The organism is Bacillus sp. PAMC28571 (genome assembly GCF_014250435.1).
GTDB classification, from domain to species: Bacteria; Bacillota; Bacilli; order Bacillales; family Bacillaceae; genus Bacillus; species Bacillus safensis.
Window position 1 is genome coordinate 2,931,118 of record NZ_CP060191.1, and the last position, 57,671, is coordinate 2,988,788.

Annotated in this window: 57 protein-coding genes and 1 other annotated feature (2 of these 58 only partly in view); of the genes, 7 read left to right on the forward strand and 50 right to left on the reverse strand. The window is 40.6% G+C overall.

What is annotated here, in order from left to right; translation table 11 throughout:
• A protein-coding gene (locus tag H7F25_RS14900) for an amino acid permease (protein WP_024423593.1) crosses the window boundary here: on the reverse strand, positions 1-867 show its 5' portion. It extends 483 nt beyond the left edge of the window; 867 of the gene's 1,350 nt are visible here — the first part of the coding sequence; it begins with the start codon at positions 865-867; its stop codon lies beyond the left edge, outside the window.
• A 75-nt stretch (positions 868-942) separates the two neighbouring features.
• Positions 943-1,167, reverse strand: a binding site (T-box leader).
• Between the two features lie 89 nt (positions 1,168-1,256).
• Complete coding sequence (locus H7F25_RS14905; RefSeq protein ID WP_024423594.1) at positions 1,257-1,931, reverse strand: NAD(P)H-dependent oxidoreductase; 675 nt, start codon at positions 1,929-1,931, stop codon at positions 1,257-1,259.
• 227 nt (positions 1,932-2,158) lie between these two features.
• On the opposite strand from H7F25_RS14905, the gene H7F25_RS14910 reads away from it, so the two are divergent.
• Complete coding sequence (locus tag H7F25_RS14910) at positions 2,159-2,524, forward strand: winged helix-turn-helix transcriptional regulator (protein ID WP_024423595.1); 366 nt, start codon at positions 2,159-2,161, stop codon at positions 2,522-2,524.
• Positions 2,525-2,534: 10 nt separating this feature from the next.
• Here the strand turns inward: H7F25_RS14910 and H7F25_RS14915 are convergent, their stop codons facing one another.
• The 3 genes from H7F25_RS14915 to H7F25_RS14925 all read right to left on the reverse strand — a co-directional run bounded on the left by H7F25_RS14915 (position 2,535) and on the right by H7F25_RS14925 (position 5,937).
• Entirely contained in the window at positions 2,535-3,722 is a 1,188-nt protein-coding gene (locus tag H7F25_RS14915) for a PDZ domain-containing protein (RefSeq protein ID WP_024423596.1), read from the reverse strand.
• Between the two features lie 68 nt (positions 3,723-3,790).
• The gene (locus H7F25_RS14920) at positions 3,791-4,144 is read right to left on the reverse strand and encodes a swarming motility protein SwrAA (RefSeq protein ID WP_007500014.1); all 354 of its coding nucleotides are present in this window, start codon (positions 4,142-4,144) and stop codon (positions 3,791-3,793) included.
• A gap of 344 nt (positions 4,145-4,488) precedes the next feature.
• Entirely contained in the window at positions 4,489-5,937 is a 1,449-nt protein-coding gene (locus H7F25_RS14925; protein ID WP_044335916.1) for a carboxy-terminal processing protease CtpB, read from the reverse strand.
• Positions 5,938-6,090: 153 nt separating this feature from the next.
• Here H7F25_RS14925 and H7F25_RS14930 point away from each other — a divergent pair, with 153 nt between their 5' ends.
• The gene (locus tag H7F25_RS14930; RefSeq protein WP_024423598.1) at positions 6,091-6,831 is read left to right on the forward strand and encodes a sulfite exporter TauE/SafE family protein; all 741 of its coding nucleotides are present in this window, start codon (positions 6,091-6,093) and stop codon (positions 6,829-6,831) included.
• 49 nt (positions 6,832-6,880) lie between these two features.
• On the opposite strand, the gene H7F25_RS14935 is transcribed toward H7F25_RS14930, so the two are convergent.
• From H7F25_RS14935 to H7F25_RS14955, 5 genes are all read right to left on the reverse strand, one after another.
• Positions 6,881-8,143, reverse strand: a complete 1,263-nt coding sequence (locus H7F25_RS14935; protein WP_034623763.1) for a murein hydrolase activator EnvC family protein — start codon at positions 8,141-8,143, stop codon at positions 6,881-6,883.
• A 110-nt stretch (positions 8,144-8,253) separates the two neighbouring features.
• Entirely contained in the window at positions 8,254-9,144 is an 891-nt protein-coding gene (gene ftsX / locus H7F25_RS14940; RefSeq protein WP_024423600.1) for a permease-like cell division protein FtsX, read from the reverse strand.
• Complete coding sequence (gene ftsE / locus H7F25_RS14945; RefSeq protein ID WP_024423601.1) at positions 9,137-9,823, reverse strand: cell division ATP-binding protein FtsE; 687 nt, start codon at positions 9,821-9,823, stop codon at positions 9,137-9,139. Before ftsE ends, ftsX begins: the two co-directional genes overlap by 8 nt.
• Positions 9,824-10,206: 383 nt before the next feature.
• The gene (gene cccB, locus H7F25_RS14950) at positions 10,207-10,536 is read right to left on the reverse strand and encodes a cytochrome c551 (protein WP_024423602.1); all 330 of its coding nucleotides are present in this window, start codon (positions 10,534-10,536) and stop codon (positions 10,207-10,209) included.
• A 48-nt stretch (positions 10,537-10,584) separates the two neighbouring features.
• Entirely contained in the window at positions 10,585-11,433 is an 849-nt protein-coding gene (locus H7F25_RS14955) for a YitT family protein (protein WP_185853880.1), read from the reverse strand.
• A 189-nt stretch (positions 11,434-11,622) separates the two neighbouring features.
• Here H7F25_RS14955 and H7F25_RS14960 point away from each other — a divergent pair, with 189 nt between their 5' ends.
• Positions 11,623-12,357: an alpha/beta family hydrolase gene (locus H7F25_RS14960; protein ID WP_185853881.1), complete on the forward strand. Its 735-nt coding sequence runs from the start codon at positions 11,623-11,625 to the stop codon at positions 12,355-12,357.
• Between the two features lie 213 nt (positions 12,358-12,570).
• Here H7F25_RS14960 and H7F25_RS14965 read toward each other — a convergent pair whose 3' ends face one another.
• From H7F25_RS14965 to H7F25_RS15080, 24 genes are all read right to left on the reverse strand, one after another.
• Positions 12,571-14,364, reverse strand: a complete 1,794-nt coding sequence (locus H7F25_RS14965; protein ID WP_185853882.1) for a M3 family oligoendopeptidase — start codon at positions 14,362-14,364, stop codon at positions 12,571-12,573.
• 124 nt (positions 14,365-14,488) lie between these two features.
• Positions 14,489-15,590, reverse strand: a protein-coding gene (prfB, locus tag H7F25_RS14970) for a peptide chain release factor 2 (protein ID WP_098677688.1) whose coding sequence is annotated in 2 segments (ribosomal slippage) — positions 14,489-15,517 and positions 15,519-15,590 — 1,101 coding nt in all. Because the reading frame shifts where the segments join, the coding sequence is not laid out codon by codon here.
• Between the two features lie 67 nt (positions 15,591-15,657).
• Positions 15,658-18,183, reverse strand: a complete 2,526-nt coding sequence (gene secA / locus H7F25_RS14975; protein ID WP_024423607.1) for a preprotein translocase subunit SecA — start codon at positions 18,181-18,183, stop codon at positions 15,658-15,660.
• Between the two features lie 198 nt (positions 18,184-18,381).
• Positions 18,382-18,945 (reverse strand): ribosome hibernation-promoting factor, HPF/YfiA family, encoded by a 564-nt coding sequence (hpf, locus tag H7F25_RS14980; RefSeq protein ID WP_024423608.1) that lies wholly within the window; start codon positions 18,943-18,945, stop codon positions 18,382-18,384.
• A 188-nt stretch (positions 18,946-19,133) separates the two neighbouring features.
• On the reverse strand, positions 19,134-20,819 hold the full coding sequence (locus H7F25_RS14985; RefSeq protein ID WP_185853883.1) for a methyl-accepting chemotaxis protein: 1,686 nt from the start codon (positions 20,817-20,819) through the stop codon (positions 19,134-19,136).
• Positions 20,820-20,852: 33 nt separating this feature from the next.
• Positions 20,853-21,233: a DUF8042 domain-containing protein gene (locus H7F25_RS14990; protein ID WP_185853884.1), complete on the reverse strand. Its 381-nt coding sequence runs from the start codon at positions 21,231-21,233 to the stop codon at positions 20,853-20,855.
• Positions 21,234-21,246: 13 nt separating this feature from the next.
• Positions 21,247-21,588: a flagellar protein FliT gene (locus H7F25_RS14995; RefSeq protein WP_185853885.1), complete on the reverse strand. Its 342-nt coding sequence runs from the start codon at positions 21,586-21,588 to the stop codon at positions 21,247-21,249.
• Positions 21,585-21,989 carry a flagellar export chaperone FliS gene (gene fliS / locus H7F25_RS15000; RefSeq protein ID WP_024423612.1) on the reverse strand — a complete coding sequence of 135 codons (405 nt, stop codon included), beginning with the start codon at positions 21,987-21,989 and terminating at the stop codon, positions 21,585-21,587. The genes H7F25_RS14995 and fliS overlap by 4 nt, the downstream gene beginning before the upstream one ends.
• 17 nt (positions 21,990-22,006) lie before the next feature.
• A complete protein-coding gene (locus H7F25_RS15005; protein ID WP_185853886.1) occupies positions 22,007-23,521 on the reverse strand; it encodes a flagellar hook-associated protein 2 in 1,515 nt (504 codons plus the stop codon).
• A gap of 20 nt (positions 23,522-23,541) precedes the next feature.
• The gene (gene flaG, locus H7F25_RS15010; RefSeq protein ID WP_024426252.1) at positions 23,542-23,883 is read right to left on the reverse strand and encodes a flagellar protein FlaG; all 342 of its coding nucleotides are present in this window, start codon (positions 23,881-23,883) and stop codon (positions 23,542-23,544) included.
• Between the two features lie 161 nt (positions 23,884-24,044).
• Positions 24,045-24,269: a carbon storage regulator CsrA gene (gene csrA / locus H7F25_RS15015; RefSeq protein ID WP_008360181.1), complete on the reverse strand. Its 225-nt coding sequence runs from the start codon at positions 24,267-24,269 to the stop codon at positions 24,045-24,047.
• Positions 24,263-24,697 carry a flagellar assembly protein FliW gene (gene fliW / locus H7F25_RS15020; protein ID WP_024423615.1) on the reverse strand — a complete coding sequence of 145 codons (435 nt, stop codon included), beginning with the start codon at positions 24,695-24,697 and terminating at the stop codon, positions 24,263-24,265. The genes csrA and fliW overlap by 7 nt, the downstream gene beginning before the upstream one ends.
• A 28-nt stretch (positions 24,698-24,725) precedes the next feature.
• Entirely contained in the window at positions 24,726-25,304 is a 579-nt protein-coding gene (locus H7F25_RS15025) for a DUF6470 family protein (protein WP_024426253.1), read from the reverse strand.
• 46 nt (positions 25,305-25,350) lie between these two features.
• A complete protein-coding gene (gene flgL, locus H7F25_RS15030; protein ID WP_024423617.1) occupies positions 25,351-26,259 on the reverse strand; it encodes a flagellar hook-associated protein FlgL in 909 nt (302 codons plus the stop codon).
• 9 nt (positions 26,260-26,268) lie between these two features.
• A complete protein-coding gene (gene flgK, locus H7F25_RS15035) occupies positions 26,269-27,789 on the reverse strand; it encodes a flagellar hook-associated protein FlgK (protein ID WP_024423618.1) in 1,521 nt (506 codons plus the stop codon).
• A 15-nt stretch (positions 27,790-27,804) separates the two neighbouring features.
• The gene (locus tag H7F25_RS15040; RefSeq protein ID WP_034623751.1) at positions 27,805-28,287 is read right to left on the reverse strand and encodes a flagellar protein FlgN; all 483 of its coding nucleotides are present in this window, start codon (positions 28,285-28,287) and stop codon (positions 27,805-27,807) included.
• Positions 28,288-28,305: 18 nt separating this feature from the next.
• Positions 28,306-28,569 (reverse strand): flagellar biosynthesis anti-sigma factor FlgM, encoded by a 264-nt coding sequence (gene flgM / locus H7F25_RS15045; protein WP_024423620.1) that lies wholly within the window; start codon positions 28,567-28,569, stop codon positions 28,306-28,308.
• A gap of 79 nt (positions 28,570-28,648) precedes the next feature.
• Complete coding sequence (locus H7F25_RS15050) at positions 28,649-29,068, reverse strand: TIGR03826 family flagellar region protein (protein ID WP_024423621.1); 420 nt, start codon at positions 29,066-29,068, stop codon at positions 28,649-28,651.
• Positions 29,069-29,125: 57 nt separating this feature from the next.
• Positions 29,126-29,782, reverse strand: coding sequence for a ComF family protein (locus H7F25_RS15055; protein WP_253207496.1), 657 nt, complete (start codon positions 29,780-29,782; stop codon positions 29,126-29,128).
• 26 nt (positions 29,783-29,808) lie between these two features.
• Positions 29,809-30,102: a late competence protein ComFB gene (locus H7F25_RS15060; RefSeq protein WP_024423623.1), complete on the reverse strand. Its 294-nt coding sequence runs from the start codon at positions 30,100-30,102 to the stop codon at positions 29,809-29,811.
• Between the two features lie 48 nt (positions 30,103-30,150).
• Positions 30,151-31,548, reverse strand: a complete 1,398-nt coding sequence (locus tag H7F25_RS15065) for an ATP-dependent helicase ComFA (protein ID WP_142927723.1) — start codon at positions 31,546-31,548, stop codon at positions 30,151-30,153.
• A 120-nt stretch (positions 31,549-31,668) separates the two neighbouring features.
• On the reverse strand, positions 31,669-32,511 hold the full coding sequence (locus H7F25_RS15070; RefSeq protein WP_024423625.1) for a DegV family protein: 843 nt from the start codon (positions 32,509-32,511) through the stop codon (positions 31,669-31,671).
• Positions 32,512-32,726: 215 nt separating this feature from the next.
• Positions 32,727-33,416, reverse strand: coding sequence for a two-component system response regulator DegU (gene degU, locus H7F25_RS15075; RefSeq protein ID WP_008348273.1), 690 nt, complete (start codon positions 33,414-33,416; stop codon positions 32,727-32,729).
• A 64-nt stretch (positions 33,417-33,480) separates the two neighbouring features.
• Positions 33,481-34,656, reverse strand: a complete 1,176-nt coding sequence (locus H7F25_RS15080; RefSeq protein WP_003213166.1) for a two-component sensor histidine kinase DegS — start codon at positions 34,654-34,656, stop codon at positions 33,481-33,483.
• Positions 34,657-34,876: 220 nt separating this feature from the next.
• On the opposite strand from H7F25_RS15080, the gene H7F25_RS15085 reads away from it, so the two are divergent.
• Both H7F25_RS15085 and H7F25_RS15090 read left to right on the forward strand, forming a co-directional pair.
• The gene (locus H7F25_RS15085; RefSeq protein ID WP_012011434.1) at positions 34,877-35,545 is read left to right on the forward strand and encodes a YigZ family protein; all 669 of its coding nucleotides are present in this window, start codon (positions 34,877-34,879) and stop codon (positions 35,543-35,545) included.
• On the forward strand, positions 35,530-36,621 hold the full coding sequence (locus tag H7F25_RS15090) for an LCP family protein (RefSeq protein WP_024423626.1): 1,092 nt from the start codon (positions 35,530-35,532) through the stop codon (positions 36,619-36,621). Before H7F25_RS15085 ends, H7F25_RS15090 begins: the two co-directional genes overlap by 16 nt.
• 35 nt (positions 36,622-36,656) lie before the next feature.
• On the opposite strand, the gene H7F25_RS15095 is transcribed toward H7F25_RS15090, so the two are convergent.
• The 15 genes from H7F25_RS15095 to H7F25_RS15165 form a co-directional block, all read right to left on the reverse strand.
• A complete protein-coding gene (locus H7F25_RS15095) occupies positions 36,657-37,724 on the reverse strand; it encodes a glycosyltransferase family 4 protein (protein WP_024423627.1) in 1,068 nt (355 codons plus the stop codon).
• 134 nt (positions 37,725-37,858) lie between these two features.
• Complete coding sequence (tuaH, locus tag H7F25_RS15100) at positions 37,859-39,055, reverse strand: teichuronic acid biosynthesis protein TuaH (protein WP_041108506.1); 1,197 nt, start codon at positions 39,053-39,055, stop codon at positions 37,859-37,861.
• Between the two features lie 19 nt (positions 39,056-39,074).
• Positions 39,075-39,830, reverse strand: a complete 756-nt coding sequence (tuaG, locus tag H7F25_RS15105; RefSeq protein ID WP_185853888.1) for a teichuronic acid biosynthesis protein TuaG — start codon at positions 39,828-39,830, stop codon at positions 39,075-39,077.
• A gap of 24 nt (positions 39,831-39,854) precedes the next feature.
• Positions 39,855-40,532: a teichuronic acid biosynthesis protein TuaF gene (tuaF, locus tag H7F25_RS15110; RefSeq protein WP_185853889.1), complete on the reverse strand. Its 678-nt coding sequence runs from the start codon at positions 40,530-40,532 to the stop codon at positions 39,855-39,857.
• Between the two features lie 72 nt (positions 40,533-40,604).
• Positions 40,605-42,062, reverse strand: a complete 1,458-nt coding sequence (gene tuaE, locus H7F25_RS15115; RefSeq protein ID WP_185853890.1) for a teichuronic acid biosynthesis protein TuaE — start codon at positions 42,060-42,062, stop codon at positions 40,605-40,607.
• 39 nt (positions 42,063-42,101) lie between these two features.
• Positions 42,102-43,031 (reverse strand): NAD-dependent epimerase/dehydratase family protein, encoded by a 930-nt coding sequence (locus H7F25_RS15120; protein ID WP_185853891.1) that lies wholly within the window; start codon positions 43,029-43,031, stop codon positions 42,102-42,104.
• 14 nt (positions 43,032-43,045) lie between these two features.
• Entirely contained in the window at positions 43,046-44,383 is a 1,338-nt protein-coding gene (gene tuaD / locus H7F25_RS15125; RefSeq protein ID WP_058837530.1) for a UDP-glucose 6-dehydrogenase TuaD, read from the reverse strand.
• A gap of 79 nt (positions 44,384-44,462) precedes the next feature.
• Positions 44,463-45,647: a teichuronic acid biosynthesis protein TuaC gene (gene tuaC, locus H7F25_RS15130; RefSeq protein ID WP_185853892.1), complete on the reverse strand. Its 1,185-nt coding sequence runs from the start codon at positions 45,645-45,647 to the stop codon at positions 44,463-44,465.
• On the reverse strand, positions 45,644-47,095 hold the full coding sequence (gene tuaB / locus H7F25_RS15135) for a teichuronic acid biosynthesis protein TuaB (RefSeq protein WP_185853893.1): 1,452 nt from the start codon (positions 47,093-47,095) through the stop codon (positions 45,644-45,646). Before tuaB ends, tuaC begins: the two co-directional genes overlap by 4 nt.
• Positions 47,096-47,113: 18 nt before the next feature.
• Entirely contained in the window at positions 47,114-47,773 is a 660-nt protein-coding gene (locus tag H7F25_RS15140) for a sugar transferase (RefSeq protein ID WP_024423636.1), read from the reverse strand.
• A 199-nt stretch (positions 47,774-47,972) separates the two neighbouring features.
• Positions 47,973-48,560, reverse strand: a complete 588-nt coding sequence (locus H7F25_RS15145) for a prolipoprotein diacylglyceryl transferase (RefSeq protein ID WP_034623729.1) — start codon at positions 48,558-48,560, stop codon at positions 47,973-47,975.
• A gap of 138 nt (positions 48,561-48,698) precedes the next feature.
• Positions 48,699-50,195, reverse strand: coding sequence for an N-acetylmuramoyl-L-alanine amidase (locus tag H7F25_RS15150; protein ID WP_103131684.1), 1,497 nt, complete (start codon positions 50,193-50,195; stop codon positions 48,699-48,701).
• Positions 50,196-50,321: 126 nt separating this feature from the next.
• Positions 50,322-51,812 carry an N-acetylmuramoyl-L-alanine amidase gene (locus H7F25_RS15155; protein WP_103131685.1) on the reverse strand — a complete coding sequence of 497 codons (1,491 nt, stop codon included), beginning with the start codon at positions 51,810-51,812 and terminating at the stop codon, positions 50,322-50,324.
• A 23-nt stretch (positions 51,813-51,835) separates the two neighbouring features.
• Complete coding sequence (locus H7F25_RS15160) at positions 51,836-53,944, reverse strand: SpoIID/LytB domain-containing protein (RefSeq protein ID WP_103131686.1); 2,109 nt, start codon at positions 53,942-53,944, stop codon at positions 51,836-51,838.
• Positions 53,945-53,968: 24 nt separating this feature from the next.
• Positions 53,969-54,292: a hypothetical protein gene (locus H7F25_RS15165; protein ID WP_024423640.1), complete on the reverse strand. Its 324-nt coding sequence runs from the start codon at positions 54,290-54,292 to the stop codon at positions 53,969-53,971.
• Positions 54,293-54,474: 182 nt separating this feature from the next.
• On the opposite strand from H7F25_RS15165, the gene H7F25_RS15170 reads away from it, so the two are divergent.
• Positions 54,475-55,395, forward strand: a complete 921-nt coding sequence (locus tag H7F25_RS15170; protein ID WP_103131687.1) for a polyisoprenyl-teichoic acid--peptidoglycan teichoic acid transferase TagU — start codon at positions 54,475-54,477, stop codon at positions 55,393-55,395.
• A 32-nt stretch (positions 55,396-55,427) separates the two neighbouring features.
• On the opposite strand, the gene wecB is transcribed toward H7F25_RS15170, so the two are convergent.
• A complete protein-coding gene (gene wecB / locus H7F25_RS15175) occupies positions 55,428-56,567 on the reverse strand; it encodes a non-hydrolyzing UDP-N-acetylglucosamine 2-epimerase (protein ID WP_039181859.1) in 1,140 nt (379 codons plus the stop codon).
• A 269-nt stretch (positions 56,568-56,836) separates the two neighbouring features.
• Between wecB and galU the strand changes: the two genes are divergently transcribed.
• A protein-coding gene (gene galU / locus H7F25_RS15180; RefSeq protein ID WP_008343198.1) for a UTP--glucose-1-phosphate uridylyltransferase GalU crosses the window boundary here: on the forward strand, positions 56,837-57,671 show its 5' portion. Its footprint extends 47 nt past the window's final position; 835 of the gene's 882 nt are visible here — the first part of the coding sequence; the start codon lies at positions 56,837-56,839; the stop codon falls past the right edge of the window.

Sequence of the window (57,671 nt, forward strand, 5' to 3'; positions counted from 1 at the left end):
ACCGTTCATTATGTCACTTGCATATGGCACGCCAATCGTTGCAAACACGGTGACGAATGGACTCACTTGCTCATTGTTTACTTGATTCCAAGGAATCAAGCTGACGATGATGAAGAACGGCAGTACATAGAAGCCGATGATTCGTACAAATGTACTTTGGATGGCCTTTGGGATGACTTTTTCAGGGTTTTTTGTTTCTGCTAATGTGACCCCGATCATTTCAGTCCCGCCATATGAATACACCACAACAAGCATGGCCGCAATTAAGCCGCCTGTTCCATTCGGGAAAAATCCTCCGTGGTCGGTTAAGTTGGATAATCCCGGTGCTGCATGCTGACCAAATGAGACAAACAACATGGTTAACCCAATGATAATAAATAAAAGAATGACAGCAATTTTAATAGAAGCTAACCAGTACTCCGTCTCAGCAAACATTTTAACAGAACAAACATTGATCAATGTCACAACAAGTGAAATGATTAACACAAGTATCCAAATCGGCACTTGTGGGAACCAGTACTGAATAAAGATTGCAGATACGATTGCTTCTGCTGCAATGTTCAGCACCCACATTTTCCAGTATATCCAGTCTAAGAAATAAGCCGGATATTTGCCTAACACCGGTTCAATTAAATCACGGAATGTTCTTGCGCCAGGTCGTGCAACCGTCATTTCGGCAAGTCCTTGCATAATAAATAATAAAATAAGACCACCAATCATATATGCCAAAATGACAGCAGGACCTGCGATATCAATAGCAGAGCTGCTTCCTTTAAACAGACCAGCACCAATTGCTCCGCCAAGTGCGAGCATCATAATATGCCTTGACGTCATTGTTCGTTTTAACTGCACATGTTCCTTTTCCATTTTCTATAGCTCCTTTAAATTTGAATCTTCAGACAAATATAGGATAAAAGCATATAAAAAGGCCAGTCATCTCCTTGAAGAGACGACTGACCTTGCAACCGCGTTACCACTCTAATTGATTCAGCCATAGCTAAATCCAACTTAAAACCCGTTAACGGAGGTCACACGTAAAGACTTACTATTCATTCAGTCTTACCGCTCTTTGAGCGAGTTCAATGATTCGTTTTACTGCGTTGCACCACCCCGCAGCTCTCTAAAAAAACGGATGTTCATCTACTATTCTCAAGTCAAAGCGTTTATAGTCAATTTGTATATTCATCAAAGATTTTATTTTTTAAATATACTGACTAACCACGCAATTGTCAACATCCTTTTTCAGACATTCTCTTTTAACGAATCCAAACAGCGACTTCATCCATCGGACGGCGCGTTTTGCCGCGCTTCGGCTCAGTCACACGATAACCAAAGGCTGCCATGACAGAAATATCATACTGACCATCCTCAAGCAGCCCTTCTTCATCTAGAATGCGATGAATCTCATCGTAGCTGAATCCCTCGACCGGGCATGAATCAATGCCAATTTGTGCAGCGGCTGTCATCATGTTTCCAAGAGCAATATACGTTTGTTTTGAAGCCCAATCAAAGAGCGTGCGTTCATTTTCTAACAAATGAAGATCATTCTCTTGGAATTCTTGGTAGCGTCCCTTCACCATCTCGAACGTTTCGTCTGACATTCCTTTGATTTGCTTGTTGATATATTCTGCATATGCTGAATCATAACGGGCGTCTGTTCTTGCCAAGATGATCACAAAATGGCTGGCAGTAGGAAGCTGCTTTTGCGCTCCCCATGTATACTCTTTTAATTTTTCTCTAAATGCTTCATTTTGAACAACGAGGAACTTCCAAGGCTCAAACCCTACAGAGCTTGGGGAAAGTCTTCCTGTTTCTAAAATAAATGCAAAATCATCCTCTGGTATTTTTTTCGTTGGATCAAACTCTTTTGTCGCATGGCGGAACTCATACGCCTCAATGATTTCTTTTTTTAATTGCTCTTTGTCTCGCATTGTATTCATCCTTTCTATTAACCAATTAGGGCGTTAGTTTCATCAATCCAATTTCTTTCCATTCCCATATAGAAATTGTTATGATAAAAAAACAACAGCCCGAATGTGTGATGTGATATCTCTATGGTATAAGAAAAGCTTCGAGTGATTCAAGTACGCACATTTTTGTTCGTTAGTTACCATCTTGTTCGTATATCACCAAATTTGTCTAAGAAAGGCGTGTTAAGATGAGTGCACCATCCAACCCAGTCAGTATTGTCAATCATGGCTGTCCCGTTTCAGTGACGACAAGTGTCATAGGAGGGAAATGGAAAGGAGTGATCCTTTATCATTTGACTTGCGGACCAAAACGCTACAATGAATTGCGCCGGCTGCTGCCAAGAATTTCTCAGCGTGTCCTCACACTGCAATTGCGTGAGCTTGAACAAGACGGCGTTGTCCATAGAGAAGTCTATGAGGAGGTCCCCCCTCGTGTCGAATATTCCCTCACTTCTCTCGGAAATACATTAAAGCCTATCATCTTCGCCATGCGTGAATGGGGCGAATCCTACGGGAAAGAAGCGCGCCCAAAAGAAAAAAGCTGCCATCTCTAGCAGCTTTTTTTTAAGATGAAATTGCCGTTGGTTTTTGCTGTGGATCATCCTTCACAAACAGGATGCCAAGCTGATGATGCTCCCCTTCGTAAGAAGCACGTTTCTCAAATCTTGTCTGACCATTTAAGCCAATGATCTCGAGCTTTGTTAGAGCACGATTGGTTTGAAGGGCTTCATAAAATTCCGAAACGGTTTTGACTTCAATTCCATTCACTTTTGTGATGACTTCTCCGATCTCAAGCTTTAAATCAGCCGCTGGTGTATTTGGAATAATCCCCAGCACCATCAGCCCTTGATTACGCTTAGAGAAGTAGAACGGGGCAGCATTGTCATTGACCCTCTGCTTCCATGAGAGAAAGGCTCTTCCTATCACCGCAATCAATACAGCTCCCCAAGCAATCGGTTCAAACCAAATACTTGCAGCACCTAATAAGGCGACAGCGAGTCCGAGCATGAGAATACGCCGCGCTGTAATTTGAATACTAACAATTGGCAGTGAGCCTTGAATTCTCTGACCGAATCCGATGATATATGGAATCAAAATAAATGAAAAGCTTTGATCATGCACTTGAAGCACCGGCCACCATGGCAGAGAAGAAGTGAATTCACCTGCCGGCATTAGCAAAACAAGCGGTAAAAGCCACAGACGGTTTGCCCGCTGCTGACCAATTAAAAGTCCTCTCGCACTCATCACCATAGCAGGCGATGTACGTAAATGCGCCGTTCGATAGGCTAGAATTCCCTCGGTCATTAATAGAAGTCCTAGCAGAATGACAACGGCTGATGCATTCATCATTGAGAGCTGCGGCAGCCAAGAATGACTCACTTGGAAATGCATCAGTCCAAGTGCCGCAATAAAACTGAAACCGAGTGTGTATGCAGACGAAAGCGCACTCGCCTTAAAGAATAAAGAGAAAACGATGGTCATCGCTGCAATCAGCACGATGAATCCAGGGGGGAGGGCAATCCCTAAGCCTACTGAAATAACGGATAGGCAAATCCCTAGAATCCATCCCTTTGAATATGTAAATTTAAGTTCATCGTATACATCTTCTATTCTTGTTTGAAACGCTTTTCTCTCCCGCTTTACGCGGATGTAGCCATGCAATAGGCTGATTAATATCATGAAATAAAAAAGAGGATGGATTAAAAACAGACCGACCGCTTTTAATCCGGCTCCCATCCACTCCGAGCTCATTATCGTTCACCGCCCAAGTCAAGCATTTTCTCTTATTCTATCAAATAAATCGATGCTTGACATCAGGTTTATTTCTCCTGATTCATCCAAAGTGTGACATTCGACAGTGAAAAATCTTTTAAGTAGTGATTGACATCTACATCTAGTATGCCGCCGAGCAGCTGCATCGACCTCTTGATGTCGGTTAAGTTTATACCAAGTCTCTTATGATTATCCATTAAATAATTGAAGTATATCTCAGCACAGTCTTCATCGATTTCGTCGACTGATTCTACCGTTGTGTAATTGACCAAGTACCTGCTTAACAGCATGAGCAGACTTAATGCCTTTGTAGCGGAAAACGTCACATCTTTCGTACGACTCTTAAGTTCCTCTACCAACTCGTAATATTTTTTCTCTCTCACAATACTTGCCCTTTTCAATTGTGTACCCCCATTTACTAGTTCTTTTAAGAAAAGCGCAAACCTCGGTACAGCTTAATGCTCAAGCTGAATATCCGCAAAAAATAAAATATTTAAAATGAGTGCTACTTTTTATTGTAAGAATTATTTATGTAACATACAACTTTCAAAAGTTTCATTTTCATGACATGTTTAAATCAACAGAAAGTCTCTTATATACATATGTTATCGGGTAAAATTGAAGGAATGTTATGTTTTTTGTAAAATAAATGAATATATTTCTCGATATAATTTATTTTTAATCATAAATTATTACATGTTCATGACACTTATGAACCAAAAAAAAGAGGCTTTTATTCGCCTCTTTATTTTTTAAGATATAGTGCTTTTAGTGCAGTCTGTAATTGAAGGTCATTTTTTTCGTAAGATTTCACTTCATCCACCATTTTGTTCATCATTTCTGCTGTTTTTAAATCAATGACACCTGATTTATCGAGATTGTATGTGCTTTGGAAGGCAAGTACGGCCTTTTTCGTTTCTTCATCAAAGTATCCATCTACTCTGCCAGGGTCAAATGACAATCCCTTTAACAGCGTCTGCGCTTGTCTCACTTCTTCATTGTTCATATCAAGCTGAAGGGGTTCTTTCAGCTGAAGCGGACCTGCGGTAAAGTAATCCGGCTGATGAATCGCAATTGTCGGTACGACGCCTTTTTTGTGAATCCAATTGCCTTTTGGCGTGAGCCATTTATACAGCGTTAATTTAATATTACTTCCATCTCCCATCGGAACCGCCTGCTGCACAGTTCCTTTTCCAAAGGAGACATCACCGACAACTTCATACTTTCCAGCTTCTTTCATGGCTCCAGCAAGTATTTCCGAAGCGGAAGCACTGCCTTTATCAATTAAGACGTTGACTGGGTAAGGCTTTTGTTCTTTCAGTTTTGAAAAATATCGTTTCCGGTCGCCATTCCGTTCTGCGATTTGAATATAGGGCTGATCCTTCGTAATAAAATGTTTCAAAATATCTTCCACACTTTGCAGATAGCCGCCAGGGTTTCCTCTCACATCCAGTACAAGACCTTCTATGCCCTTTTTCTCGAGCTGTTTCAGGCTTGACGTGAAATCCTTCGCCGTATCTTCAGAGAAGCTGGAGATCGCAATATAGCCTGTTTTATGACCATTGACCTCTTTTACAGAAGAAGTCACTGTTTCAAGCGGGATTTCTTCTCGTTTGATATGGAACGTCAGCTCTTTTTCAATCCCGTTTCGTTTGATTGTTAAGGCGACAGACGTACCTTTTTTTCCTCTTATTTTCAGTACAGCATCGTTTAAGCTTTTTTCTTTCATCGGCTCACCGTCAATGCTGATGACCTCATCTTTTGGCTTTAGACCTGCTTTTGCCGCAGGGGATTTTTTAAAGGCGGAGACGATAATGATCTTTCCTTCATCCATCCCCACTTCTGCCCCAATTCCCTCAAAGGAAGAATCAAGCGAATCAGAAAATTGCTTTGCGGTCTGCTTGTCCATGTATACTGAATACGGATCGTTTAACGTCGAAAGCATTCCTTGGATCGCGCCTTCAAGCAGCTTTTGCCGATCCACTTCCTCTACATATTCATTTAAAATAAGGTCATAGGCTTTCTCGATCTTTTCCATCCCATTCTCTTTCGCCTTATCACTTGATTGAGCTTGTCCAGCCATTGCAGCGGCTGCTTGCGGTGACTCCGCATGAGTTCCCTCTTTATGCGTCATCACACCTGCACTTATTAAGAGAACGACACTTGCCATAATAGATGCGATTTGTTTTTTCATATTTGGCCTCCTTCTTCAACTCTTCCTGATGACCTGAGTTATTATATGCCAGAAGAAGGGATTTCATGTAAAGACATTCTCCCGTGAAGGCTTGACGAATCATTTTATTAGGTGTAATTTTTATTTTGTTATGATTGAGAAGGAGTCTTCGCTATGTATATTATCTTGACGATGCTTTTATTAGGAATTTTATTAGGTTTTGTAGGAGCAGGCGGGGCGGGATTTGTCATCGCATTGCTTACATTAATTTTTGATATCCCTATCCATACCGCACTTGGGACGTCATTAGCCGCTATGGCATTTACGACACTATCAGGTGCATACAGCCACTACCGAGAAGGGAACATTCAGCTGAAATCTGGTTTGATTGTCGGGGCTCTTGCTTGTATCGCTTCTTTTGCTGGGGCTAAGGTTGCTCCTTTTATTCCAGAAGAAAGTCTGCACTATTTAACAGCAGGAATGCTTTTTTTATCCGCTGTTTTTATGATGATCAAACTATTTGTTCTTAATGAAGAGGCTGAACAGCAGCCGCTTTCTTCACGTCAGCTGATGACAAGAGGCATTATTTTAGGCCTTGTATCTGGGATGCTGTCAGGCATGTTTGGTATCGGGTCTGCACCATTCATTCAAGTAGGGCTTTTGATTTTACTTAAGCTGTCGATTAGGCAAGCCGTTGGCACGACCATGCTTGTCATTATTCCGATTTCCATCGGCGGTGGAATTGGATATATTTCAGAGGGTTATGTTGATTTTATCTTGCTGATTCAAATATTAATTGGAACCGTATTAGGCGCATTTATCGGCGCGAAATTTACACGCCTTGCACCGAAGCTCTTATTGAAATCAGCTGTTCTGTTAACACCTATTATTGCCGGATTACTGCTGCTGTTTTAATTCTATCTAGACCAAAAAAGCCGATAACATCATGTTATCGGCTTTTTGATTAGCGGATATATTGCGCTGGATTGACTGCATTTGATTTTGCGCCATTCCATAATCCTTTATGAATTTCAAAATGAAGATGCTGACCATGCGATTGGCCGGTATTTCCCATATAGCCAAGGAATTGTCCTTGTTCGACTCTCTGTCCTGTTGACACACTTCTTGTAGACAGATGGGCATATACAGTTTGATACGTCTGTCCATTGATATTGTGCGTAATGAACACAACATTTCCATAGCTCGATGAGTAGCTTGAGTTTGTGACGGTTCCAGATGCTGCTGCATAGACAGGAACTGTGCCCTTTGCTGCAATATCTAATCCGAAGTGGTTTCCGCCAGAACGTCCGCCAAAACCAGATGAGAAACGCCCTGCAGCTGGTTTAATAAAGCCTGAGCTGCTTGCTGGTGTATCAGATACTTGATCTGAGCCGCCGCTGTGAGGTGCAGGTGCATTTTTTTCAGCTGCTTGTTTTGCTTTCTCCGCTTCTTCCTTTTGTCGGTGTGCTTCCTCAGATTTCACTGCCGCTTTTTGATTCGCAAGGATTTCTTGTTCATTCTCAAGCTTGCCTAGTTCATCATGTGCATGATTTTTTTTATCTGTCACATCACCTAAAATGTGTTCTTTTTCTTTGTGCTTCTTAGATAAATCTTTTTTCAGTGCTTCTAGCTCTTTCAGAGATGTTTCAAGTCCGCTTAGCTGATTATTTAGCTCTGCTTCTTTTTGCTCCACCAGCTTTAAATCATTTTCATGTTCTGTAATCATGTCTTTGTCTGCTTCGACAATCGTTGTGACAGCCCCAACACGACCGACAAAATCACTAAAGCTGCGAGCACCTAGCAGCACATCTAAATAGTTGATCGTACCGCCGCTTTTTTGCATGGAACGAATTCGGTCTTTGAAAATGGCTTTTCTTTTTTCAATTCGCTCATTGATGACTTGAATGTCTTTTTTTAGCTTCTTGATCTCTTGCTTCGTTTTTTTAACTTCTTTCTCTTTTTCAGCGACTTTTTCAGTTGCAGTACTTACCTTTTGGTCAATTTGTTCAATTTCTTTCTTGAGCTTTGATTCTTTCTTTTCAAGCTTTGCCAGCTCTGACTTCTTCTTCTTCAAGCTTGATTCAGTCTTCGATGTTTTCTCTTCGATTTGTTGACGTTTTTGATCTAGGTCTTCGTATGCGAATGCACGATTCTCGTTCCCTGGAATGTATAGCCACGTTGTTCCAATAAACGCTGCCATTCCAGCCATCATCAGCTTTCTTTTCAAAACGATATTCCCCTCCCATGACAACTGTCGACATGAAGAGCCGACCGGATGAATCGGATCAACCGGTCACATCTTCTATAGAAATCTCGAATGCTGCCATCAAAATATATTTATACTTTTAAGAATTTACGGATAGACGTTAAGCTTCCCCATACCCCAATGATTGCACCGATCACTAGCAGGATCAGTGATACTTGATAGACAAACGGGTTGTATGGAAGCATTGAAATAAATGAGCCTTGTACTCTCGGTGCGACCCAGCCCACTGCATATTGATACGTGCCAAGCAATAGAGCAATAGGTATAATGGAGCCAAATACACCAAGTAATAGTCCTTCAATGAAGAATGGCCAGCGGATAAACCAGTTCGTTGCACCTACCAGCTTCATAATCTCAATTTCTTTACGTCTAGCAAAAATCGTAATTTTGATCGTATTGGAGATTAAGAACATAGCTGTAAATAACAGCCCAATAATGAGCACAATACCGACATTACGCGCTACTCCGACTACATTAAAGAGTCGGCTGACCTCTTCTTTTCCATAGGTTACTTTATATGTACCCTTTAGTTTTTCTAATTTCTTCGCTACTTTTGGTGTATCGTGAGGATCTGTTGTTTTCACAATAAACGCATCGTTTAATGGATTTTCTTGATCAACAAGTCCCATGGATTGTCCATTTTCTCCAAAGCTTTTAATCAGTGCTTTCAGTTCGTCATCCTTAGATGAGTACTTCACATCACTGATTTCAGGAATCTTTTCAATTTCTGCTTTTAATTCATCCTGCTGCTTTTGATTCGCCGTTAATTCGATTAATACTTTTACTTCTACTTCTTTTTCAGCGTTCGATGCCATGTTATTCAAGTTGAGCATAATCACAAGGAAAACCCCAACTAAAATCAATGTGACAGTAACCGCACTAATTGATGCAAATGTCATCCACGTGTTTCTTCCAAGTGAACGGAAGCTCTCACGTAAATGCCGCGAGAGAGTTTTAATCATAAATTCCGTACTCCCCTCTTGCTTCGTCACGCACAATCATTCCATCTTCGATTGCAATGACGCGTTTCTTCATGGTGTTTACAATTTCTTTGTTGTGTGTCGCCATAACCACTGTTGTCCCGCGGTTATTAATCTCTTCGAGCGTCTTCATGATTTCCCAAGAAGTGTCTGGATCAAGGTTTCCTGTCGGCTCATCTGCAATGACGACCTCAGGGCTATTGACAATCGAGCGGGCAATAGACACACGCTGCTGTTCACCGCCGGACAGCTGGTCAGGAAATTGACGCGCTCTGTGTTTTAGCTGAACCAGATCGAGAACATCAAGCACTTTTTTCTTTATGATATGAGGCTGTTCACCAATCACTTCAAGAGCAAATGCTACGTTCTCAAACACAGTAAGAGTTGGAAGCAGCTTGAAATCTTGGAATACTACGCCAATTTCTCTTCTTACATAAGGAATTTCTTTTTCCTTCATTGATCCTAAATCTTTGTTATTAATTAAGATTTGCCCTTTGGTTGGCTTCTCTTCACGATACATCATTTTGATGAAAGTGGATTTACCAGCACCACTGGGACCAACAACATACACAAACTCTCCTGGATGGATAGAGACATTGATTCCATTGATCGCCTTTACGCCATTAGGATAGATCTTGTAGACTTCCTTCATTTGAATCATGTAATCACCTAATCTTTTCTTATTCGCTGACTAACAGCTTATCATGATGTTTTGACACTTCTCGTCAAAAAACGTTATGTATGGTCACGCACATACCCTTCGATACTTACTAACAATTTATGTCCTTTTCATCCAAAAAGATGAAAAAATTGAATCGTCTCATTTTCAACAACTCCAATTATACGTCATGAATCGACGCAATGGTATTACATTTATATTTCAAAACTTATAAATAAAAGGTAAATAGAATAATCAAAACCGAAAAACGTGCCTTTATACCCTTATTTTTTAAATAAAATTTAATATAATGCGTTTTCATACTATCTAAAAGTCTTTTTCTACATATAAAAAAACAAAAAAACCTTGTCGATTAGACAAAGGTTTTATTTTTTCTCTGCAAGCCATTTTGCTACTTCTTTTGCTTGCTTTTCATCTACCATTCCGCTTGGCATAGAGCCTTTACCGTTTTGCGCAATATCTGCGATTTGGCTTTCATTATATTTCTTCCCTACTTCTTTCAGGCTTGGTCCGCCTCCGCCAGATAGGTCTTTCCCATGACAGCCAATACAGTTTTGCTGATAGATCTCCTCACCACTGCTCACAGATGAAGCACTTTTGCTGCCTTCTTTGTCACTGCTGCTTGAATTTCCTCCACAAGCCGCGAGAACAAGAAGCATCGCTGCAAACAGCATCGTTAATCCGCTTTTTTTCATCTATTTCCCTCCCTTACAATCATTTGGTCAACGCTATTATATCCTTGTTTATGCCCTTTTAAAACCCTCACCAAGCACCTCTTTTGCATCCATCACGATGACAAATGCTGATGCATCGATTGCTTTCACCACTTGTTTCAACTTTGTGAATTGTGACTGCCCAACGACACACATCAAAATCGGGCGGTCATGATCGGTATATCCTCCAACTGCTGAGATCTTCGTCACACCACGGTCAATTTGATCAAAAACCGCCTGTCTGACCTCATCTTCATGCCCTGTAATGATCATTGCCATTTTTGAATGACTGAAGCCAGCCTGTACCACATCAATCGTTTTACTAGAAATAAACACACCAATGACCGCGTACAGCCCCTCTTCAATTCCAAAGACCGTCATCGCAGCCAGAACAATCAAGCCATCCATCATCGCTAAACAGGTGCCCAGCGTGAGTCCTGTGTACTTATTGATGATTTTGGCAGCGAGTGCCGTTCCACCCGTTGATCCATTCCCAAGGAACACGAGCCCTATTCCGATCCCAATGACCACACCGCCAAAAATAGCCGCCAGCAGTGCTTCGTGTGTGACAGGTGCAATATGTCTTGTGACAAACACCATGAAAGGTAAAAAAATCGAGCCAACGAGTGTTTTCACTCCAAATGTACCGCCTAATAAATAAAAGCCAGCGATAAACAATGGAATATTGAGCCCCCATTGTACATACGCCGCTTCAAAGCCGAATGACTGCATAATGGTACTAATGCCGCTCACACCGCCTGCTGCAATCTGATTCGGCAATAATAACGTATTAAATCCAATCGCCACGATGGCTGATCCGATTAAAATGAACAAATAATTTTTCACTTCGATCCAAAATTTTGAATGTCCCTGCTTCATGTCTTTCTTCCTCCGTTACTTCTGAATGCACACCTATTTTAAGCCCTCTTAAAACGATTGTAAATAACAGCCAAATGCAGTGCTAATGGATTAATACTTTATCACACAGACGGATCAGCGCACTTGCCGGTTGGCATAGGAGTAAATGATGGTATATTTAATATGTACATGAGAAAGAAGGGGCATGCGATGAAGAAAATACTGAAGATAACAGGTATAACATTACTTGCACTGATCATCTTAGCTTTTGGTGCTTTCTATACATGGAGCCGCTTTACATATGGACCATCAGACGCATTAAAAAAACAGGTGAACATTGAGCAAGTGGAACATAAAAACAATGTTTATACATTTAAAGCATCAAAAAGTGATACTGGCATCATTCTCTATCCTGGGGCAAAGGTGGAACCACTTGCGTATGCCTATATCGGGGATACGCTGATGAAAAAAGGCTACTCTGTCTTTATCCCTGACATGCCATTTTCCTTTGCGATTTTCAATCCAAACAAAGCGCAGGACATCATCAAAGATCACCAAACGATCAAACACTGGTATATTGGCGGACATTCACTTGGCGGGGCAGCTGCCGCTATGTTTGCAGAAAAAAATCAGAGCAAGCTCGATGGACTCTTTTTCCTAGCATCTTATCCAGCATCAGATGATCTGAAACAATCTTCATTGAAAATCCTTTCTATTTCAGGTGAAAAGGATGGGCTGGCAACACAAGAGAAAATCAAGAAATCGAAAACAAATCTGCCGTCTCAAACTGTTTATCATGAAATAAAAGGCGGGAATCATGCGCAGTTTGGCATGTACGGCAAACAAAAAGGTGATCAGCCAGCGGACATTCCAGCCCTGTCGCAGCAAAATGATCTCATTCAGACAATGCTTGACTGGTTGAAGCCAGCAAAAAAGCTCCCATAACGGGAGCTTCAGCGTGTAGACAAACCCTCGCATTCTTTGTCAGTCCTGCGCGTTGGTGCTCACGAATGTTCAATTCGCTCCGCGCCAATGCTCGTCCTTCCTAGACTTCAAAGGTTTTCTATCACGCTGAAAAGAAGACAAAGAGCTAAAATAAAGATCATTTTAGCCCTTTGTCAACAGTCTGAAAGCTCCCGTAATGGGAGCTTTTCATTATTATTTTTTTGTCACTTCTAAAAATTCTTCAGCATCTGCTACAGCCAAACGAATGGCTTCTTCCCAAAATGCTTTTCGAGTAAGATCAACACCTAGATGCTTTTTGGCTAAATCTTCTACTGTCATTGAAGCAGTATCTTTTAATAATGCAATGTATTTCTCTTCAAAAGATGTACCAGCCTGCAATGCTTTTGCGTAAATTCCTAACGAGAACATGTATCCAAAGGTGTATGGGAAATTATAAAATGGAACATTCGTGATATGGAAATGCAGCTTAGACGCCCAGAAATGCGGATGGTATTCATCTAATGAGTCACCGAACGCTTCCTTCTGCGCTTCGACCATCAATTCATTCAACCGATCAGCCGGCACTTCTCCTTTTTTACGCTCTTCATAAAAGCGCTGTTCAAATAAGAAACGAGATTGAATGTTCATGAAGAATGCTACACTGCGCTGCAGCTTATCCTCTAACAGGCTGAGACGCTCCTCTTCATTTGCCGCTTCTTTTAATGAAGCATCAGCTACAATCATTTCTGCGAAGGTCGACGCTGTTTCAGCTACATTCATTGCGTATTTGCGATTCAGAATGCGAACATCCTGCATCACTTCCTGATGGAACGAATGACCAAGTTCATGCGCTAGTGTCGCCACATTGGATGGACTTCCTGAGAAAGTCATAAAAATACGTGATTCTCCGCTGTCAGGGAAATTTGTACAAAAGCCGCCTACCCGTTTGTTTGGACGGTCCTCAGCTTCTACCCAGCGTTCATTAAAGGCTTTTTCTGTAAAAACAGCGAGCTCTTCTCCAAATCCAGCGAAATGTTTCACAATAAAAGCAGCTGCTTCTTGATAAGGATAGATTTTGGTCTCACTGCCGATAGGAGCCCCAACATCGAACCAGCTCAGCTTATCCACTCCAAGCATGTCAGCTTTTCGGTGTAAATAATCAATGAATGGCTGCTTATGTTCATCAATCACAGCCCACATTGTATCAAGGGTTTCTTGTTTCATACGGCAAATTTCTAGCGGCTCTTTTAAAATGTGATCCCAGCCTCTTGCTTCATACACTTGCAAACGAAAACCAGCAAGGTGATTAAGCGTACTAGCAAATAAATGTTCATCCTGCGTCCATGCATGCTCTAGGTTGTGGTAAACAGCCTTTCTGACTTCACGATCTGAATCATCCATCGCATTTTCTGCTTGGCCTACAGAGATCATCTGTGTTTCTCCATGCTGTTCAAACGGAATGGTAATTTTATTCACTAAGCTGGAATAAAGCTCATCCCACGCATGGTACCCATCTACAGCCAGCTTTTGAATCAGCGTTTCTTGTTCAACAGGTAATTGATCCTTCACACGGTCTCTCCGCTCATTTAATATGTAGCGGACATCTGAAAAGGCGGTTGAATTCATCAGTTCTTCCCACTTGTTTGCTGGGATAGCAGCAAGCGCTTGATCAAACAGTGCAAGGATGGTTCCTAAATCAGCTTCCAGCTTGGCAATCGTACCTCGAAGGCTGCCTGCTTTCATATCCTTCGTATTTTGAGCTTGGAGGCAGGTTACAAATGAACCTGCTTGAGATAATTTTTTATATGTAGTTTCATACGTGTCAAGGACAGACGTTAATTTGCTTTCAACGTGTGTATCTTCTTTTGAAAAGGCATTCACCTTTTGTCGTAATTCATCTAATAGCTGCTGAATATTTTGCAGGTATGTCTTAAATTCTGGTGAAGAACTGCCTCCTTTAAAAAAGGCATCTAAATCCCACGTTTCTTGCAATGGTGTTAATCCCAAAATATTTCCCCCTTTATTTGCTAATTTCATCATACAAAGGATATAGAATCAGTATGTCGTATGTATTCCTTTATATTCATTATATTTTCTCACAATTAAAAAAACCCGGCAAGAAGCCGAGTTTTTATGATAATTTCGAACGCAGGTACGCATCGATAAATGAATCTAAATCTCCATCCATCACCGCTTGAACATTTCCCATCTCCGTATTGGTTCGATGGTCTTTCACAAGAGAATAAGGGTGGAATACATAAGAGCGGATTTGGCTTCCCCAGCCAATTTCTTTCTGCTCTCCTCTGATTTCATCCAATTCTGCCTGCTGTTCTTCGATCCGTTTTTGATAAAGTTTCGATTTCAGCATTTTCATCGCACGTTCTCTGTTTTTAATTTGTGATCTTTCTGTTTGGCATGTCACGACGACATTCGTTGGAATATGTGTGATACGAACGGCAGAGTCCGTCGTATTCACGTGCTGCCCGCCTGCTCCGCTTGCACGATACGTATCTACCTTGATATCCTCTGTCCGAATATCAATATCAATTTCTTCATTGAATTCCGGCATGACATCACAGGAAACGAAGGATGTATGTCTGCGGCCAGAAGAATCAAAAGGAGAAATACGAACCAAACGATGGACACCTTTTTCAGCTTTTAAGTAACCGTACGCGTTATGCCCTTTGATGAGCAAAGTCACAGACTTAATTCCTGCCTCATCACCTGGAAGGTAATCAAGCGTTTCGACCTTAAAGCCTCTGCGCTCTGCCCAGCGAGTGTACATTCGCAGAAGCATAGAACCCCAGTCCTGTGATTCAGTACCGCCTGCACCTGGGTGAAGCTCCAGAATGGCATTGTTTTTATCATAAGGTTCGCTTAAAAGAAGCTGCAGCTCAAATTCGTTAAACTGCTTCGTTAAGTTCTTCAGCTCTTTTTCAAGCTCTGCATGAAGCTCCTCGTCATAATCTTCCTTTAATAAGTCATGCGTCATTTGCAGCTCTTCATGCGATTCACTGAGCTCATGATAGGAATTCACAGAATCCTTCAGTGCATTGGCTTCATTGATAACGCCTTGAGCTTTTTGCTGATCATTCCAAAAATCAGCCTCTGACATCGTCGCTTCAAGCTCTGCGATTTTGGCCTCTTTTGTTTCTAAGTCAAAGAGACCCCCTAAAATCAGCTAGCCTGCTAGCCATATTTTCAAGCTCTTGTCTAATTTCTACTAATTCCATATCCTTCACCTCATAGATGTATGGGGGCTGACATGAATAGAAAGAGGTTTTCACCTCTTTCCATTACTTATTCTGTCTTCCCATGACAATTTTTATATTTCTTGCCGCTTCCGCAGTGACATGGGGAGTTTCGTCCAATGTCTACGACTTTACGTACCGGCTTCTTCTTCACTGTCTTCTCCTCATCGCCCTCTTGCGGCTGATGAGCCGTTGTTTGACCTTGAACCACTTCTTCACGTTCTAGGTTGTTTTGGATTTCTGATTTCAAGACATACTTGGCCACATCATCTTCAATTGAAGCAACCATATGCTCAAACATCGCAAATCCTTCCATTTGGTATTCACGAAGCGGATTCGTTTGTGCGTACGCACGTAAATGAATACCTTGGCGCAGCTGATCCATTGCATCGATATGGTCCATCCACTTCGAATCCACCGCACGAAGAACGATGACTTTTTCAAATTCACGCATTTGTTCTTCGCCAAATGTTTCTTCTTTTGCATCGTATTTTTCTTTAATACGATCCATGATGAAGCTTGTGATTTCATCTGCTTCTTTACCGAAGATATCTTTGACCGTAATGGCACCTTCGTCTAAATAGTTCGTGTTGATTAATTCAACAAGACCATCTAGTTTCCATTCTTCAGGCAGCTCTTCTTTTGGCGTATAAGATCCCACAGCACGCTCAATTGAAGATTGGATCATATTAATGACAATTGATTTTAAGTTGTCAGAATCGATGACTTCAAAACGCTGTTTGTAGATTACTTCACGCTGTTGACGAAGCACATCGTCGTATTGCAGAAGCTGCTTACGGGAATCAAAGTTGTTCCCCTCTACACGTTTTTGAGATGATTCAACGGCTTTAGACACCATTTTACTTTGGATTGGTGTAGAGTCATCCATGCCAAAGCGGTCAAGCATCGCCATCGTCCGCTCTGCACCAAATCGGCGCATCAATTCATCTTCCATGGAGAGATAGAATTGGGTAATCCCTGGGTCTCCTTGACGTCCAGAACGTCCGCGAAGCTGGTTATCAATACGACGGGATTCATGACGCTCTGTCCCGATAACAGCCAGACCTCCAAGTTCTTTTACACCTTCTCCAAGCTTGATGTCTGTACCACGTCCTGCCATGTTTGTTGCAATGGTCACAGCACCTTTTTGACCAGCCTCTTCAATAATTTGTGCTTCACGCTCATGGTTTTTTGCGTTTAACACTTGATGAGGAATGCCTTTATTTTTAAGCAGCTTAGAAATAAGCTCAGATGTCTCAACTGCTACTGTTCCGACAAGAACTGGCTGCCCTGTCATATAGCGCTGCGCAACATCCTCAGCCACTGCTTTAAATTTACCATCCATTGTGCGGTAAATTAAATCAGGTCTGTCATCACGAACCACTGGTTGGTTGGTCGGGATTGACACAACCTGCATGTTGTAAATGTTACGGAATTCTTCTTCTTCCGTTTTTGCTGTACCAGTCATACCAGATAATTTTTCATACATACGGAAGTAGTTCTGGAACGTAATTGTTGCTAGTGTCATGCTTTCGTTCTGCACTTCAAGACCTTCTTTTGCCTCGATGGCTTGATGCAGACCTTCACTATAACGGCGTCCTTTCATTAAACGTCCTGTAAAGGAGTCAACGATGACTACTTGGCCTTCTTCTACCACATAATCCACGTCTTTTTGCATCGCAACATGTGCCTTCAGCGCCTGAGCGATGTGATGGTTCAGCGCGACATGTTTGACATCAAACAGGTTTTCAATGCCGAATGCTTTTTCCGCCTTCGTCATTCCGCTTTCAGTCAGCTGCACACTTTTTGTTTTAATATCATACGTGAAATCATCTTCGATTTTTAATGTGCGGACAAATGCATTGGCTTGTACATAAAGCTTTGTTGATTTCGCAGCTTGTCCTGAAATAATAAGAGGTGTTCTCGCTTCATCAATTAAAATGGAGTCAACCTCATCGATCACGGCATAATGAAGCGGTCTCTGAACCATTTGCTCTTTGTAAAGCACCATGTTATCTCGTAAATAGTCAAAGCCGAGTTCATTGTTTGTTGAATACGTGATATCAGCGGCGTACGCTTCTCTTTTTTCATCTTTGTCTAAGCTGTTTAAGTTTAAGCCGACTGTTAAACCAAGAAACTCAAAAATTTTGCCCATTTCCTGCGCATCACGGCTTGCCAAATATTCGTTGACTGTCACGATGTGGACGCCTTTTCCAGAAAGAGCATTTAAATAAACAGGCATTGTTGATGTCAATGTTTTACCTTCACCTGTTTTCATTTCAGCGATGTTACCTTCGTGAAGCGCGATGCCCCCCATGAGCTGCACCTTAAACGGGAACATTCCTGTTACGCGGCGGGATGCCTCGCGAACCGTTGCAAATGCTTCAACCAGCAGGTCATCCACGGATTGTCCTTTTTCAAGTTTTTCTTTAAATTCAATCGTTTTATTTCGTAAAGCCTCGTCAGATAATTTTTCAAAATCTTGAGCGAGAGCTTCGATTTCATTTGCCTTTTTTTCATATCGGCTGATCGTACGTTTCGTAGGATCAAACACTTTGTTTAAGATTCCAAGCATATAATAACGCTCCTCTATTTCATGCAATTTTTCGGCATGTCCAAAAGTTTGACAGGTCCATATTTACCTGCATTTATCATACCATACCTTCTTTCATTTCCAAAGAATTTGCCATAATTTCGCACAAAAAACCCGCCCCTAATGAAGGGAACGGGTTTACTTTATTTAGGTTGTTTTTAAATCAGCATCAACTGATATTTAAGCGTTTGGCTCAATGAGTCCATATTTACCGTCATTTCGGCGATAAACCACATTGGTCAAATTTGTCTCAGCATTTGTGAAAACGAAGAAACTATGACCTAACATGTTCATTTGGAGAATGGCCTCTTCACTATCCATCGGCTTTAAGTTGAAACGTTTTTGTCTGACGATTTCTGTTTCATCAATCTCTTCGTCATCTTGAACTGCTACTTCAGCCGTACCATTTCCTCCAGCAAATAAGTGCTTTTTGGCACCTTGCTCGCGGAATTTACGGTTTACTTTTGTTTTGTGCTTTCTAATTTGACGTTCTAATTTACTGGCTGCTAGGTCTACTGCATTGTACATATCCTCATTATGCACCTCAGCTCGAAGTGCTAGATCAGTCATTGGAATGGTAACCTCAACTTTAGATTCTTGATCGTTGTAAAACTTCAAGTTCACGTTGACTGAAGCATCTACATCTGTCTCAAAATAACGCTCCAGCTTTCCAATTTTTTTCTCGACATGATCTCTTAGTGCAGGTGTTACGTCGATGTTTTCTCCTCTGACATTGTAATTCATGTAAAGAACGCCTCCTTTAAAATTAAGGATATGTAAACCTATTTCTACTTTTCCCTCCTTTTCTCCTGCTCAAACGTAAAAAAAATGTGAATATTTATTGAAATTTGTCGAATTTTGCGGTGCTTCAACTGTTGCTTGATAGGTGATGAATATATATTCGGCTGATTCTTGAAAAAGACCAGCGCACATTAAATGGTAAAAGATGAAATCGATGTTTTCAGCGATTGAGATAAGGATTTTAAATCCTCCGCAGCGGCTTTCATCTCTTCATTGGCCGCTAATGATTCTTCAACAGCAGCAGACATGTACTCTGTTTCTTCTGAGTTTCGTTTCGCCCCTTCTTCAATGATACCAACCGTTTGAGAAATTTCCTCTGTACTAGCAGAAATTTGTTCTGCAGTGGCTGACAGCTCTTCTGCTTTCATTGAAATATCACGAATAGATTCCAAGATTTCATGGAAGCTCTGTTCAGATAATTGTGATACTTTTACACCCTCTGCTACATCCCGCTCGACCTTCGTCATCGATTGTGATGACTTTTCTGTATCTTTGTTCACGTTTTCGAGTAATTGACTAATTTGATCTGTCAGCTGACTAGATTCTTCTGCCAGTTTCCTCACTTCATCTGCTACAACTGCAAAGCCTCTTCCATGCTCTCCCGCTCTTGCTGCTTCTATAGCTGCATTTAAAGCAAGCAAATTCGTCTGGTCAGCAATGGCATGGATATGACCTAACAGATCTTGAATGCCTGTAAACTGCGCTTGCACATGGGTCATTGTAGAATGGTGTTCATTCACAGACTCTTTTATAGAACTCATTTGTTTCACAAACTGTTGAATAAGGGCCGCGCCCTCTTCAGCCTTTTCAGTCACTGAAATTGAGTAACCCGAAACATCGGATGTGTGTACAGCTGCATTTTGCATGCCAGTCGACACTTCCTGAATGGCGGATGCTACTTTTCCGACCGCATCTGATTGTTCACGTGAAGCTTCACTGACCTGTTCAATCGAGCTAGATGTCTGCTCACTAGCCGATAACGTTTGACTGATGGTTTCCTCAAATTGAGCAGCAGAATCAGCAAGCTGTCTTGATCCGCTTTGCACCTGCAAAATAAGCTGACGCAAATGAGCCGTCATTTGATTAAAGGCTGTGCCGAGTTGACCAATCTCATTTTTAGAGGTCACTTCAATCTCTTCAAGGGTTAGATCACCATCTGCCATCCTTTTTGCGGCATTTGTGACAGAAACAATTGGTTTTGTCATGCGATGAACAAATCTGATCCCAATCACCAAAAGGCCAACAATAATCGCTGCACTGACCAAAATGAGTGTAAGCAATAATTGATTACTATCTTGATTGAGCTGATTGATTTTTTGATCACGTTGTTTTAGCTGATTTTGAGCGAACTCTTTTGTAAAGGTATGTATTTCTTGTTCGATAGGTTGTAATTCTTGATTGAGGCGGGTGTTGAATTCTTTTTGATTTTGCATATTTAATGAATTAAATAATCGATTTGTTGAGGTGTAGTAGAGATAATTTTTTTCTGAGATTTGATCTAATAGATTTTTTGCTTGTTTGACCGTACTCTTTTTCGAAGCTTCTGCTGTTTTCTTATTAATATCTTCATATGTTTGCTCAATTTTCTGCAAATTTTCAGCATCTTGTACGACGACATATGTTTTAATCTGTGCTTCCTGCTTTTGAAGAAGCGCTTCTAATTCCAGCGAGGTCTGATAAAGCTTCACTTCCTTGCTTAATAGCGCTTTATAGGATTGATCTGTTTTGTAATAGAGAAAGCTTGAGAATCCTAACATACTGACAAACAATACACATATGACAATAAGCCCAAATAAAAATTGATTTTTTAGTCTCATAATTTCCTCCGAATGGTCTGAATTGGACAAAAATTAATGAATGACATACGGCCTCATACAGGCATGTATTTCATCCATCCACTTTCTATATTCAGGTATAAAGTATGTTTTCAGGAATGATTGGAAGTGATTTGAAGGGAATGTATAGAAAGCTAGTATATCAAAACTTAAAAATATTTGATCAAACGAACGAATCGTTTTGGCAAAGTATTCATTTTCAATAATTGAAAGCAGAAGAGGATGTGTTGTGTCTAAATGAAAGAAGGCATGGATCAGATCATTAAAGATCCGATCCCCTTCTGTTTTGTCAAAATCCTTCTCAATTTCATCTAAATAGTTTAGACTCTCTTCTATCGTGTATAGAAGTTCATAATATGTGGTTAATAAAATATAGTCATTTGAACGATACGCCACAGGTCTCACCTATTTATTTCCGTTTATCGTAGTATACGCCGTCACTCGTTATGGGCTGGTATGGATTTTGATAATTCAGCTGTTTTGTTTTCTTTTTTTGAATGGCTTGAATATCTGCTTTTATCCCATTTTGGATAACCGTTAATTGTTGCGCCATCTGTTGATCTGTTTGGATAATTTCTCGGATTTTCTCTTTTTCTTGATCCGTCAATGCATGCTGTATATCTCTCATTAATTCGTCTCTCTCAATTAAAAAGGCATCAAAGTCTTCAACAAGTGTCTCACTTTGCGGATTTTCCGCTATTTCGGCTGCCATTTTTAGTGTTTGATCATGCAACTGGTCCACAATACTCATAGAGAACCCCCGATAGAGTGATGACGGCCTTTACGATCGGTTTGAATAACTTCCTTCCACGCATCACGGAAGTCAGTTACGTACTCTTCTACTTCATTCAATATCTCTTCGTCATTTTGAAGATTGGCTTCTATCAGTCTGCGATAAATGTAATCATACATACTTGCCATACTCTTTGATACGTCATAGGAACGATTTAAGGTGACATTTAATTCTTGAATGATGTTTTGAGCCTTTTTTAGGTTCAAGTTTCTCGTTTCTGCATCTTCTTTTTGAATGGCATGCTTCGCTATTCTGATGAACTTTAAGCAGCCTTCATAAAGCATAAGCGTCAACTCGGCAGGTGTTGCGGTCTCAATAGAATTTTTCTGATAGGCGGCATAAGGGTTCTGTATTGCCATATGTTATAAACCTCCAATTATTGTCCAAGCAGTTGAGAAAGGTAGCCAGATTGGTTGTTTAGCTTTTGAATTGCACTATCCATGGCGTTAAACTTCGTATAGTAACGGGCTTCAACCATTTTTAAACGATCTTGGAATGTACTCATTCGTTTTGTCAAAGAGTCAAGGTCCTTACCAAGTCCGTATTCCTTTAATTCCATAGTTGTGCTGCCAGCCTTTTTTTGAATGCTCTTCGTGAAGGCAGATAAGGAATTTTGGACACGATAAATGATTCCTTGTTCTTTATATTGCTGCTGCGCTTTTTCTTTATCCTTTGAATCCACATTTAAACTACCTGATATGAACATTTGACTGATCTTCTGTGGATCTGCTTCAATGGCTTCTTTTAGTTTATTGTCATCAATTACAAGCTTTCCTCCATCTTTATATTTATCTGAAGTAGTAATTCCAATTTGTGTGAGGTGAATTTTATTCCCATCACTAGTCGTAATATCAGCATAAAAATCACTTCTTATTTTAGAAGCTCCAGATCGTAAAATAGAATCACTTCTCAGCAAGCCAGACTTCGCGGTCGTTTCCCATAGTTCCACTTCTTTATCAGACATTGCTTTTTTCTCTTCTGCTGTTAAAGGATGATAGTCTCTATTTCTTTTTTCATTGACTTTACCATTAATTTGCTCAACAAGCTCATTGTATTTATCAACAAATTGTTTAATCTTATCAAAGATTGCATCAACATCTGTTGAAACGTTTAAGCTGACAGGCTTATCCGTTGTTCCTTTAAGCTCGTACGTAATACCAGCCTGTACAAAGGTATTGTTGTTATTTTCCATTTTCAGGCCATTAATCTCGTATTGCGCCTTCAGTCCTTGAGTGGTCGCAACTAATTTGTTATCTCCATCTACTTGAAAGCCTAATTGACTGAAGAATGAAGCCGAATTACCATCAGCTGCTTTAATACTGACGCCTTCACCCGTTGTCCGAGAAGTAAGAGCGATGGTATCCACGTAGTTCGTTCCATCAAAGATTTGGCCTTTGTAAGCCGTCACACCTAATTGCGAGCTGTTCAGCTTTTTCACGATGTCATCGATTGTATCGGTATCAGAAGTATTGATTGTTACCGTTTTTGGTTTTGTTGAATCTGGTGTTGTCACTTCAAACGTAAATGTGCCATTTGCAGGTGTAAATCCAGATGTACCAGAGGACTTGAAGACAGAAGCTGTCGCTAGCTGAGTGACATGAATAGAGCCAGAGGTCGCATTAGTTGATCCAGTTGCTGTGACAGCAGATTCATTTGAGCTTGTCACTTTTTTGGCGCCATATGTACTTGGATACCCTAAGCTTAAGCTATTAATCAAATCACCTAATTCTTTGATTTTCGAGTTAACCTCGCGATAGCTGTCTCTTTGCCATTCAAGTGTTTGTTTCTGGCGCGTCATTGTATCAAGTGGTGCCTGCTCCGTTTTCATCAGCTTTGATACGATTTCATCAATATCGAACACATTTGAAAATCCAGTAATACGATTGACCATTGTTTATGTTCTCCCTTCATTTACATTCTTTTATCTACAAATAAACCGACAATTTCTGTCATTGCTGCATAGAAATCAAGCCATTCCTTGGAAGGAATTTCTCTAATCACTTCTTCTGTTTGGTTATCTACGACTTTTACATAATATTCATTGAGTTTTTCATGTAATTCAAATTGAAGATGAAATTGAGTAGGTTCAATCAGCTTGTTTGCGCCTTGAAGCGTTTTTTCAATTTCTTCTTTTGAAACAGTCCTGCCATTTGCTTGTGAGTCAGAGTTTACATTGTCATTCTGGTTATTAGAAACACGGGTTTGAAATGCATCGATAATTGGCTCTAATGATGTCAACTTACCAACAGACATAGTTATTCAGCTCCTGTGCTTTAATCTATCTTTTATATCGGCTTTGAATTTGTAAATTAAATATAGATGGACCGATTTGTTAAAGTTTCCTATAGATCATGAACATCTGTATCGAAACGCTTTCACACGGAGAAGGACAGCTGAATGCGATAAAAAAATCCTCACTTTTTTTGTGAGGATAATTGAGAGAGAAGATCTAAGGATAAACTCGCAGCACGATTGTTCTCTTCTTGAATAGACAGGTACACTTCTTTCCTGTGAATATCGATGTGCTTAGGAGCCTCAATCCCGACTTTCACTTGATCGCCTTCGATTGAAATAATCTTGACTTCAATATCATCGCCTATTTGAATCGACTGGTTTAATTTACGAGACAGCACTAACATGAGGATGCCACCTCTAACAAATGTTTTGTATGATAGGCTGAATCATGCAAAATCACCTGCTTGGCTTTCATGTTTTTCCGGTTCACAATAATAGGCGCTCTTAAATTGGCTGTTGTTTTTTCAATAGATGATTCCATTGTTAAAATAACCATTACTTCCACATCATTGGCATCTTCTACTTCCAGAATGTCTACAACCGTTTCGTCTAAATCAAATTCGTATTGATTGAAGAATAAAAACGGGCTGCTGACGATAAAACCTAATGCCGAGTTATTTAATGATTGAAGAACTAAAAATGGAGACTCTTCTGATAAAGGCAAAATGACAAACTGTTTTTGATCCAGAAATCCTGGTATCCCGTTAGAGAAGTGAATGATTTGCTCCTCTTTGATTGTCACTTCACCATGGTATTTTGTTTGAATGATCATAATTCACGACCTTTTTCGTTTTTCTTAACTATACCTTATCACCATTTTGGCCCGTTTCGTCAACTTCTATTTTTAATTCTGGATATTGTAACATATCAATATTGACCTTACCTGGCTGGTAGTTAACGATTGGTTTATGAGGTGTCGCCTCTATGATAGCTTTTTGCGGCTCCACATCAATTTGAAGCTCAGAAGGCTGATAGTGAATTTTCACACTAAAGAATGAAGGTATCACACCAATGGTAAATTGTTTTGCTGGGGGACTGCCATTGATTTTGGCAAACTCAGCAATCGCATTCCCACCATTCTCGATCTTGATGAGTTCACTTCCTTCTTCCGCTCTGCGACCCATTCCTTCTCCAACAGCACGCTTTCCCTCAGCTGCCCATTCCTCAGAACGTCTAAAAATTGACTTGATATCCATATCGGCAAACGCCTCGGTTTGATCAATGGTTAATTTCGACGGTGTCCTTTTGATATTCATGACAGCTCGTGGCTGCTGAATCTCAAGATCAGCTTGTGGCTGCTCTACTTCTTGCCGAGAAGGAGTTGTCGACATTTGAAGCTTTGCATAGGTTTGCTGCATTAACAATCTAGGGATTTGCATATGTTCACCTCCATGATGCAAAAAAGCACCCATCGGATGCTTTTTATTATCTTAAGAAATCTACAAGGGATGGCTGAATGACTTTAGCTGTTGTCGCTAAAGCAGCTCTATTCACCGTCTCTTGTTGAAGAAGATCAAGAATTGCCTTTTCACTTTCAACATCTTCATTATCTGATTTAGCATTTTTCAGTACTTGGTATTGTGAAGTCAAACGACTTCCTACTAAGTCAACACGATTCGAACGCGCTCCTAGGTCGGATCGCTCAGCACTCATCACTTCTTTGAACTGATCGATACTTCCTAGTGCATCATCAGAATTCGCAAACGTTCCATTTTTCAATGAGTTTTCTAAATCAGTCAGCATTTCAATGACATTTTGACCGTTAGCCTGTCCGCCAAACGCTGAGATTGGATTTGAGTTTACATTTAAAGTGATACCATCAGAAATATTCGCTTGAACAGCATTCGCATCTGTATAATTTTCGAAGTTAAATGTATACGTTCCGTCTGCATTCTCAACAACTGGTTTAACATTTGTATTTGTCCCATTAAATACGAACTTACCTAGCATTTGAGTGTTCATTGCATCAATGATTTGATTCTTCATCTGGCCAATTTCCACTCCGATAGCTGCTAAATCTTCGGGCTGCTTTGTTCCATTTGCCGCATCAAGCACTTTATCTCGTATATTTGACATAATATCAATGATTTCAGTGACACTTGTTTCAGATGTATCAATCCAGTTTTGTGCTTCATTTAAGTTATTTTTATATTGTTCATTTCGAAACAAGGCAGTACTATATTGAAGGCTTTTTACTGCTGCAACAGGATCATCAGACGTTTTTGTAAAACGTTTGCCTGTTTGTGCCTGCTCATTAATTTTAGAAAGTTTTTCATAACTTTTACTAATATTTCGAAGTGAGTTTTGAGAAATCATACCTTGTGTGACTCGCATCCGTTATCCCTACCTTCCTACGACACCCATGCCGTTTATGACCTTATCCAATACTTCATCTTGTAATGTCATAATTCTCGCAGCCGCATTATATGCATGCTGGAATTGGATCATATTCGTCATTTCTTCATCAATGGAGACAGCGCTAGTCGACATTCTACGTTCATTGGCTGAATTGACAAGAGCAGCTGAACTGCTTTCAAGCGTCATGTTCTTTTTCCCTTGTACCCCCATCTCAGCAATAACATTTTGGTAATAATCCTGAATTGTCGTTGTATTGCCGCCGATTGGTAACTTTAAGTCTTGTATATTAGCTAATTTCGTAGCATTCGAACCGTCACCTTGTGTTTGATTGAGAGATGCAGCAATATTATCTGTTGATGCTAAAATGACATCGCTCACTTTAATACGAGCTGCCAAACCTTTATTCAACTCATTGTTATTTTCGATATCAAAAAAGTCTTGTCCACTTGCACCATTTAACGTATACCCCTGCTTATGTACATCGTTAAATGTATCCATGAATACTTTTGCTACTTCATCCAGCTCTGCAAGCATATCTGGATACATGCCTTTTTCAGCACCGTTTGACATGTAGCCATAAGCCTCAACAAGTGCTTTTACTTTACCGTTCACTTGTAATTGATCCGCTGCAATTGTTGTTGTTCCGAATTGAAGTGAGTTAACAAGTCCCGTTGTATTATCATAAGAGATTTGCAGTTCAGACTTTTCGTTCGTAATACCATTCAAAATGTTTCCAGCAGATTGTCCATTTGCACCGATAATGTCGATGTTGACAGTTCCTTCAGCAATTTTGAGTGCATTACCGCCAGGTGGATTGTAGCTGACCTTAATATCAACAAGTGAGGATAATTGATCGACCAAAGTATCACGTGTATCATAAAGATCATTTGGAAGATATCCATTTGGCTCAACTGCTGCAATCTGTTTGTTCACTTCATCTATTTGAGATAAAAGAGTGTTTACATCTTTGGCTGTTGAATCGAGTTCCGTTTTTAAATTCTTTTGTATCGTTGTTAAAGAGGAGTTGAGCAGACGGAATTGGTCAACTAAAGCCTGTGCACTTGTTTTAACAACTGTACGTGCAGAAGCTGTATCAGCATTTTTTGATTCCGATAAGACCTGTAATGATTTCCATAGATTATCAAAAGCTCTGTTCAAGCCTTCATCCGTCAAATCATTCATAACCCCTTCCATCTGTGAAAGGGCATCTGACTTCGTTGAGTAGTAAGATAAGTTATTATTATGATCTCTGTATTGTAGATCTAAAAAGCTGTCTCGAATTCTTTCAACCGTTCCAACTTGTACGCCTGTCCCCATTTGGCCATACGTCTTGCCGTCATAAACAGAAATGACTGGATAAGGATTTTCTGCTTTAAAGGTCACTCTTTGTCTTGAGTAGCCCTCCGTATTTGCATTGGAGACGTTGTTTGATGTGACATAAAGCCCTGCACGCTGGGCTGTGATTCCTCTTTTTGCCGTTTCTAGTCCCATGAATGTAGAACCCATTGGTATCCTCCTTGTTTACGCCTTTGAATCAAACAAAGCCCTTTGCTGTTTAGGCTTTGAACTCTCAAGACCATTTTGTCCGTAATTCATATTTTCTTTATTAGGGTTAACGAGATCGAATGTCAGTGAAATAAATTGAAGTGACTGCTGAATAAGCTGCTTGTTCAGTTCATTTACATCTTTTAGTTCCACCATGATGTCATTTAGTTTCTCATATAATGAAATGAGCTCTTTTTGATCTGTACCTTCAGCCTTTTCGATACATGCAGTGATGGTTGGTGATTGCTCACTTTGTAAAAATTGAACGGTCGCTTCAATTCGTTTTTCTTCTAATTGAGAAATGGCCTGAATATACTTTTGCTCTAAATTCAGGACCTCTGAAAGAGCATCAATCTCATTGCTTTTCAGCATTTCTGTTTTATCCTTAGACAACTTTAAAAGCTGTTCATGCAATCCATAGAGACGATGCAGTTCTTCAATAATTATTTTAACTGACATTCACGCTGCTCCCTTTTGTTATTGTTGTTTATAGAAATTCAGCATTTTATCTGCAATGCCTTTTGTATCTACTTGATATGTTCCGGCTTCAATGCTTTTTTTAATTTGGTCAATTTTATCTTGGCGTTCTCTCATAATATTCGGCACCTTTTGCATTTCGATTGCCTTTTTAGAAATTTCGACTTTATCAGTTGATTTAGCTTGATTCGATTGCAACGTTTGTTTCTCATATGTTTTCTTGTAAGGATTTACTGGTTGTGTTCCATATCGATTAATTTTCACGGGATTCCTCTCGCTTTCCGTTACAGTCTGTCTTGATTCTATCCATTTTATCGACCAAACTGCAACTTAGTTTAGGGAATCAGTCGTTTTTAGGATTAATGGCATAATAGGTGTCTTTTTTCCTAGATTCGATCTCCCTTTTACGCTCCTCTTCTTGGTTCATTTGGCTGATTTGCGAATGAATATCCTGTTCACATTGGCTGCATAGCTTGTTTTTCCTGATCGCTTTGCCACATCTTTCACAAGGATAATTAATATTTGGAAATTGACTAATTTGCAGTCTTTTCAAACGAATAAATTTCAAGATTAATTCTTCATCAACTTCTGTTGCTTCTACTATTTCAGCGATGGTTGATTGTCTATTGCTTTGTTTTCTCAAGAATTTATATACGATATCAAAAGAACGTTCTTCTTCTTCAAAGCATTTGTTACAAACCGTTTGGATGGTGGTTTTTAAAAATAGCTGATTACATTGTGGACAGTTTGCCAATTGATTCATAACCAAAAACCCCTTACGTTATTTTCTTTTCTTATTATCGGTTAATTATCATGATTTTTAACTACGTATCAACGTAAAAGAAGAAACACTTTTAGCACCTGCGTCTTTCAAAATTCTTGCCGCATCATAGATGGTTGCTCCCGTTGTATAGATATCATCAACTAATATAATATCCCTTTGAACAATCGCATCTGTTTGCTTTATTTGAAACAATCCTTTTTGATCTAGGCGTTCATTTTTCTTTTTTTTAGACTGCTTACTTTGATGTATTTTCACGAGTGGCTGCAATATTGGCTTATCTAGCAAAGAAGCGATTATCACGGACTGATTAAATCCTCTTTCTTTTAGTCTTTCATGACTTAAAGGAATCGGTATCAGCAATGGGTCTTTTATGCAGAAGGAATGTTTAAATGCTGCTTGTACATCTTTTTGAAACAGCTCAGCTAAAGCCGTATCACCCCGAAATTTAAAGCGGGCAAGGACATCTTTCATCAACTCGTTGTAAGTATAAACTGACCTATTTTTTACAAGGATTTTAATAGAATCAGAGCGTTCATTCCATCTGTTACAGTCCCGGCACAATTGGTCATTTGACTGCGCCCTTCCGCATGTTGGACAAATAGGACGCTCAATCTTTACTAGGTGATTCTTACATGCTATACAAAGGCGATCATCATTTAATAGTAGGAATGATTTCCATGTAAAAGCAGGCACAAAATGTCCCTCGCAAATTTGGCAAATCAATTGGTTTCCTTGTTCAGCAGCAGACGATTTTCACACCTTGGAAATGCAGAGACCTTGGAAGCTGCTTCTGTCAGAATGACCAGCATCGCAGTATTCTTCTGTTTATCCACCATCTCAGATTTACTGTAAGATATTTTATCGATATCTGTTATATATTGTGGTTTCACTTGATTCAGTGAAATCGCTAATACATCTTCCATACACTTTTCACAATGACAAATCATGTTTAATTGGTTGAGATATTGATTGAGAATTTCCTTGAGTAGTATTTCTTTTGCATTGAGTAGCATATTTGTCTCTCCTGCCATTTGTGTATTGTGAATATAATGTACCATGATTTAGTTGAACCCACACTGTTTTTCAGAAAACTCTTTTGCAGCCGTATCATTCATTTTTGCGATATGCTTCTTTGCTTGTTTCATACTTCTCGTTAAACCAAAATGAAAAAGGAAAACATCTCCTGTACAATAATCCGGGTGTCTGCCTACCCGTCCAGATATCTGAACAAGTGCACTCTCTGTAAAAATAGTAGATTCCGAACCTAGTACCCCCACTTGAACATTTGGAATCGTTACGCCTCTTTCTAGAATAGTGGTTGTAACTAGTACATCGTATACGTAATCTCTAAAGTGCTGAACCTTTTGTTTCCTATCCGGATCATCGGCAGATACTCCCTCCACATTTAAGGATTGTTCTCGAAGAATCTTCGTTACCTTCTTCATGGTAGCAATTGAAGGAACAAAAAGTAATATTCTTCTCCTATTTGCAATATGTCTCTGCATCCAATTCATCACTTTAGGGGGCAGCTGGTTCTTTTTTAATTTCTTTTTCCAATGACCGATCCAATGAAAGGTCGGTACGGGTAATGGTTGCTCGTGAAAACGCAAAGGAATTTTTATCGCTTCCAGTTTTCCACGAGAAACCTCTCTCGTCATTTTTTTAGAGGGTGTCGCACTTAAATAAATCCTAACCCCTCTGTTCTTTCTCATCGCCTTTAGAACAGCAAATTGGAGACGCTCATCCATTGAATAAGGGAAGGCATCGACTTCATCTACAATGAGCACATCAAAAGCATTTTTGTATCTCATCAGCTGGTGGGTTGTGGTGATCACAAGCGGTGTTATTTGAAACCTTTGAGAACTGCCTCCGTAAAGTACGGTAATTGTCACCCCTTGAAATGCTTTTCTAAGCCGTGGTTCGAGTTCAAGCACTACATCTGTTCTAGGTGTCGCAATACAGACCCTCATTCCTTGATTTAACGCATATTCGATTCCGTGAAAAAGCACTTCCGTTTTCCCTGCTCCGCAAACCGCCCAAACAAGTAGATCAAATTTGTTTTTAATAGCTTCAATCATTCTTTCTGACGCTCTTTTTTGTCCTTTAGACAGCTCTCCCTGCCATGTTAATTCGGCTCGACATGTTTCTACCATTTGTGGACCTGTCCATTCATAAAGAAACCCACATTCTGCTGCTTTTCCCATCATGATGCATGATCTACAGTACACACAACCCTTTTGACACACTTCACATGGAGAATGAGCGAAATACCGCTTGTGTGATACACCGCACCGGCAGCATGTAAAACCATTTGCTTTCCTCTCAATGGCTGGAGACCGATTGACTAAGCCCTTCTCCTCCAGCCAATCTAAATTGGACTGTGGGCACTTTGTTTCAACGGTGAGCAGATGGCGTGAATGCAGCTGCCGCATTAGTTCCATTGCTTTGTCCATATTCAACATTACCAAACACCTTTCAATTGATGTTTGGCTATTATGCGCAAAGACATGACCTTTCGTCCAACAGGTAAAATAGAAAAACAAAACCTCTTTTCCATACGAAAAGAGGTTTTTTAGTAATTATCTAATCACCCAGCCAAGGGCCAAAGAGCCTTCACCTAGATGGGTGCCGATCACGGCACCAAAGTAGCTTTTATAAAATTCAACATGAGGATATTTTTCTGATAAGTGCGCAATTAATTCTTCTGCTTCTTCTTCTCTATTACCATGTATCAGTGTTGCTCTCATCGGAACACCACGTGATGCATCTTCATCAAATAATTCAAAAATACGTGAAATGGCTTTTTTACGTGTGCGAATCTTCTCAAAAGGAACAATTAGCTTGTTGTCAAAATGCAAAATAGGCTTTACCTTTAAGAGGCTTCCAATAAAAGCCTGAGCACCATTTAATCTGCCGCCTCTTTGCAAATGAGTTAAATCGTCTACCATAAAATACGCCCGCTGACTTTCTTTTAGGTAATTTAGATGTGCTAACACTTCTTCTAAAGAAGCACCTTCTTGGATTTTTTCAGCAGCTTCTAACACATAAAAACCTTGTGCCATACAGCTTGTTTCTGTATCAAACGGGTAAATATCAATCCCGTCAACTAGATCATTCGCTGAGACCGCACTATTATACGTTCCACTAATTCCACTTGAAAGGTGGATACTAATCACGGCGTCGTATGTTTCACTTAGTTTTTCATATAAGGCTATTAATTCACCGAAAGCAGGCTGAGAGGTTGTTGGAAGATCTTTGTGTTTTTTGATTTCTTCATAATATGTCTTCCAGTCCATTTCTATTTCTTCACGGTATGATTCACTGCCAAAGATGACGTTAAGGGGGATCATATGAATATTATGTTTATCACGCAGCTCTTGTGGTAGATAAGCAGTACTGTCTGTTACAACGGCTATTTTCATTCTTAAATACCTTCCTTATTCGTTAAGTTACTCTTTTTTATTTTAAAAGAATGATCATTTTTTCATTAGATTTATAATAGTAATCAAAAAAGCCTGCCTAATCAATAGGCAAGCCCGCTATATCCGAAAAAGACTCCTTACCCTGTCTATCATTTCTCTCCACCTAAAATGTGAGAGAATAAAAACAGGCGAAAAAGGAGTACTTGTCCGGAACATTATCTCATTTCTACCCAGCCGTTTTTAATAGCTACAACAACAGCTTGTGTACGGTCGTTTACATTCATTTTTTGCAAAATGTTACTCACGTGGTTTTTAACTGTTTTCTCACTAATAAAGAGCGATTCACCGATTCCTCTGTTGCTCTTTCCGTCAGCTAACATTTGAAGAACTTCACATTCACGTCTAGTTAAGATATGAAGTGGTCTGCGAATTTCAGGATATACCTCATGCTGTGGATGTGCTGAAACGCCGCTAGTTGCCAAGCGTCGGAATTCATTTACTAAATTATGAGTGACTTTCGGATGTAAATAAGAGCCTCCGTCAGCTACAACTTTCACTGCTTCGATAAGTGTGTCTGCATCCATTTCTTTTAGCAGGTAGCCTCTCGCCCCTGTTTTCAATGCATGTGTTACATAGTTTTCATCGTCATGAATAGATAGAATAATGACTTTTGATTCGGGATAAAGCTCAACAAGCTGCTTTGTAGCCTCAACACCATTTACATTCGGCATATTAATGTCCATAATGACAACATCCGGATGATAGTGTTCTACGATACGTGCAGCTTCGTCACCGTCGTCTCCTTCTGCAACTACTTCAAAAGTAGGTTCAAAATCTAAAATCCGTTTGACACCTTCACGGAATAATTGGTGGTCATCAATAATTACAATATTTACTTTAGTCACAAGCTACGCCTCCCCATGTTTATTGTTCTACACCTGAACTTTATGGTCAATATGTCTTTTGACTCTATTTTACAATTTTATTTTGCAATGTTAGTGGCACGCGAATCATGATGAATGTCCCTAGACCTATTTTTGAGTCTATGGTCATTTTACCTTCCAGTAAGTCTACGCGTTCTTTCATGCCAAGTAAACCGAAGGATTTGTTTTTGTTTGTTTTCACATCTTTCATATCAAAGCCTTTTCCATCGTCTTTAATAATTAAGGTCACAAAGTCTTTCGTTACTTCTACTTTGACAGAGATTTCTTCAGCTTCAGAATGTTTTAATGAATTTGTGACAGCTTCTTGGGCTAGTCTAAACAGTGCTACTTCAAATTGAGAAGCAATTCTTTCGCTTTCTGTATCACCTAGGCATTGGAACGTAATTTTGGTTTTCCCATCATATTCTTCAATTGTGTTTAAGTATTTTCTCAGTGTCGGAATCAGACCCAAATCATCTAAAGCCATCGGTCTTAAATCATAAATGATTCTTCTCACTTCGTACAGTGCATTTCGCACATTCTGTCTGAGACTTCTAATTTCTTTAAAACCTTCTTCTGTACCGCGGTCTCTAAAAATCCGTTCAATTAATTCGGAACGCATCATCACGTTTGCCAGCATTTGAGCAGGGCCGTCATGAATTTCCCGAGACACTCTTTTGCGTTCTTCTTCTTGGGCTTCAATAATTCTCAGCCCAAAATCTTGTTTTGCCTGAGCATCTTCAAGTAAAACGCCAACCTGGCGTAAATCCTGGTTGAGATAGTTGAGAACAACTGTAATCTGACTCACAAGGGTTTCAGAACGTTCAATGACGTCTTGTAAGCTTAATAATCGTCTTTCCAGATCGTCTCTTCTTTCTCTCAGCTGCTTCTCGCGCTGCTGAATCATGGTGAGTTCCACTTGCAAGTTATGTGCTTTTTCGTAGGCCTCACGTATTTCTTCTTCGCTGAATTTGTTGAAGTTTCTGCTGACCTCAGATAAGCGGTTTCTAGCATGTCTTGTATGGACTTCCAGCTTATCCCCAAAATCAATTACTTCGTTTACTTGCTGTTTGATTTGCTTCAGCTCTTCTACTAGGCTTTCATATTGTTGACGGGACTGTTCGCCTATTCTAAATACTTCGTCCTTGCTGCCATCAACTGTACTTAGCATTTTCATGATGATTGAATCCAATAATTTCGGATCCATTTTGGGTGTTGTCATGGCTTTTCCCTCCCGTAACAGTGATGTCATCTTTTTTTATTATAAATGTCATTGATCTGCATTTTATGTCGAATTATAATGAAAGAATGCGTATAATCATGAAGTTTTTATGACGACCCTTTTTCCGCTCCTATCATCATAACAAAATACGCTGTAAAATTCTAAAACCAATGCAAATTTTCACTAGTCTTACAATTTGCTTGTCAGGAGGGTATGTCTTTTGCTGAATCGCTATCTTACAGTAAAAAGTCGTGGCGAGCATGAGATCGTCATTGAAAAATCACGTTTTATTTGTCATATACAGCGTGCTGTTTCAGAAGAAGAAGCACAAGCATTTATACAATCCATTAAAAAACAACATTGGAATGCCACACATAATTGTTCAGCCTATCTCATTGGTGAACATGACCTGATTCAAAAAGCGAATGATGATGGTGAACCAAGCGGTACAGCAGGTGTGCCAATGCTTGAAGTGCTAAAAAAACGGAAGCTGAAAGATACAGTCGTTGTGGTCACTCGTTATTTCGGCGGTATCAAGCTAGGTGCCGGTGGATTGATTCGTGCCTACGGAAAATCTGTATCAGAAGCTATCAACCATGTTGGAATGGTAGAGCGCTGTTTAATGCGTACAATGCACACAACAATAGATTATACATGGCTTGGAAAGGTAGAGAATGAGCTTAGAGCCTCATCTTTTCAGCTAAAAGAAATCCATTATGCAGAAGATGTTATTTTTGAGACATATGTCGAAGAAACACAAACAGAGCAGTTCATTGAGTGGATGACTGAGCTGACAAATGGAAAGAGTGTTACAAAAGAAGGCGAACTGATTTATTTAGAAAAGGACATTGGTCCGATAAAGGAGACAGATGAATGGCACAACGAGTAAAAGTGCGTGTACGAAAGAAAAAGAGTAAAAAGAAGAGAATTATCAAACGTATTCTGGTCTTATTTTTGCTTCTTATCATCTGCATGGGCGGATTTGCAGTATATAAAATCGTCAATACTCTTCAAGCTGCTGACAAAACATATGATGAACTAAACCGTGGAGAGAAATCGAATCTTCGTGATGCTGTCATTGATATTAAGAAAAAACCTTTCTCTGTATTATTTGTCGGAATTGAGGATTATGCCACAAAGGGTGATCATGGCCGTTCAGATTCACTCATTGTCGCAACGATTAACCCTCAAGACAAAACGATGAAAATGGTTAGTATTCCTCGTGACACACGCGTACAGCTTGCAAGTGATACAACAGGAAGTAAAGAAAAGATCAATGCAGCATTTGCTAAAGGCGGTAAAGATGAAACGATTGAAACTGTCGAACAATTCTTGCATATTCCGATTGATAAGTATGCAACCGTTGATTTTGACGGATTCAAGGATGTCATTGATGAAGTCGGCGGAATTGATATCGATGTTCCATTTGACTTCAATGAAAAAAGTGATGTTAAAAAATCGAAAAAGATTTACTTCAAAAAAGGCAATATGCACTTAAACGGGGAAGAAGCACTTGCTTACGCACGGATGAGAAAACAAGATCCACGCGGTGATTTCGGACGTAACGATCGTCAGAAACAAATTTTACGTGCAATGATTGATCAAATGGCGAAGCCAAATAACATTGCGAACGTCGATAACATTGCTAAAGAAGTCAGTGATCACATTACGACCAATTTCCGTATCACAGAAGGTCTTGCGCTTCAGCAAATCTACAGCGGATTTAAAGGAGACGACACAGAAACTCTTTCTATTAAGGGATCAGACCTTTATTTAGGGCCAAATCGCACGTATTACTTTGAGCCAGATCCGACCAATTTAGCTAACGTACAAAATGAATTACGGACGCATTTAAAGCTTCCTACTGAATCTTCGACTGAAACAGATTCACAAACCAATCCGTCTTCTGGTGAAACAGGGTCAACTGATACAACTAACTCATCGACCAGCACACCTGGACAATAATAAAAACAGCCCAGTTCCTAGGAACGGGCTGTTTTTTACTGTCTTTTGACCATTCGTTTATAAAATTTCGTAAATGGTTTAAACTCTTCATTCACCAAGCCTGTGACTTCTGCAATCACCTGCATGAACATGACCAGTAAAAAGATAATAATCAGTGATAACCAAATGGTGGCGCTTGTCAGCAAAATCGCACTTAAGCTAAAGACTAAGCCAATCATATAAATCACGATGACAGCCATGCGATGTGACAAGCCAAAGGCCATCAGTCTATGATGAATATGAGACTTGTCAGGTGCTGAGATCGGCTGTTTGTTTAATATTCGTCTAATGATGGCAAAGGTGGTATCGAAAATTGGGACACCTAAGATGATCACTGGGACAACAACACTAAACAAAGTGACACTTTTGTACAGCCCTAATAGTGACAACACCGAAATCATATAGCCTAAAAAAAGCGAACCGGTGTCACCCATAAAAATCTTCGCTGGATGAAAGTTGTAAAAGAGAAAGCCGATGGTACTGCCAATGACAACAAGTGATAAAGAAAGAATCAAAATTTTATCAGCTGAAAATGCCATCACGGCAATAGTTGATAAACCGATGACAGAAATACCGGCAGCCAGTCCATCAAGGCCGTCAATTAAATTAATGGCATTTGTGATTCCGACAATCCATAACACGGTTAGGGGATATGCCATCCAGCCTAACTCAATTCGATCTGTTAAGAAAGGAACAGAGAAAAAGTCCATTTTTAAGCCTGTGCTTACAATCAGACAAGCAACAAGAACTTGTACGAGAAATTTAAATCTTGCACTTAAATTATATTTATCATCAAATATACCTAGAATGACGATAAGTACGGCACCAACTGAAATTGCTGTAATTTTATTATGTAGAAACAGCCCGCCTGCTAATGCTCCAGCCGCTACCCCAATAAAAATTGCCAAACCGCCCATTCGAGGCATTACTTTATCATGAACTTTTCGTTTATTCGGCTGGTCCACTGCACCAATCTTAATTGCAAACTTTTTGACGATTGGTGTCACAATTAAAACTGTAGCCAGAGAGACAAAAAACGCTAATAAGGCGCGTTCGTAATCCATAGGTCAGTCTCCTTCTAAATTGAAATCTGTATTTTGTATATTGGCCGCTCTTTCCATTATACAATTGAATAGAGGATGATCACAAGCTCCCCCTGTGAAGAAGAAACAAATAAAAACGCACAATCCCTGATGAATTATGCGTTTTCTTTAATATTCGTTAGTTCCACCATATTTGTGAACAGCGCGTGCCAATCTTTTTTCTTCGCACGGCTTTGTCTTAGATGTCTATAGGTCATGTCGTCTTTTTTGCTGATCACTTTTTGGCAGGCTTCTACGAAGAGCGCAGGATCCTCGCCTTCTAAATATTCATACACATCATTCTCTTTTAGCCTTTCCGTTGACGGAAGATTTAAACCAACAACCGGTATTCCTGCGGCTAAAAATTCATATAGCTTGAGCGGAAACACGGCTTGATTGTAAGGAGATTGTTTGTATGGCATCATGCCTACATCAATCAGCTTCATATACGCAGGCACTTCTTCTGGTGCAACAGCACCTGTCCAAATCACATTCGGCAGTTTAAGTGCATGCTGAAAAGACGGATCACCATTTGTTCCATCCGGACCGACAAATAAAAATGTCCAATCAGGCTGCATGCGGGCAGCTTCTGCTATCATGTCAAAATCCAGTTTCGGCTTGATGCCTCCAATAAAACCAAGAACAGTTCCTTCTCTACCTTGCAGCACATCCTCCTTACATGGAAGATTGCTTTTTGCAAACACATCGTACTCAACGCCATTTTCCACTGTAAACACATCTTTTGGTTCGCCCATAAGACGCTTTTTGATTTGATCGTGTAAGTATTGAGAAGAGCATGTAATGCTGTGTGCGTATTTGATGATTCGATTTTCTGCTTTCACAATGACACGCTGCCTCATATAAGAAAGCAAATTATTTTTGCCGCTTATCGGCTCTCCCCACAGGTCACTGCAGTCATAAACAATATGTTTCCATTCAAATAAAGAAGATAAGAGCGGAAAGCCCGGAAACGTATACCATAAGCAAACAGCGATTCCCTTCTTTTCTTCCTGCCGCAAATGCTCAAGAAGAGGGGACAATTTATGAATATAGAACATGTCTTGATATCGGCCAAAGCGGAAAAATTTGCTCTTGAGCACATCAGGAATGGTCAATTGCTTCATTCGATCGGTTATGGGCTGAAAGGGAGCTGTATGACGGGATGCAGATGGGCATACCCAGATGACCTCTTTCGTTTCTGGATCAGATGCTAGAAATTCCGCCAGTCGATGCCGTCTATACCTCAAGCCGTCCTGTCCCCATTCTCCCGTCGCTACGATAACATGTATGATCGAGTCTGCTTTCACCTTTATCACCTTTTTTCCCTTCTGTTTATAAGCGCTTCTTCACAGCATTTGTCGCATAGTGCATAAAACACCAAGATGCTTTGACAAAATGAAGCTGCTCAATTTCTCTGTAGACGAACCACGTTTTTTTCGCTGCTTTCCACTTGTTACTAGAGATCGAGTTTCCAACGATGCGGTATTCACTGAGCGGTTCACTCATTCCATAGGCTGTAAATCCTCTTTTTAATATGGACAGCCACGTAGCTAAATCCTGTCTTGTGCGGATGTTCGGCATTTCTACATGTCCTATCTTCTCTACATCAAGCATCACCGTTAAACAGCCGATAATGGTATTTTTCAAAGCTTCATCATAAGTTAATCTTGCTGGTGCAGTGACGGTTTTTTCTAATGGTTCTCCATTTTCAGCAATGATGTCATATGCCGTGAATGTAAAGGCATAATCGTTTGTCAGCATGAAGTCTACCTGCTTTTCGAGCTTCGTCTCTTTCCACTTATCATCGCTGTCTAAAAAAGCAATAAAGCGGCCTTTTGCCTGTTTGATGGCTGTATTTCTAGCGATGGCGGCTCCCTCATTTTTCTCTAAATAAATGACGTTGATTCTGTCGTCTGCTTCACTTAAGTCCCCAAGCAGCTTCCTTGTTCCATCTGTTGAACAATCATCTGCGATGATCAGTTCCCAATTGGAATAGGTTTGGGCAAGGACGGAATGAACTGTATCCGTTAAATAACGTTCCGCATTATAGGCCGGTGTAATAATTGATACTAACGGTTGATTGTTCACCTAAGAGTCATCTCCAGTTCATCATTAAGATTCTTTGAACACTTCGGGCAAGACCACAAACATGAGCGAGATACTAAAGCCAATGACAAGTCCAAGCAGTGCACGCTTTTTCGCTGACATGCCTTTATTGCCTTCATCAAGAACTTGAGCAGGGTCAACAATCTTCGCCTGCTTCATTCCAAGCTTTGTAGACTCCAATTCATATAAGAATCGTTCTTTATCTACTTTGGAATCGTTGCTGACAGATTCGTCTTTTAGAGCAGATAATCTACTTTCAATTACCTGCTGCCTTTTTGTAAATAATGCTTTGTCTTGCTTCAGAAATGTATCCGACACCTGCTTCACGACAGCTAAAGCATGATCCTTATCAGCATCTGTGAAGGACAGCTGTAATTGTGTATCTGATTGATTGGTGAGGATGAGGCGGCTTTTCACATCCTGCCTTTCTTCTTCTTTGATGTCACTGAGTGCTTCATTCAGAAATGCATCGCTTTTTAATAGAGATGTCACTTCAGCTATATTGTTATACACTCCGTCATCATATTTACCAAGCGTGAGAGTAACAGCAGCTGTGTAACTAGATTGCTGCGTTGTTCCTTTGGCAAAAAAGAATCCAAAAGCGCCTAATACGACAGGCAGCAGTACGAGCCATATGATATACTTTTTGATTCGCTTCCCTATTCTAGATATGAAACCAGACATGTTCATTCTCCCAACATTGACGTATTTGCTTTTTCACTAGTGTAGCCATACCAGCGCAGCATCACACACGGTTTACCAAGTCTTAAAACGCTGTTTGTTTTTCAACATATTCACCGCTGCGATCACGAGTCCTAAAAAGACCCAGTGGAAATATAAATTCGAGACAGAACTAGGGCTGATACTTGAAACGAGAAAGCTCAGCATGGCAGCGAACAAACCTTCAATGATCATTTTTGCTGATCTTGTGTCAGCCCATTGGTATTGTTTATACAGTGTGAACATGAGATAAGCGTAGACGGAGATATAGCCCAGCATGACCGCAAATCCAAAGTTCGTCATCACTTCCAGCAGCCAATTGTGCACTTCAACCACTTGATCTGTATCAAAGATTGAAAAGTGGGCTAAGTAGTAAGACACATTCCCCGCTCCGACACCAAATCCGTATGAATCCGTAAAGAAATGCCATGCATTTTTGATCAAATTCGCTCTCGCAATGTTGGATGGGAGTGGTTCACTAAAAGAATGCGCGACCTGAGAAGCGAGAAACAAGTCATAAAAGACTGAATAAATCTTGGCTGAAAAAACCGCGATACAGATGACACCAAGTCCACCTGCTGCGATGAGTGACCACTTTTTGAGAAAGCGCGGCATGAGCAGCCACACATAGATGGCCACTCCTGCAAATATGCCAAGCAGGCTCGCGCGGGATTCTGTTAACAAAATGAGATACAGTGCTGCGATGGCGCCAAATAATCCAAATGCTTTGAGATAACCATTTTTCATTTGACGCATACACGCTAAATACAAGAAAAAACTAATCGATAAAAACGTCGCAAAGTCATTTTGATTAAAAAAGACAGCTGTAGGATAGTGCTGTTTATACGCCGGCCCAAGATACAATGAAGTATTCGGTAAATGGTTCAAAGTAAAGTGATTATAAAACCCTATCCCCATGACAAATACAGTCATGATGAGCCAAATGCTATAAAAGGTGACCACTTGATCCATTCGCTGGATGTACATGACCACAAGAAAGACAAACCCCATCCCCATCGCAAGCAGGGACATATATTTGAGACCATCTGTCACCGAATGAGCCCACAGCAGTGAGATAAGCCCATAAAGAAACCATGCAGCGAAAAAACCAAGAATCCCTTTTACACGAATCTGCTGCCACTGCGATATGTACGTCCCCTTATCTCTCATCCGCCATATGAATAATGCAAAGGCAGCAATGAGCATAATACGGTAGAGAAAAAGACTAAAGAACCCAGCACTAATTGAAAAGAAAGCGTTGTTGAGAAAGGTCAATGCAATTAAAAGATAAATGGCTGACATGAACACCTGCTCACCGTTCATGTATAGCTTCATTAACACGAGAAAAGCCGTCAGGACTAAAAGCAGGACTGGAATGGCGACGATCTTTTTTAACCCGGCGGGCTGCGCAGACGCCAATTGTACAAGTCCTAGCCCTGCTGCAAATAATATACATCCGATCATGATTTGCCATGCTGTTTGTTTCACACTCATACCCATTTTCCTCCTAAGCAACCCATCCGATTTGAGGGATTAAGCCTTGACTTCCTGTTTATAGTAGGAAATGGTACGAGCCAAACCTTCCTGTAAACTCACAACAGGCTCCCATGCTAAGACTTGTTTCGTTTCCTCATTTGCCAATGTACTATGCACGATATCTCCTGCACGCTGCGGCTTGTAAATCGGTTCAAGCTGTGATCTCGTTACCCGTTTCATCGTTTGAAACAGTTCATTCACAGTGATGGAATGACCACACGAAATATTTAAACAAACGTTTGATTGGGCTGTTAATGCCGCAACATTCGCTGCCGCTAGATCACCCACATAGATAAAGTCTCTTGTTTGTTCCCCATCTCCAAAGATAAAAGGGGCCTCATCCTTTGCAAACTTATCAGAGAAAATAGAGACAACACCGCCTTCGCCAAGTGCGTCTTGGCGCGGACCATATACATTGCTGTACCTAAGAATACAATAGTCCACATCATAGAGTGATTTTGCCATTTCTAAATACCGCTCTACTGTCAGTTTTGCTAAGCCATAAGGTGAACCAGGCTTCAGCCGGTGAGCGGTGTCTACTGGCAGATACACCGGGTCTCCATAGACAGCTGCTGATGAGGCAAAGATGACTTTTTCCACTCCTGCTTCAGCCGCAGCTTTCATGACGTGCAGAGATCCTTTGACATTGACCTCTTCGTCAAAAACGAAATCCTGAACGGAAATGGCTACACTTACTTGTGCTGCAAGATGAATAATATAATCCGGCGCGATTTGTTTGATCAAATCAATCGTCGCTGGCTTTGTGACATCTGCCTCTATGCATTGCACGGAAAGATGGGCAATATTTTCTCGAGATCCAGTTGAAAAGTTATCAAGAACGATGGGCTCATAGCCTTTTTCTAGTAAAGCCTCTACCGTATGTGATCCAATAAATCCGCTTCCCCCAGTTACCAATACTTTCTTCATCCAAGCTCCCCCTGTTATTGTGCCTTCGATACCAATTCTGCTTCCCATACACTTGGGCGGCCGATAGACTGGTAAATAAATCCTCTCTCTTTCATTTCTGCTGGATCAAACAAATTCCTTCCATCAATTACAATTGGCGAACGAAGCAGCTGCTTGATCTGGTCTTTATCCATCTTCTGTACGTCATCCCATTCTGTTAGGATGAGACAGGCATCGGTATCTTTTACTGTTTCATACAGGTCATTGCTGAAGACCGCCTGCGGACCAAGCTCTCGCTCAGCTTCCATATAAGCAATCGGGTCATAGGCTTTTACAAAAGCACCTAGCTCTCTCAGCATTGGGATAATATCTAATGCAGGTGCGGAACGCATATCATTCGTATTCGGTTTGAATGCAAGACCTAAGACAGAAATGGTTTTTCCTTTAATATCACCGAACACACTCATCAGTTTGCTGACAAGGTGGGCTCTTTGGTTGTTGTTCGTTTCAATGACAGATTCGATCAGCTTGAACCGATACCCGGATGTTTCGGCAATTTTGAGAAGAGCCATCGTGTCTTTCGGAAAACAAGAACCTCCAAATCCAATGCCTGCTTTTAAAAATTTATGCCCGATGCGGCTGTCTAATCCAACTCCTTCACTGACTTTTTCAACGTCAGCGCCTACCCGCTCGCAAATATTTGCAATGTCATTAATGAAAGAGATTTTTGTGGCAAGCATGGCATTTGCAGCATACTTAATCATTTCAGCACTTTCTAAGTTGGTCTCCACAACTTCTGTTTGAAAAGGATCATGCAGCCTTTTGATGATGGTGGAAGCATGAGTGCTTGTTGAACCAATGACCGCCCGCTCCATATTCATCGTGTCTTGAATTGCAGAGCCTTCTCGGAGAAACTCTGGATTGGATACGACGTCAAAGGGATATTTGCTGCGCGATGCTTTTTCCACAATGGCTTGAACGAGACGGCCTGTTCCAACGGGCACTGTGCTTTTATTGACGATGATTTTATAGCCATTCAGGTGTTCACCGATCGTTTGAGCGACGGCTTTCACATACGTTAAATCTGCTTCCCCCTGTGGTGTCATCGGTGTCCCTACGGCAATATAGATAATCTCTGATTCCCTAATAGCGGCAGGAATATTCGTTGTAAAAAACAGTCTTCCTTCTTCTGTATTCTTTTCAATCAATTCCTTTAAACCTGGTTCATAAATGGGAACGACACCACTTTTTAAGCTGTTGATTTTTGATTCATCGATGTCACAGCAGATGACACGATTCCCGATATCAGCAAAACAAGTACCCGATACTAACCCGACATACCCTGTTCCAATCACAGCAATTTTCTTCAACATTTTTCATCCTCTCAGTAAAAGCATATTGTCCGTTCCAAGCTGTTTATCTATCTATCATTCTTTGCACATTTCATCTTGTTTAAACGATGGATGTTGATTGATTGAGCACCTTCTCATATTGCTGAATGAGATGCTTCGCATTATGTTCTGATGAATATTCTGTATGAACCATTTCATGAAGATCGCTTTTCACTTGCTCATTCCATCTGTTTTCATAAAGGCAGGCGTGAATCGCCTCTTTCAACTGACTCGCCGAACGTGGTTCAACGAGCAGGTGTTGATAGGTAGAAAATAAGGATGGGAGACCGCCAACCCGTGTTGCAATGACAGGTACTTTTAAAGCTAGCGCTTCTAGAACGACGGTTGGCATTCCTTCACTGTAGGAAGGGAGTGCAAACAGATCAGCTGCCATTAAGTAGTCTCTTACCTGCTCATTCGGTACCTGCCCTGGAAGTATAATAGATGCTCCCGCCCGTTCCGTGAGTTCCTTTGCAAGGGTGCCTTTTCCGACAAAGACTGCTTTCACACCATCCATGCTGCTGACAGCATCAGCTAATTCAAGCAAGCCCTTCTCTTTCACTAAACGCCCGACGAAAACAACGAGCTTATCTTGAAGCGGTAAACGTAAGTGTTTTCTGATGCCTTCTTGACCTTCTTCCGTTCTGGAAAATGATCGGAGCGGAATACCAAGCGGAAGACATTTTGCTTCTACCTTCGTCATCTCATTTGTCTTTTTAGCCAGCTCCTCACTCACTGTCAGAACAGCAGATGCCTGCCTCACCGCCGTTTCAAAGGCTGCCTTCGCCCCTTTGCTATAGTTCGGATATACGTTCACATCACTGCCGTGCAAGGTCAGAAGATAAGGGATTTTCGTTTCTTTCTGAATAACAGCCGCCGCTCCGCCAGACGGCATGGCAAAGTGCGCATGGATAAAATCTGGTGACAGCTGATGACGCTGCATTGCTCTGAGAACGGAAGCCGCTATTCGTTTACTCGGCTGCGCCCATTTCAGCTGTCCAGGGAGCGCTGGATAAGGCGGTCTGTAAACCTTCACTCCGTTCCTCACTTCCTGTTCAGGCAGATCCCTTTTCTGCCGATAGGATGCCTTGAGCATCCGTAAAACCGGTGGATTCACTGGATTAGGACAAATGACAGTCACTTTTATTCCTTGTTTGAGCAGCTCCTGTACTTGCGTTTCATGAAATACACCCTCACTCGGATGTTTTTCACTGGGATATACACTTGTCAGCCATAGTACCTTCATGACGAACGACCTCTTCTCAATAATTTGCCTGCAGCCTGCGGATACATTTTGATGAGCAGCAAGCCATACAATGTAGCACTGACACAAACAGTCAGTAGTAATTGAAGTGAAATATCTGCTGATGTCAGCTTCATCCCTTGATGTAAAGCTATCGCACAGACCGCCATGAGCAGCGTCATGACAGCAGGCTTTCCAAGTGATTTTAAATACACCTTCATATCAAGCTGAATGACATATGCCATAAGCCATCTGCCGACAATAAAGTTGAGCAGACTGACACCTGAGTAGATCCAAGCTACTGTGAGCAGACTGCCTGTAGTGACACCTGCATATAATGCGCAGCCATACACGATAAGCATCCCCGTATCCCAATAAAAGGCTAAGTCCGCTCTCCCTTTTGCAAGAAGGATTGAACCGTTTGGATTCATCAGCACACGCAGAAGGCCAACAATGCACAATATATTTAAAACCGGGACCGCTACTAGCCATTTCTCTCCAAACACGACTTCTATAAAGCTGTCTGATACGGCAGCAAGGCCGATTAATAATGGAAAACTAACCAATGCGAGCATATTCGTCATACTTAGGAAGCCCTCTCGCAGCACGGAGTGATCCCGCTGACTTTTTGCGAAAACCGGGAAAGCCACTCTCGTCACAATCGGATTTATCTTCAGCACGGGTATTGTCACAATTTGATACGCCAAGCTGTAAATACCTAACGCTTCCGCTCCAAGAAACCGGCCGATTAAAATCATGTCGATGTTTGATCCTGCTCGGTTAACCAGTCTGGATGCGAGCTGGAATGCACCGAATGAGAAAAATTCCTTCACTTCTCCTAATGCAAATACAGGTGCTGGACGCCACTTCTTCCAATAAGCCGCTGCATACATGAGACCTTTTCCTGATTGCAGCAGCACTTGAGAAATGACATAGGCGACAATCGGATTCATGAAGAAGGCGAAAACGAGTAAAACGAGCAGCGATATGATGGTCGCAATGGCTTCAATGGTGCTTAATGTTTTAAAGGCTAAGTCTTTTTGCATCATATACTGGTACTGCTGGCCAATCGGTGCGATCAGAAACATAATCGATAATAGCTTGAGCAGACCCTCTAGCTCTGGCCGGTTATAAAAAGCGGCTATCATTGGGCTTAGCAGGATGAGCAGACAAAACAAGAGAATCCCTGTGAGCAGGTTGATCCAATATAATGTAGATAATTGACGTTCTGTCGTTTGTTCCTTTTGAATGATTGCTGCCCCAATTCCTAGATCAAGTAAAATCTGCGTAAATATTGTGACAGTTGTGATCATGCCAACGAGTCCAAACTCCTTGAGTGACATCACGTTCCCTAAAAAAGCGAACTGTGCAATTTGGATGATGGTGATGATCAATGCGGACAAGCTTGTCCATTTTGCCCCGCCTAGCATGCGTTTTTTCATACTTGCCATTTCTCTTCCCTACTTTACTTATCTGGCTCCGTCACCAGTCATGATGACTTTTAACGTTTTTACCATAATCTTCGTGTCGAGAGAAAATGTCAAGTTTTGAATATACTGTAAGTCATGTGTTAATTTTTCACTTGGACTCATTTCATATCCGCCATTTACTTGAGCAAGACCTGTCAGCCCCGGCTTTACCGCCAACCTTTTTGTGAAGCCTGGAATCGTCCGATTAAATTCTGCGGTAAACATCGGTCTTTCTGGACGAGGACCTACGATACTCATTTCTCCTTTTAACACGTTGATAAATTGCGGAAGTTCATCAATTCTTGTTTTACGGATGAATGCCCCCACTTTGGTGATACGCGGGTCATTTTTTTGTGCCCATTTCGCTCCTCCGCTTTCTGCGTCAATTCTCATCGATCTGAGCTTCCATAATTTAAAGTAAACACCGTCTTTCCCGACCCTTTCCTGCATATAAAAGGCTGGCCCTGGTGTTTCCAGCTTAATCAAAAGAGCAAACAGCAAAATGATTGGCGTACTCAACATCAATCCGATGAACGAGAACATTAAATCTATGAAACGTTTTGCAAATAAATAACGAACCATATGTTCTGTTAAGGCAAAAGAGTGATTTCGTCTCACTTCATATTCTCTGTAAAGATTCATCGCTTTCTCTGCACTCACTGACCTGCACCTCACCATTCAAAGTAGTTGTTGTGTAAAGAGATGTTCTATGAAAGTCAGTTTAGCAGAGCAACATTAAGCAAATGTAAATGCGCTGTTAAGTCTTGTAAAACTGTGTTAAGAATGTGCACTTATATCAAGTTATGCCCTTTTGAACGTAAAAAAGACCCGCAATTCTGCGGGTCTCCGGGTCTTTTCTTTATTTTGCTTTTACAGATTCGATCGTTTTTAATCGAAGTGTTCCGTTTGCATCTTTTGTATAGGTTACTTTTACTTTTGATTCTTCTTTTAAGCTGTTCACTTGTTTAGAAAATGTATTTCCGAATTGAATAGCTACTTCTTTTCCATCAATGTTGACAGCAATTGTATGTCCATCAGCCAAACCGACATATGTGCCTTCTTTGGTAACTTCATTTTTCTTATTAGTCGTTGATTCTTTCTTTGTTTTAGAGTCACCTTTTGAGTCAGCTTTTGATTGGTCTTTAGCAGGTTCTTCTTTTGTAATTTCTTTGCTTGAGCTGTCTTTTGCCTCTTCATCAGATTGACTTGCTGGCTCTTCTGTTTGAGCAGCTGTTTCTTTGCTTTGATCATCTGATTTTTCATTTTTTGATGATTGATCTTCTGATTTTTCGTCTGCAGCCTTATCTTTGTTTTGATCGGCTGCTTCGGTTGTTTCTTTTTTGCTGTCTTCTTTTTTGTTATCGCTTGATTGATTTGTTGTGCCGCACGCTGTGAGCAATACACCTAGAAGCAATACTAGAAACGGCATTGTGATTAATTTTTTCAAAATCGTCACCTCTTCATGATTTGTCGGTTTGCTGTCATTTGAAGATTTATGTGTAAACCATTCACCTTCTATGTTTCAATTATAACAAACATAACCAAAAATGAAATGTATTTTTAACTTGACACTTCTTTTATCGGTTCATTTTGCGTCAAAGTAATTGGACACACCAGTTGTAATTCCAGAAGCCAGCCGGTCCTTTGCAGCGGTAGATTTTAAAATACTCGCATCGATTGGACTTGTTACAAAGCCGGTTTCTAGCAAAATACTCGGCATTCTAGAATATTTGATGACGTAGAACCCTGCTGTTTTCACTCCGCGATCTTTTGTTCCAAGGGCATTGACCATTCGAGGCTGAACCTGTTGTGCCAGCTTGACACTATGAGCAGCCGCATATGTCGTATCATAATACGTCTCTGTTCCATTTGCACCGCTGTTATCATTTGCGTTGGCGTGGATACTGATGAAAATATCAGCATTGGCCTGGGCTCCTTTACTGACACGTGTCTGCAAGGAGTCAAATGTATCAGAAGTTCTCGACATGACAATAAGGGCACCTGCTTGGTGAAGCCTTGACCGCAGCTTTAATGCTACTTCTAAATTGATGTTCTTTTCAAGCAGCCCATTCCCTATCGCTCCCGCATCCTGCGCACCATGACCTGGATCAATAAAAATTGTTTCGCCTAACACCGCATTTTTCAACTGCGTGATGACATTCGTTTGAACGGTTGATGTTCCGCCTACCACAGAAAAAGCTGACATCTGTTTGGCTCCGATGACTTTTCTGATAGCATCCGGCACCGTTTGAGCGTCTGTAAGAAGAAGGGTTTGGCCCTGTTTCGCTGTTATACTTGCCGCAGCAGCTGCATCTGCATAGGCATACCCATAACTCATAAATGTTTGGCTTGTCTTCATTGGATACGTTTTAGCAATTTGGGCAGCCACCTCATACCGATTGGCTCCGCTTATTCTGACTGGTGATGGAAGCTTTTGAAAAGCCATTTTATTGACACTTGCTTCTCCGCCGATCACAATGGTCCGCTTGACTGCTTTGTTTTTTAATAGATTGGCTGTTTCCTCTCGCAGTCCTTTCGCATCTGTTAATAAAATGGGATAGCCTTGTTTGGCAGCGTATGGAGCAATCGCGACAGCATCAGCATAAGCAGAACCATTCACGACGACTGCCGCACTAGCACTCTTCATGTGCTTCGCCACATTTGCCGCCAATTCATAGCGGTTCTTTCCTTGAATACGGGAAACGGATAGATTCATTGCTTTTAGCTGCTTCACGACTTTTTCAGAAATACTCGCAGTCCCGCCAAGAATCGTTACCCGCTTCGTTTTCAGCTGCTGCAATCCTGTCTTTACTGCACCTGAAAGACTGCCAGCATTCGTTAACAGGACGGGGGCTCTTTGCTGGTAAGCATAAGGCACAGCACTCAGGGCATCTGCATAAGCATCACCACCCACAAGAACAACGGCAGGCGCTTCCTGCCAGCCCCTTTTTGCGGCATTTACCGCCACCTCATACCGATTGCTTCCTTCTATCCTCGATACAGTGTGCTGAGCAAAAACGGATGGTGTATATAAACATAGTGAAATAGCAATCAGTAACATACATTTGATATCAAAACGCATGAAGTCAACCTCCTTGGTTTGAACCTTTCACCCAGGAACTTCATGAACTTTTAAAAAAAGGCTGCCGAGTACGTTCTCGAGCAGCCTAAGAGGAGTATCTGAGGCACCCCTCAGGTTTGTGTTTTCTTATCTAAAATAACCTGATACACCGCTTGAAATACCTGACGCTAATCGATCTTTATACGTAGCAGATTTCAAGATGTTTGAATCAACTGGACTGGAAACAAAACCAGTTTCCAAAAGAACGCTCGGCATCTTAGAATATTTAATGACGTAGAAGCCAGCTGTTTTCACACCACGGTCTCTTGTACCTAGTGCGCTGACCATTTTAGGCTGGATGTTTTGCGCCAGTTTCAGGCTGTTTGCAGCCGCATAGGTTTTGTCATAATACGTTTCTGTTCCATTTGCACTGCTGTTATCGTTTGAGTTCGCATGGACACTGATAAAGATATCTGCATTTGCTGACGCACCTTTGCTCACTCGTGTTTGAAGACTATCAAATGTGTCTGATGTTCTTGACATGGTCACAAGTGCACCAGCGTTGTTTAATTTCGTATTTAAACGCTTTGCTACATCTAAATTCAAATTCTTTTCATATAATCCGTATCCTACAGCTCCTGAATCATGCGCGCCATGACCTGGGTCAATGAATACTTTTTTACCAACAGCCGGGTTTTTCAACTGATTCACAACAGTTGGTGTCACTGTATTTGTACTGCCTACGACAGTAAATTTGGTGATTTTCTTACTGCTCACTGTTGCTCTTGTTACTTTTGGGAGTGTCTTTTCATTCGTTAGAAGCAATGCTTTGTTTTGCTTCGCTGCAATGCCTGCAGCAGAAGATGAAGTGGCATAACCAAATCCTCTTCCTACATAGGTATTATTGACACTCATATTGTACTTTTTCACAATATTTGCCGCGACATCATAACGAGTCGAGCCTTTGATTCGCGTTGGAGATTTCAATTTATTATAAGCTGCTTTTGTGACGTAATTCTCTCCGCCGACTACAATGGTTTGTTTCACATTGCTTGCTTTTGCAACAGAAGCGATTTCAGAACGAAGTCCCTTTTTATCTGTGTATAGAATCGGGAATCCTTTTTGAGCGGCTACAGGTGCAATCGCAATCCCATGTGCATAGAAAGAACCCTCAACGACAACGACGCCTGCTGGCTTTTTCATTTTTTTCGCGATATTGGCAGATAGCTCATATCGGTTTTTTCCTGAAATACGCTGTGTGGAGATGCCCATTTTCTTCACTTGGTTGACCACGTTGTTTGACACACTTGATGTGCTGCCTAAAACGATCACCGTCTTTGTTTTTAATGAAGTTAAGGCTTTTTTTGTATCACCCGAAAGGCTTTTACTGTTTGTATAAAGAACTGGTCCATTTTTTTGATATGCAAGTGGAATTCCTGCTGTTGCATCTGCATACGCAGTTTTCCCTACTAAAACGACTGTACTTGCAGTTCCCCATCCTTTTTTCGCTACGTTTGCCGCTACAGCATATCTGCTCCCGCCATCAATTCTTGAGACTGAATTGTCTGCCAATGCTGTTGGAACGATAACGAAAATGGCGATGAGGCTGAGGATGGCTGTTTTCATCATTGAGCGCATCTTCTATGTCCTCCTTTTACCCTTTAATAGTTTGTTAGTTTTGTACCTGGATAGTAGAACGAGAGTATGGAAGAATATGAGTTTCCAGATTCAGCTCTCGCTTTGGCTCCGTATTGGCTCATACCAATGCCGTGGCCATATCCTTTTCCTGAAATCGTGAAGTCATTTGTGTTGTTTTTGACTGACGCAAACGTGCTTTTCACCTTTGTTGCGCCCATAACGGATCTAAACTCGGTCATTTTCATACTTGCCGTTGTGCTTTTATTTACTGCATACGTACCTGTTTTGTTTTTCAGATGGTATGTCAGTTTGATCGATACCGTCTTCGCACGCTGTCCTTTTGTTTTCCCTGAGAACGTCAGGCTTGAGATCGATGCGATTTTCATATCAGATGCAGCAGTTTCTTTGTTTTTGAGCAGCCATGATTTCAGGCCGGCAAGGTCAGCTGCATTTGTCTCTTTTGCTTTAGACCATTGAGAAGCTGCTGTGCTAGCAGTCCATGTCGTGCCTAGTTGTTTTTTAGAGAGTTTCAGTGTCCATGGATTGACTGGATCTTTTGGATCCTTTTTGGCCACTAAGTATGGCAGTGCATTTCCCCATACTTCTTCACTTGCCTCTGTATAACCGCCATTGCTAGAGTAATAGGTTGCTGAAATGAGCTGATTGTTGTATTTCAGAACCTTTCCTTTTGTGGCATCGACCGCTTTTGTCGAATTTGTATACCAGTTATATCCTCCATATACTTGGAAGGCTGTTGTATCAGGGACGACTTTTCCAATACTTTTCACCGAATACGTTCTAGCAGCAACCGCCTGTGCTTTTAACGCTTCAACATTCCAGCTTGCAGGCATTTCATTTGGCACTACACCTTTTAAATAGTCTTCAAATGGAATATTTTCGAGAGTCGGCCTGATATACCCTGATTCAATTGCAAAGTTTACGCTGCCTAAATACGGCTTTCCTGCAATTTGAAGGACATTTTTTGTTGAATATTTCTCAGGAACAACTCTTACTGTGTTATACGTCTTTATGCCTTTTAATGAAATTTTTCCGTTAGAAATATTCAATTGGTAGTTTTGATTTTTTTTCAGATAGACTTGTTTGGCTAATGAGTTTTTCAAGCTATCTTTAATTGCACTTGTGCTGCCAGCAAGATGATAAGCATATGTACCTTTTTCCTTCAGCAGTGCTTTTAAAGACGCTGTGACAGAATCGGGCTTTACATACACAACCGTACTGTTAGATTTTGCAGCCAATTGAGACAGCGGCATCGCATAAATATAGCTAGAGGCTTTTGCCAAATAAACTTTATCTGCATTAATATTTAATTTCTTTATAATATTCACAGATAATTCATAGCGATTGGCACCGCTGATTCTTGTCACCTGTGAGGTTTTTTTGATTTGATTTTCAACTTTTTGTCCAGTACTTTTCGTACTGCCGATGATGATCACTTTACTTGGCATTCTATAAGACGGAATGGAATCTTTTTTTGTTAACAGGATAGGGTATCCCTTTCTCGATGCGTAGGATGCAATGGCAATCCCATTCATAAATGAGTTCCCGCCGACAACGACAGCTTGCTTATAGTTACCCATTTCTTTAGCGATTTTTTGGGAGATTTCAAACTTATCTTTTCCACTAATACGTCTGACTTTGCCATACTTTTTAATAGACTTCTCAGCAGCTGTTGAAATGCTTTTCGTATTTCCGACAATCAGAATATTATCCGGCTTCATTTTCTTCAGCTGGTTTTCTGTTGTTTTCGTCAGTTTTTCAATATTCGTATACAAAATAGGTGCGCCCAGTTTGTATGCTAACGGTGATACAGAAATTGCATGATCAAATGCATCACGACTGACAATGACAACAGTTGATGGATTTTTCCAGCCAGCAGATGCGATGCTGTTGGCTACTTCGTATCTATTTTTGCCGTCATATCTTTTTGTCACAGCAACATTTGATCCTGATAGCTTGTATTCCCCAGTTGTTGAGATATCCATGCTTGTTTTGTTTCCGATATAATTAGACAATTTCACTGAAATTGCCGAGCTTGCCATGGCAGACTGAAAGGGTGCAACTAGTAGAGTCAGTATCATGAGAACGATTAGTGTAACGCCTGTTTTCTTCAATTTTGTTCATCCCGCCCATCTTTTTTACTTCTGTTTTTCAATCTTCTGGATTTCCTTTTGACCACTGTCATTAATAAAGTAAGAGATTTCTACTGTGTCTCCTGGTTTAAATTCATTTAACACATCTTTAAAATTATCCGTAAATTCATAGCTTAGGGTCGTATTCACTTTTTTCACTTCGACTGTATGTGCATCAGCCATTCCAATAAATTCAGCTTTCTCTTCCAGTACCTGAGGAGTTGAACTGCTTGTCTTGTTTTCTCCTGAGGACTGCTCAGCCGTTCCACATGCCGTGAGCACGATACCTAGTAGCAGTATTAAGAACGGTAAAACGACGATTTTCTTCATTTTTTTCACCTCATGTCTTTGTATCGTCTTATAAGTTATTATTTTAAGGTAAATTTAAGGTTTTTTGAAACCTTTTTTTTGTTACAACGTCTATATCTAGGTTCAGAGTAAAAAAATAACTTGTTTATCAAGATTCGTAAACCTATAATCATGGAAGAATCATAGAAAAGGTGAGGGACATTATGAGAGCTGAAAGAAATAGAAAGAAGAAAAAGGTTCTTTGGATTGTTTTATCGATTATTGGCTTATTCGTATTAGCAACTGGCGGATACGCATATCATCTTTGGAACACAGCAGCATCGACCGTCGCAGGCATTCAGGAGAATTTAAAGAAGTCAGATAAGCGTGACAAAGATGTCGATTTAAGTAAGAAAGACCCGATTTCTATTTTAGTCATGGGTGTCGATGAACGAAAAAATGACCGAGGCCGTGCAGATACATTAATATACATGACAGTAAATCCAAAAACGAAAACGACCGAGATGGTGAGCATCCCGCGTGATACGTATACGAAGATTGTCGGAAAAGGCACAATGGATAAAATCAACCACTCCTATGCATTCGGCGGTACACAAATGGCAGCAGATACTGTAGAGGAACTGCTTGATGTACCTGTTGATTACTTTGTCAAAGTGAACATGGAAAGCTTCAAGGATATTGTTGATACACTTGGCGGCATTACAGTAAATAGCACGTTTGCATTTAGTTATGACGGCCATTCATTTGGTACAGGAGAAATTAACCTGAATGGGGATCAAGCCCTTGCCTATACGAGAATGAGAAAGCAAGATCCAAAGGGTGACTTCGGACGTCAGCAAAGACAGCGTCAGGTCATTGAAGGCATCATTGCAAAAGGTGCCAACATTTCATCTATTACGAAATTCGGCGATATGTTCAAAGTCGTAGAAAATAATATGAAGACAAACATGTCATTTGACGATATGTGGACGATGATGAATGATTATCGTGATGCAAGACAGCATGTGAAGCAGCACGAGTTGAAAGGATCAGGCACACGTATCAATAACATTTATTACTACCAGCTTGATGACAGCAGCCTTGCGAATGTGAAGAAGGAATTGAAGGAAAGTTTGGAGCAGTAAAAAAGAAGACTACAGAAATGTAGTCTTCTTTTTTATGATTGAAATGGAACTGGTTTTTCTTCACTTAATCCAAAACGATGGAGAAGCTCTTCGACAATTCGTTTTGACGCTTGTCCATCACCATATGGATTAGACGCCTTCGACATGTTGTCGTACTCTTTCTGATCGACTAACAGCTGTTTTGCCATGTTGTAAATGGTCTCTTCATCTGTACCCGCGAGCTTCAGCGTACCAGCTTTCACACCTTCAGGGCGTTCTGTTGTATCTCGCAGAACTAATACTGGCTTCCCAAGAGAAGGCGCCTCCTCTTGGACACCGCCAGAATCCGTTAATATAAAGTGTGAGGCAGCAGCGAAGTTATGGAAATCAACGACTTCAAGCGGCTCAATTAAGTGCACACGATCAAGATCACTGAATTCTGTTTGAGCCGCATCACGAACAGCAGGGTTTAAATGTACAGGATATACAACCTGAACATCTTCAAACTCTTCTACAATACGTCTAATCGCTCTAAACATGTTTTTCATCGGCTGGCCGAGATTCTCCCTGCGATGAGCCGTTAACAAGATCATTTTATCTGTGCCTATTTTCTCTAAAATAGGGTGTTGATACTGCTCTGTAACCGTTGTTTGTAACGCATCAATCGCAGTATTCCCCGTCACACAAATCGTCTCTTCTTTTTTATTTTCAATTAAAAGATTCTGCTTTGCCTCATTTGTAGGAGCAAAATGAATATCAGCAATAGTGCCTGTCATTTGTCGGTTCAATTCTTCAGGGAACGGCGAGTATTTATTGTGTGTTCTTAAACCCGCTTCAACGTGACCAACCGAAATTTGGTGGTAGAATGCGGCCAAGCTTCCTGCAAAGGTTGTAGTGGTGTCTCCATGAACAAGGACAATATCAGGTTTTTCCTCTTGGAATAGTTGATCTAGTTTCAAGAGTGCATTTGATGTGATTTCGGATAATGTCTGGCGCTGTTTCATGATGTTTAAATCATGATCAGGCGTAATAGAAAAAGCCTCAAGGACTTGATCAAGCATTTCTCTATGCTGAGCTGTTACAGTAACAATCGAATTTATCTGTGGATGTTTATTCAGTTCAAGGACAAGTGGTGCCATTTTAATTGCTTCAGGTCTAGTACCGAAAATAGTCATTACATTTAGTTTTTTCACTTGTTTATGCCTCTTTCCTAGTATAGTACTTTCAATTATACACAATTGGGAGGATAAAATTAATGATATAAAAAAAGAAATTTACATTGAATTAACGTTAAATTTCTCTTTCCTTTACATTTTACATATAAAATATGAATTATCTAAAAGTCATTTTAGTGAAATCATTTGTCTTTCCTATGATTTGTAAGTTACACTTTAAACAGACGACCAAGAACAAACATTGAAATATGAAATCGGTTATCTATGTAAGGAAGGTGCAAAGTTCATTGAAAAAAGTACGTAAAGCCATTATACCAGCTGCAGGTCTTGGGACACGTTTCCTCCCTGCAACAAAAGCGATGCCTAAAGAAATGCTCCCAATCGTTGATAAACCAACCATTCAATATATTATTGAAGAAGCTGTTGAATCAGGAATCGAAGACATTATTATCGTCACTGGAAAAGGGAAAAGAGCCATTGAGGATCATTTTGATTTTGCACCAGAGCTGGAGCGCAATCTTGAGGAAAAGGGAAAGAGCGAGCTTTTAGAGAAAGTGAGAAAGTCCTCTAACATTGCTGACATTCATTACATACGTCAAAAAGAGCCTAAAGGACTCGGACACGCCGTTTGGTGCGCACGCAACTTTATCGGTGATGAGCCTTTTGCTGTTTTATTAGGTGATGACATTGTTCAAGCCGAAACACCTGGGCTTCGCCAGCTGATGGACGAATACGAAAAAACTCTTTCATCTGTCATCGGTGTTCAGCAAGTAGCTGACAGCGATACACATCGCTATGGGATCATCGACCCTCTTACACAAGAAGGACGCCGCTACCAAGTCAAAAACTTTGTTGAAAAGCCGCCGCAAGGAACAGCACCATCGAACCTAGCCATCTTAGGGCGCTATATTTTCACGCCAGAGATTTTTATGTACCTCGATCAGCAAGAGATTGGTGCAGGCGGAGAAATTCAGCTGACAGATGCCATTCAAAAGCTAAATGACATCCAGCGCGTCTTCGCCTATGATTTCGAAGGAAAACGATATGATGTCGGCGAGAAGCAAGGCTTCATTGAAACGACGCTTGAGTTTGCTCTTCAGGATGAAGAATTGAAAAAGAAAC

Excerpts from the sequence above, each read along its gene's own strand:
- H7F25_RS14905 (WP_024423594.1), bottom strand. The coding sequence starts at position 1,931 with ATGCGAGACAAAGAGCAATTAAAAAAAGAAATCATTGAGGCGTATGAG.
- H7F25_RS14910 (WP_024423595.1), top strand. The coding sequence starts at position 2,159 with ATGAGTGCACCATCCAACCCAGTCAGTATTGTCAATCATGGCTGTCCC.
- H7F25_RS14915 (WP_024423596.1), bottom strand. The coding sequence starts at position 3,722 with ATGAGCTCGGAGTGGATGGGAGCCGGATTAAAAGCGGTCGGTCTGTTT.
- H7F25_RS14925 (WP_044335916.1), bottom strand. The coding sequence starts at position 5,937 with ATGAAAAAACAAATCGCATCTATTATGGCAAGTGTCGTTCTCTTAATA.
- H7F25_RS14930 (WP_024423598.1), top strand. The coding sequence starts at position 6,091 with ATGTATATTATCTTGACGATGCTTTTATTAGGAATTTTATTAGGTTTT.
- ftsX (WP_024423600.1), bottom strand. The coding sequence starts at position 9,144 with ATGATTAAAACTCTCTCGCGGCATTTACGTGAGAGCTTCCGTTCACTT.
- ftsE (WP_024423601.1), bottom strand. The coding sequence starts at position 9,823 with ATGATTCAAATGAAGGAAGTCTACAAGATCTATCCTAATGGCGTAAAG.
- cccB (WP_024423602.1), bottom strand. The coding sequence starts at position 10,536 with ATGAAAAAAAGCGGATTAACGATGCTGTTTGCAGCGATGCTTCTTGTT.
- H7F25_RS14955 (WP_185853880.1), bottom strand. The coding sequence starts at position 11,433 with ATGAAGCAGGGACATTCAAAATTTTGGATCGAAGTGAAAAATTATTTG.
- H7F25_RS14960 (WP_185853881.1), top strand. The coding sequence starts at position 11,623 with ATGAAGAAAATACTGAAGATAACAGGTATAACATTACTTGCACTGATC.
- secA (WP_024423607.1), bottom strand. The coding sequence starts at position 18,183 with ATGCTTGGAATCTTAAACAAAGTGTTTGATCCTACGAAACGTACGATC.
- hpf (WP_024423608.1), bottom strand. The coding sequence starts at position 18,945 with ATGAATTACAATGTCAGAGGAGAAAACATCGACGTAACACCTGCACTA.
- H7F25_RS14985 (WP_185853883.1), bottom strand. The coding sequence starts at position 20,819 with ATGAGACTAAAAAATCAATTTTTATTTGGGCTTATTGTCATATGTGTA.
- H7F25_RS14995 (WP_185853885.1), bottom strand. The coding sequence starts at position 21,588 with ATGAGTATTGTGGACCAGTTGCATGATCAAACACTAAAAATGGCAGCC.
- fliS (WP_024423612.1), bottom strand. The coding sequence starts at position 21,989 with ATGGCAATACAGAACCCTTATGCCGCCTATCAGAAAAATTCTATTGAG.
- H7F25_RS15005 (WP_185853886.1), bottom strand. The coding sequence starts at position 23,521 with ATGGTCAATCGTATTACTGGATTTTCAAATGTGTTCGATATTGATGAA.
- flaG (WP_024426252.1), bottom strand. The coding sequence starts at position 23,883 with ATGTCTGTTGGTAAGTTGACATCATTAGAGCCAATTATCGATGCATTT.
- csrA (WP_008360181.1), bottom strand. The coding sequence starts at position 24,269 with ATGTTAGTGCTGTCTCGTAAATTAAACCAGTCGATTCAAATAGGCGAT.
- fliW (WP_024423615.1), bottom strand. The coding sequence starts at position 24,697 with ATGATCATTCAAACAAAATACCATGGTGAAGTGACAATCAAAGAGGAG.
- H7F25_RS15025 (WP_024426253.1), bottom strand. The coding sequence starts at position 25,304 with ATGCAAATCCCTAGATTGTTAATGCAGCAAACCTATGCAAAGCTTCAA.
- flgL (WP_024423617.1), bottom strand. The coding sequence starts at position 26,259 with ATGCGAGTCACACAAGGTATGATTTCTCAAAACTCACTTCGAAATATT.
- flgK (WP_024423618.1), bottom strand. The coding sequence starts at position 27,789 with ATGGGTTCTACATTCATGGGACTAGAAACGGCAAAAAGAGGAATCACA.
- H7F25_RS15040 (WP_034623751.1), bottom strand. The coding sequence starts at position 28,287 with ATGTCAGTTAAAATAATTATTGAAGAACTGCATCGTCTCTATGGATTG.
- H7F25_RS15050 (WP_024423621.1), bottom strand. The coding sequence starts at position 29,068 with ATGAATCAATTGGCAAACTGTCCACAATGTAATCAGCTATTTTTAAAA.
- H7F25_RS15060 (WP_024423623.1), bottom strand. The coding sequence starts at position 30,102 with ATGCTACTCAATGCAAAAGAAATACTACTCAAGGAAATTCTCAATCAA.
- H7F25_RS15070 (WP_024423625.1), bottom strand. The coding sequence starts at position 32,511 with ATGAAAATAGCCGTTGTAACAGACAGTACTGCTTATCTACCACAAGAG.
- H7F25_RS15080 (WP_003213166.1), bottom strand. The coding sequence starts at position 34,656 with ATGACAACACCCAAAATGGATCCGAAATTATTGGATTCAATCATCATG.
- H7F25_RS15090 (WP_024423626.1), top strand. The coding sequence starts at position 35,530 with ATGGCACAACGAGTAAAAGTGCGTGTACGAAAGAAAAAGAGTAAAAAG.
- H7F25_RS15095 (WP_024423627.1), bottom strand. The coding sequence starts at position 37,724 with ATGGATTACGAACGCGCCTTATTAGCGTTTTTTGTCTCTCTGGCTACA.
- tuaF (WP_185853889.1), bottom strand. The coding sequence starts at position 40,532 with ATGTCTGGTTTCATATCTAGAATAGGGAAGCGAATCAAAAAGTATATC.
- tuaE (WP_185853890.1), bottom strand. The coding sequence starts at position 42,062 with ATGAGTGTGAAACAAACAGCATGGCAAATCATGATCGGATGTATATTA.
- H7F25_RS15120 (WP_185853891.1), bottom strand. The coding sequence starts at position 43,031 with ATGAAGAAAGTATTGGTAACTGGGGGAAGCGGATTTATTGGATCACAT.
- tuaD (WP_058837530.1), bottom strand. The coding sequence starts at position 44,383 with ATGTTGAAGAAAATTGCTGTGATTGGAACAGGGTATGTCGGGTTAGTA.
- tuaC (WP_185853892.1), bottom strand. The coding sequence starts at position 45,647 with ATGAAGGTACTATGGCTGACAAGTGTATATCCCAGTGAAAAACATCCG.
- tuaB (WP_185853893.1), bottom strand. The coding sequence starts at position 47,095 with ATGGCAAGTATGAAAAAACGCATGCTAGGCGGGGCAAAATGGACAAGC.
- H7F25_RS15150 (WP_103131684.1), bottom strand. The coding sequence starts at position 50,195 with ATGCGTTTTGATATCAAATGTATGTTACTGATTGCTATTTCACTATGT.
- H7F25_RS15155 (WP_103131685.1), bottom strand. The coding sequence starts at position 51,812 with ATGCGCTCAATGATGAAAACAGCCATCCTCAGCCTCATCGCCATTTTC.
- H7F25_RS15165 (WP_024423640.1), bottom strand. The coding sequence starts at position 54,292 with ATGAAGAAAATCGTCGTTTTACCGTTCTTAATACTGCTACTAGGTATC.
- H7F25_RS15170 (WP_103131687.1), top strand. The coding sequence starts at position 54,475 with ATGAGAGCTGAAAGAAATAGAAAGAAGAAAAAGGTTCTTTGGATTGTT.